56 protein-coding genes and 1 pseudogene (1 of these 57 cut by a window edge) are annotated in these 55,867 nt (G+C 55.7%); 32 read left to right on the top strand and 25 right to left on the bottom strand.

The features are described from left to right. A protein-coding gene (locus Q4G72_RS16910; protein ID WP_303312608.1) for a metallophosphoesterase crosses the window boundary here: on the bottom strand, positions 1-989 show its 5' portion. The gene continues 250 nt to the left of window position 1, outside the view; 989 of the gene's 1,239 nt are visible here — the first part of the coding sequence; its start codon is at positions 987-989; its stop codon lies beyond the left edge, outside the window. Positions 990-1,104: 115 nt separating this feature from the next. On the opposite strand from Q4G72_RS16910, the gene radC reads away from it, so the two are divergent. After that, positions 1,105-1,857 (top strand): RadC family protein, encoded by a 753-nt coding sequence (gene radC, locus Q4G72_RS16905; RefSeq protein ID WP_303312607.1) that lies wholly within the window; start codon positions 1,105-1,107, stop codon positions 1,855-1,857. 42 nt (positions 1,858-1,899) lie between these two features. On the opposite strand, the gene Q4G72_RS16900 is transcribed toward radC, so the two are convergent. From Q4G72_RS16900 to Q4G72_RS16890, 3 genes are all read right to left on the bottom strand, one after another. Further along, the gene (locus Q4G72_RS16900) at positions 1,900-2,793 is read right to left on the bottom strand and encodes an O-methyltransferase (protein WP_303312606.1); all 894 of its coding nucleotides are present in this window, start codon (positions 2,791-2,793) and stop codon (positions 1,900-1,902) included. Positions 2,794-3,005: 212 nt separating this feature from the next. Beyond that, positions 3,006-3,518 carry a hypothetical protein gene (locus tag Q4G72_RS16895; protein ID WP_303312605.1) on the bottom strand — a complete coding sequence of 171 codons (513 nt, stop codon included), beginning with the start codon at positions 3,516-3,518 and terminating at the stop codon, positions 3,006-3,008. Positions 3,519-3,528: 10 nt separating this feature from the next. Then, positions 3,529-4,686: a zinc-dependent alcohol dehydrogenase gene (locus tag Q4G72_RS16890; protein ID WP_303312604.1), complete on the bottom strand. Its 1,158-nt coding sequence runs from the start codon at positions 4,684-4,686 to the stop codon at positions 3,529-3,531. A 316-nt stretch (positions 4,687-5,002) separates the two neighbouring features. Here Q4G72_RS16890 and Q4G72_RS16885 point away from each other — a divergent pair, with 316 nt between their 5' ends. From Q4G72_RS16885 to rny, 5 genes are all read left to right on the top strand, one after another. Beyond that, complete coding sequence (locus Q4G72_RS16885; RefSeq protein ID WP_303312602.1) at positions 5,003-5,635, top strand: DUF1684 domain-containing protein; 633 nt, start codon at positions 5,003-5,005, stop codon at positions 5,633-5,635. 128 nt (positions 5,636-5,763) lie between these two features. Next, a complete protein-coding gene (gene pheT / locus Q4G72_RS16880) occupies positions 5,764-8,199 on the top strand; it encodes a phenylalanine--tRNA ligase subunit beta (protein WP_303312601.1) in 2,436 nt (811 codons plus the stop codon). 123 nt (positions 8,200-8,322) lie between these two features. Further along, on the top strand, positions 8,323-8,619 hold the full coding sequence (locus Q4G72_RS16875; protein ID WP_044512044.1) for a hypothetical protein: 297 nt from the start codon (positions 8,323-8,325) through the stop codon (positions 8,617-8,619). A 31-nt stretch (positions 8,620-8,650) separates the two neighbouring features. After that, positions 8,651-8,941 carry a cell division protein ZapA gene (locus Q4G72_RS16870; RefSeq protein WP_044512045.1) on the top strand — a complete coding sequence of 97 codons (291 nt, stop codon included), beginning with the start codon at positions 8,651-8,653 and terminating at the stop codon, positions 8,939-8,941. Positions 8,942-9,060: 119 nt separating this feature from the next. Beyond that, complete coding sequence (gene rny, locus Q4G72_RS16865; RefSeq protein WP_303312600.1) at positions 9,061-10,725, top strand: ribonuclease Y; 1,665 nt, start codon at positions 9,061-9,063, stop codon at positions 10,723-10,725. A gap of 76 nt (positions 10,726-10,801) precedes the next feature. On the opposite strand, the gene Q4G72_RS16860 is transcribed toward rny, so the two are convergent. Beyond that, positions 10,802-11,299 carry a hypothetical protein gene (locus tag Q4G72_RS16860; protein WP_303312599.1) on the bottom strand — a complete coding sequence of 166 codons (498 nt, stop codon included), beginning with the start codon at positions 11,297-11,299 and terminating at the stop codon, positions 10,802-10,804. A gap of 186 nt (positions 11,300-11,485) precedes the next feature. Between Q4G72_RS16860 and Q4G72_RS16855 the strand changes: the two genes are divergently transcribed. After that, positions 11,486-12,262: a hypothetical protein gene (locus Q4G72_RS16855; RefSeq protein ID WP_303312598.1), complete on the top strand. Its 777-nt coding sequence runs from the start codon at positions 11,486-11,488 to the stop codon at positions 12,260-12,262. 48 nt (positions 12,263-12,310) lie between these two features. Here Q4G72_RS16855 and Q4G72_RS16850 read toward each other — a convergent pair whose 3' ends face one another. After that, a complete protein-coding gene (locus Q4G72_RS16850; RefSeq protein ID WP_303312597.1) occupies positions 12,311-13,714 on the bottom strand; it encodes a mercuric reductase in 1,404 nt (467 codons plus the stop codon). Between the two features lie 126 nt (positions 13,715-13,840). Between Q4G72_RS16850 and Q4G72_RS16845 the strand changes: the two genes are divergently transcribed. After that, positions 13,841-14,572: a hypothetical protein gene (locus Q4G72_RS16845; protein WP_303312596.1), complete on the top strand. Its 732-nt coding sequence runs from the start codon at positions 13,841-13,843 to the stop codon at positions 14,570-14,572. A 99-nt stretch (positions 14,573-14,671) separates the two neighbouring features. Here Q4G72_RS16845 and sucD read toward each other — a convergent pair whose 3' ends face one another. Then, positions 14,672-15,565, bottom strand: a complete 894-nt coding sequence (sucD, locus tag Q4G72_RS16840) for a succinate--CoA ligase subunit alpha (protein ID WP_303312595.1) — start codon at positions 15,563-15,565, stop codon at positions 14,672-14,674. A 298-nt stretch (positions 15,566-15,863) separates the two neighbouring features. On the opposite strand from sucD, the pseudogene Q4G72_RS16835 reads away from it, so the two are divergent. Both Q4G72_RS16835 and Q4G72_RS16830 read left to right on the top strand, forming a co-directional pair. Next, positions 15,864-16,838 (top strand): annotated as a pseudogene (locus tag Q4G72_RS16835) (PLP-dependent cysteine synthase family protein); the annotation flags it as partial. A gap of 60 nt (positions 16,839-16,898) precedes the next feature. Continuing rightward, on the top strand, positions 16,899-17,324 hold the full coding sequence (locus tag Q4G72_RS16830; RefSeq protein ID WP_303312594.1) for a response regulator: 426 nt from the start codon (positions 16,899-16,901) through the stop codon (positions 17,322-17,324). Positions 17,325-17,410: 86 nt separating this feature from the next. Here Q4G72_RS16830 and ade read toward each other — a convergent pair whose 3' ends face one another. After that, positions 17,411-19,063, bottom strand: a complete 1,653-nt coding sequence (gene ade, locus Q4G72_RS16825) for an adenine deaminase (protein WP_303312593.1) — start codon at positions 19,061-19,063, stop codon at positions 17,411-17,413. A gap of 82 nt (positions 19,064-19,145) precedes the next feature. On the opposite strand from ade, the gene Q4G72_RS16820 reads away from it, so the two are divergent. The 7 genes from Q4G72_RS16820 (at position 19,146) to Q4G72_RS16790 (ending at position 23,472) form a co-directional block, all read left to right on the top strand. After that, positions 19,146-19,307 carry a hypothetical protein gene (locus Q4G72_RS16820; protein ID WP_303312592.1) on the top strand — a complete coding sequence of 54 codons (162 nt, stop codon included), beginning with the start codon at positions 19,146-19,148 and terminating at the stop codon, positions 19,305-19,307. An 84-nt stretch (positions 19,308-19,391) separates the two neighbouring features. Further along, positions 19,392-19,784 carry a hypothetical protein gene (locus Q4G72_RS16815; protein ID WP_303312591.1) on the top strand — a complete coding sequence of 131 codons (393 nt, stop codon included), beginning with the start codon at positions 19,392-19,394 and terminating at the stop codon, positions 19,782-19,784. Between the two features lie 122 nt (positions 19,785-19,906). Continuing rightward, positions 19,907-20,314, top strand: a complete 408-nt coding sequence (locus Q4G72_RS16810; protein ID WP_303312590.1) for a hypothetical protein — start codon at positions 19,907-19,909, stop codon at positions 20,312-20,314. Continuing rightward, positions 20,311-21,039 (top strand): (d)CMP kinase, encoded by a 729-nt coding sequence (cmk, locus tag Q4G72_RS16805; protein WP_303312589.1) that lies wholly within the window; start codon positions 20,311-20,313, stop codon positions 21,037-21,039. The genes Q4G72_RS16810 and cmk overlap by 4 nt, the downstream gene beginning before the upstream one ends. A 54-nt stretch (positions 21,040-21,093) precedes the next feature. Further along, complete coding sequence (locus Q4G72_RS16800; RefSeq protein ID WP_303312588.1) at positions 21,094-21,972, top strand: 4-hydroxy-3-methylbut-2-enyl diphosphate reductase; 879 nt, start codon at positions 21,094-21,096, stop codon at positions 21,970-21,972. A gap of 85 nt (positions 21,973-22,057) precedes the next feature. Next, entirely contained in the window at positions 22,058-22,603 is a 546-nt protein-coding gene (locus Q4G72_RS16795; protein WP_303312587.1) for a DUF502 domain-containing protein, read from the top strand. A 74-nt stretch (positions 22,604-22,677) separates the two neighbouring features. Next, positions 22,678-23,472, top strand: a complete 795-nt coding sequence (locus Q4G72_RS16790; protein WP_303312586.1) for an alpha/beta fold hydrolase — start codon at positions 22,678-22,680, stop codon at positions 23,470-23,472. A 9-nt stretch (positions 23,473-23,481) separates the two neighbouring features. Here the strand turns inward: Q4G72_RS16790 and Q4G72_RS16785 are convergent, their stop codons facing one another. Then, positions 23,482-24,054: an O-acetyl-ADP-ribose deacetylase gene (locus Q4G72_RS16785; RefSeq protein WP_303312585.1), complete on the bottom strand. Its 573-nt coding sequence runs from the start codon at positions 24,052-24,054 to the stop codon at positions 23,482-23,484. 179 nt (positions 24,055-24,233) lie between these two features. Between Q4G72_RS16785 and Q4G72_RS16780 the strand changes: the two genes are divergently transcribed. From Q4G72_RS16780 to rimK, 4 genes are all read left to right on the top strand, one after another. Continuing rightward, positions 24,234-24,518 (top strand): 2TM domain-containing protein, encoded by a 285-nt coding sequence (locus Q4G72_RS16780; RefSeq protein WP_303312584.1) that lies wholly within the window; start codon positions 24,234-24,236, stop codon positions 24,516-24,518. Positions 24,519-24,575: 57 nt separating this feature from the next. Next, a complete protein-coding gene (locus Q4G72_RS16775; RefSeq protein ID WP_303312583.1) occupies positions 24,576-25,703 on the top strand; it encodes a PQQ-dependent sugar dehydrogenase in 1,128 nt (375 codons plus the stop codon). A gap of 122 nt (positions 25,704-25,825) precedes the next feature. Then, positions 25,826-26,302: an ATP-dependent zinc protease family protein gene (locus Q4G72_RS16770; protein WP_303312582.1), complete on the top strand. Its 477-nt coding sequence runs from the start codon at positions 25,826-25,828 to the stop codon at positions 26,300-26,302. Positions 26,303-26,371: 69 nt separating this feature from the next. Beyond that, entirely contained in the window at positions 26,372-27,322 is a 951-nt protein-coding gene (gene rimK, locus Q4G72_RS16765; protein WP_303312581.1) for a 30S ribosomal protein S6--L-glutamate ligase, read from the top strand. Between the two features lie 13 nt (positions 27,323-27,335). On the opposite strand, the gene Q4G72_RS16760 is transcribed toward rimK, so the two are convergent. Next, positions 27,336-27,677, bottom strand: a complete 342-nt coding sequence (locus Q4G72_RS16760) for an MmcQ/YjbR family DNA-binding protein (RefSeq protein WP_303312580.1) — start codon at positions 27,675-27,677, stop codon at positions 27,336-27,338. 86 nt (positions 27,678-27,763) lie between these two features. Between Q4G72_RS16760 and Q4G72_RS16755 the strand changes: the two genes are divergently transcribed. From Q4G72_RS16755 to Q4G72_RS16740, 4 genes are all read left to right on the top strand, one after another. Continuing rightward, the gene (locus tag Q4G72_RS16755; protein ID WP_303312579.1) at positions 27,764-28,840 is read left to right on the top strand and encodes a succinylglutamate desuccinylase/aspartoacylase family protein; all 1,077 of its coding nucleotides are present in this window, start codon (positions 27,764-27,766) and stop codon (positions 28,838-28,840) included. Between the two features lie 119 nt (positions 28,841-28,959). After that, positions 28,960-29,598, top strand: a complete 639-nt coding sequence (locus Q4G72_RS16750) for an OmpH/Skp family outer membrane protein (RefSeq protein ID WP_303312578.1) — start codon at positions 28,960-28,962, stop codon at positions 29,596-29,598. Positions 29,599-29,733: 135 nt separating this feature from the next. Continuing rightward, entirely contained in the window at positions 29,734-32,103 is a 2,370-nt protein-coding gene (locus Q4G72_RS16745) for a TonB-dependent receptor (protein ID WP_303312577.1), read from the top strand. A gap of 13 nt (positions 32,104-32,116) precedes the next feature. Continuing rightward, positions 32,117-33,118 (top strand): DUF4249 domain-containing protein, encoded by a 1,002-nt coding sequence (locus Q4G72_RS16740; RefSeq protein WP_303312624.1) that lies wholly within the window; start codon positions 32,117-32,119, stop codon positions 33,116-33,118. A 45-nt stretch (positions 33,119-33,163) separates the two neighbouring features. Here the strand turns inward: Q4G72_RS16740 and Q4G72_RS16735 are convergent, their stop codons facing one another. The 5 genes from Q4G72_RS16735 to Q4G72_RS16715 all read right to left on the bottom strand — a co-directional run bounded on the left by Q4G72_RS16735 (position 33,164) and on the right by Q4G72_RS16715 (position 39,211). Then, positions 33,164-34,522 carry a T9SS type A sorting domain-containing protein gene (locus Q4G72_RS16735; RefSeq protein WP_303312576.1) on the bottom strand — a complete coding sequence of 453 codons (1,359 nt, stop codon included), beginning with the start codon at positions 34,520-34,522 and terminating at the stop codon, positions 33,164-33,166. 245 nt (positions 34,523-34,767) lie between these two features. Then, the gene (locus Q4G72_RS16730; protein WP_303312575.1) at positions 34,768-35,331 is read right to left on the bottom strand and encodes a hypothetical protein; all 564 of its coding nucleotides are present in this window, start codon (positions 35,329-35,331) and stop codon (positions 34,768-34,770) included. A gap of 120 nt (positions 35,332-35,451) precedes the next feature. Beyond that, complete coding sequence (locus Q4G72_RS16725) at positions 35,452-36,126, bottom strand: NAD-dependent epimerase/dehydratase family protein (protein ID WP_303312574.1); 675 nt, start codon at positions 36,124-36,126, stop codon at positions 35,452-35,454. A 99-nt stretch (positions 36,127-36,225) separates the two neighbouring features. Further along, positions 36,226-37,059 carry a CvfB family protein gene (locus Q4G72_RS16720; protein ID WP_303312573.1) on the bottom strand — a complete coding sequence of 278 codons (834 nt, stop codon included), beginning with the start codon at positions 37,057-37,059 and terminating at the stop codon, positions 36,226-36,228. A gap of 148 nt (positions 37,060-37,207) precedes the next feature. Next, on the bottom strand, positions 37,208-39,211 hold the full coding sequence (locus tag Q4G72_RS16715; RefSeq protein WP_303312572.1) for a BamA/TamA family outer membrane protein: 2,004 nt from the start codon (positions 39,209-39,211) through the stop codon (positions 37,208-37,210). Positions 39,212-39,380: 169 nt separating this feature from the next. On the opposite strand from Q4G72_RS16715, the gene Q4G72_RS16710 reads away from it, so the two are divergent. From Q4G72_RS16710 to rfbD, 4 genes are all read left to right on the top strand, one after another. Next, on the top strand, positions 39,381-40,646 hold the full coding sequence (locus Q4G72_RS16710; protein WP_303312571.1) for a putative DNA modification/repair radical SAM protein: 1,266 nt from the start codon (positions 39,381-39,383) through the stop codon (positions 40,644-40,646). A gap of 99 nt (positions 40,647-40,745) precedes the next feature. Next, positions 40,746-40,925, top strand: a complete 180-nt coding sequence (locus Q4G72_RS16705; RefSeq protein ID WP_303312570.1) for a hypothetical protein — start codon at positions 40,746-40,748, stop codon at positions 40,923-40,925. A gap of 10 nt (positions 40,926-40,935) precedes the next feature. Then, entirely contained in the window at positions 40,936-41,826 is an 891-nt protein-coding gene (locus Q4G72_RS16700; protein WP_303312569.1) for a TIGR03915 family putative DNA repair protein, read from the top strand. A gap of 16 nt (positions 41,827-41,842) precedes the next feature. Then, positions 41,843-42,739 (top strand): dTDP-4-dehydrorhamnose reductase, encoded by an 897-nt coding sequence (gene rfbD / locus Q4G72_RS16695; protein ID WP_303312568.1) that lies wholly within the window; start codon positions 41,843-41,845, stop codon positions 42,737-42,739. 117 nt (positions 42,740-42,856) lie between these two features. Here rfbD and Q4G72_RS16690 read toward each other — a convergent pair whose 3' ends face one another. From Q4G72_RS16690 to Q4G72_RS16680, 3 genes are all read right to left on the bottom strand, one after another. Beyond that, entirely contained in the window at positions 42,857-43,510 is a 654-nt protein-coding gene (locus Q4G72_RS16690; RefSeq protein ID WP_303312567.1) for a hypothetical protein, read from the bottom strand. 326 nt (positions 43,511-43,836) lie between these two features. Further along, the gene (locus tag Q4G72_RS16685; protein WP_303312566.1) at positions 43,837-45,069 is read right to left on the bottom strand and encodes an MFS transporter; all 1,233 of its coding nucleotides are present in this window, start codon (positions 45,067-45,069) and stop codon (positions 43,837-43,839) included. A gap of 80 nt (positions 45,070-45,149) precedes the next feature. Then, the gene (locus tag Q4G72_RS16680) at positions 45,150-46,079 is read right to left on the bottom strand and encodes an AraC family transcriptional regulator (protein ID WP_303312565.1); all 930 of its coding nucleotides are present in this window, start codon (positions 46,077-46,079) and stop codon (positions 45,150-45,152) included. A gap of 242 nt (positions 46,080-46,321) precedes the next feature. On the opposite strand from Q4G72_RS16680, the gene Q4G72_RS16675 reads away from it, so the two are divergent. Beyond that, positions 46,322-47,848 carry an aldehyde dehydrogenase family protein gene (locus tag Q4G72_RS16675; RefSeq protein WP_303312564.1) on the top strand — a complete coding sequence of 509 codons (1,527 nt, stop codon included), beginning with the start codon at positions 46,322-46,324 and terminating at the stop codon, positions 47,846-47,848. A 146-nt stretch (positions 47,849-47,994) separates the two neighbouring features. Further along, a complete protein-coding gene (locus Q4G72_RS16670) occupies positions 47,995-48,393 on the top strand; it encodes a DUF779 domain-containing protein (RefSeq protein ID WP_303312563.1) in 399 nt (132 codons plus the stop codon). Between the two features lie 89 nt (positions 48,394-48,482). On the opposite strand, the gene Q4G72_RS16665 is transcribed toward Q4G72_RS16670, so the two are convergent. The 4 genes from Q4G72_RS16665 to Q4G72_RS16650 all read right to left on the bottom strand — a co-directional run bounded on the left by Q4G72_RS16665 (position 48,483) and on the right by Q4G72_RS16650 (position 52,637). Continuing rightward, positions 48,483-48,947, bottom strand: coding sequence for a YybH family protein (locus Q4G72_RS16665; protein WP_303312562.1), 465 nt, complete (start codon positions 48,945-48,947; stop codon positions 48,483-48,485). A gap of 87 nt (positions 48,948-49,034) precedes the next feature. After that, a complete protein-coding gene (locus tag Q4G72_RS16660; protein WP_303312561.1) occupies positions 49,035-49,604 on the bottom strand; it encodes a YMGG-like glycine zipper-containing protein in 570 nt (189 codons plus the stop codon). A 218-nt stretch (positions 49,605-49,822) separates the two neighbouring features. After that, a complete protein-coding gene (gene pbpC, locus Q4G72_RS16655; RefSeq protein ID WP_303312560.1) occupies positions 49,823-52,042 on the bottom strand; it encodes a penicillin-binding protein 1C in 2,220 nt (739 codons plus the stop codon). Between the two features lie 271 nt (positions 52,043-52,313). Continuing rightward, positions 52,314-52,637: a hypothetical protein gene (locus Q4G72_RS16650; RefSeq protein WP_303312559.1), complete on the bottom strand. Its 324-nt coding sequence runs from the start codon at positions 52,635-52,637 to the stop codon at positions 52,314-52,316. 346 nt (positions 52,638-52,983) lie between these two features. Between Q4G72_RS16650 and Q4G72_RS16645 the strand changes: the two genes are divergently transcribed. Beyond that, the gene (locus Q4G72_RS16645) at positions 52,984-53,787 is read left to right on the top strand and encodes an oxygenase MpaB family protein (RefSeq protein ID WP_303312558.1); all 804 of its coding nucleotides are present in this window, start codon (positions 52,984-52,986) and stop codon (positions 53,785-53,787) included. A gap of 62 nt (positions 53,788-53,849) precedes the next feature. On the opposite strand, the gene Q4G72_RS16640 is transcribed toward Q4G72_RS16645, so the two are convergent. The 3 genes from Q4G72_RS16640 to Q4G72_RS16630 form a co-directional block, all read right to left on the bottom strand. Continuing rightward, complete coding sequence (locus Q4G72_RS16640; protein ID WP_303312557.1) at positions 53,850-54,794, bottom strand: N-acetylornithine carbamoyltransferase; 945 nt, start codon at positions 54,792-54,794, stop codon at positions 53,850-53,852. Positions 54,795-54,964: 170 nt separating this feature from the next. Next, positions 54,965-55,237, bottom strand: coding sequence for a hypothetical protein (locus Q4G72_RS16635; protein ID WP_303312556.1), 273 nt, complete (start codon positions 55,235-55,237; stop codon positions 54,965-54,967). A gap of 378 nt (positions 55,238-55,615) precedes the next feature. Beyond that, on the bottom strand, positions 55,616-55,867 hold a 252-nt coding region (locus tag Q4G72_RS16630; RefSeq protein ID WP_303312004.1), incomplete at its 5' end, for a hypothetical protein.

The raw sequence follows: 55,867 nt of genomic DNA, 5'->3' as shown, positions 1-55,867 counted from the left end.
CAGTGGGAAGGGTCGTGGGAGAGCAGGATTTTGAAGGGCGCCTCTTGCGAGCCGGCGTGGGCCTGGGCCAGGTTACCGTACTTGGGAAAGCGCATTTGCGCGCCCCAGTTCTGCACGCCCAGCACGGCTATTTTCTCGCCGTTGCGCTCAATCTGATGATGCTCGTCCATGAGCAGGCGCCAGCCAATTTTAGCGTGATTGTTCATCAGACGCTGCAAATTGGCGCGCTTAGCTTCCGGTGATTCCCACTCCACGTAGTCGCCGTAGTCATGGTTACCCAGGATGGAGAAAATAGGCAGCTCAGACTGAATCTGCGCCAGGGTATCAATATGCTCTTCCACCTCCGTGGCCACATTATTCACCAGGTCGCCAGTCATGAACACCAGGTCGGCCTTTTGCGCATTAATCATCCGCACGGCCCGCTGCAACGGTTCTTTTGATTGAAAAGAGCCCGTGTGCAGGTCTGAAATCTGCAGGATTTTGAAGCCGTGGAAAGAGGCCGGCAGGTTAGGAAAGCGTAGCGTCACGCGCTTCACCTGGTAGTCGGTGGCGCCTTTGGCCATGCCCCACACCAGGGAAATAAAAGGCAGGCTACCTACTACCAAAGCCAGTCGGCTTAGGAACTCGCTGCGGGAGATAAGGCCATTGGATGTCCCACTAGGCTGGGTAATGGAGCGCACGGCCAGTAAGCCCATCCGATATAGGTCTTCGGGCAACAGGAAAACCAATATCACCAGCTTAGTAGCCAGGAAAATAACCGGCAGGCTGCCCAGATAGGTTTTGAAAGAGGCGGGAGATGAGTGCCGGGTTATCATGGCCCAGGTAGCCAGAGCCCAAACCGTGGCCGTAAGAACCCAGTAGCCAATTGCTGCGGCCCGGCGGGCACCCGGAGAAGCATGTTGTAGCACCGTGCGCACGGCCTGGAAGCCATACCACTCGGCTAATACAAACAGGGCAAGGAAGAGAAGGGTAATGAGTAGTCGAGACATATCGGGGTGTAAAACTCAGCCGGCCGGAAATAGTTCAGGGCTTGCCGCATGCATACAGACGTAGAAACCGGGTTTTTACTTTATTTTCCCGCTGGTATATCTAGTCTATGCAAGTATGGCAGTGAAAGATGAATTAACAACCCCAGGGGCCGCCGAAGCCGCCCCCGTGCGCTATGAAACACCTGCTTCCTTCAGCATCAAAAGCTGGGCCGAAGAAGACCGCCCCCGCGAAAAGCTCCTGCAGAAAGGTCGCGCCGCCCTCTCCGATGCTGAGCTGATGGCCATTTTGCTGGGCTCCGGCACCGCCAAACTCTCGGCCGTGGACGTTTCCAAGCTGATTCTGGCTGCCGTGAACAATGACCTGAATGCCCTGGCCCGACTTTCCGTGAAAGAGCTCATGCGTCATAAAGGCATCGGCGAAGCCAAAGCTATAACCATTGTGGCAGCCCTGGAGCTGGGCCGCCGGCGCAAAGAAGCGGCCACCTCCCAGCGCACCACCATCACCTGCTCCACGGATATTTATAACCTAGTGCGCCCCAACCTGCAGGATTTACCACACGAGGAATTCTGGGTGATTCTGCTGAACCGGGCCAACGTGGTGATGCGCAAAACCAGCATCAGCAGTGGCGGCGTGGCCGGCACCGTCGCTGACCCCAAGCTCATTTTCAAAGAGGCCTTGGAACAGCTGGCCTCCTCCATTATTCTGGTGCATAACCACCCCAGCGGCAACCGCAGCCCCTCCGCCGCCGATATTGCCCTCACCCGCAAAGTGAAAGAAGCCGGCCAATTTCTGGACCTTCCCATACTCGACCACTTGATTTATACTGACCTGGGTTATTACAGCTTTGCGGATGAGGGTATGTTATAGGGCGATAAATAGCAAATCAGTTATTCTGAGGCCCTGATAACTTTAAATACGGGCCTCCCCTTTTAGGAGTATCGCGGCTCCCTTTTCATTTTCTATTTCAATTAACGACAGGTCGGGAAACTGTTTGAGCCACATGGCAACCGTTGCCTTATCCTGTTCCCGATTATAGTCATCGACTACTATTATAGCATTGGGCGCTAGTTTAGCGTATAGCAGCGGCAATGCAGGGTACCGGGCATTATTTTGGGTATTTCCGGGGGGGCCATCTACTACAAGCAGGTTTATTTCAGGAAGTCGGGCAACCATATCTGCGTACCATATCCATTGTTGTTGCCCTAGGGGAATGGGAGTTAAAGGCGCATGGATGAATTCTATATATCCATCCAATTGGTGCGCCTCTGCATTTCGGGCAGTAATAGCAAGAAAGGCCTGATCATGATCAATAGAATAAAGCTTACCAAAGCCGTTTTTCTCCAGAGCATAGCCGCTATATAATGTGGATACGCCACTGCCCAGTTCTACTACTGTCTGGGGTTTGTGCGTGAGGATATTATTAACAATCAGTCGTAAAAAATCAGGGGAAGCGGCCCAGCCCCGGGTAGGAGGTAGGGGCAATCGGGTGGAGAGGGGAGAAAGTATAGTTATAAGGGCTTCTGCATTCTGATAATCAAGACGGTTTGCTTGAATAACAGCGCTTGCCTGTTGGGTAATTAGGTGTTGAAGACGTATATATAGCCCATATATAAAGAGTATTGTAATCCAAAAAAACAGGACTAATATAATAAGGTCAGGTAGCCTCGGAATGTATTTTCCATCAGTGAAAGCAACTACTGTCAGCAACAAAGCGCATAGAAAGGCCGCTTGCCTTCCAGAAATTGACGTGAAATTGCGAGCCATACCTTTTGCTTTAATGTAATCCTTTAATGAAGACACCATATTTTATTTGTAATAGTTTAGGAGTGTAAAATAGATTTTTTTAAGCATTTGCCACATTCAGTATCAAATATTTATAGGTAATACTTACGCTTGTGCCCGACTATGCTTGCGCAAACCTAATTGGGTATGATACTATACAAATAAGCCCCAACCGGAAGCCTCTTAGTAGAATAAGAGGCTTTCGGTTGGGGCTTATTTGTATAGTAGGCTAATTAGTACCGGCTCCGCCTAACAGGCTTCTTCTTATCACCGGAGCTAAGCCAGAGGATAGTACCCGCCGTAACGGCCGTAAAGGCGGCCAGCTTTAGTACCAGCGTTTGGGGGCTGTGTTTCCACTCGGCTTTGTAGCCTTTCTCCACAAAAATGTTGGGCACGGTGCCGTGGGCGAAGTCATCCAAAATGCCTTCCACCACATTCACTTTGTCAGCCATCAGCAGCGGAAGCCAGTGCAGGTAGCTGTTTTCGCTGTATTTGAACGCGAACCGCCGAATCACGCCGCTCAGGCCGGAAGGGGGCACCGAGTTGCCGACCACGGCCGTGTAGTCGGGCCGCTCGATGGAGTGCAGCACCTCGCGGTCGAGGACCTGTTGGGTGGGCCGTACCCAGGAGCGGCCGTCGTGTTCTTCGCCAGTCCTATGCCGGTTCGGATAGGTGGGCTCGTTTTTGGGGTCGTTATCGATGCCCCAGCCGGGGATGTGGGCAAAGTCTTTTGCTGTCTTTTTCATGATGCGCGGCTTAGCTATTGGCGGTTGGGGGAATGAGCACGGGCTTGATGATGTTGTCAAGCTTGGCCGAGAACATACGGTAGCCGTCGGCCACTTCCTCCAGCGGGATTCGGTGCGTAATCAGCTCGCTGGGTTTGAGGATGCCGTTCATGACGTGGTCAATCAGGCGGGGCAGGTGGCGCTTCACAGAGGCCTGGTTGCCACGCATGGTGATGCCCTTGTTTATCATGTTGCCAATGGGCACCAGGTTATCGGTGGGGCCGTACACGCCCACAATGGATACTACGCCGCCTTTGCGCACCGAGTTGATGGCCCAGTGCAGCGCCGTGGCCGAGCCGGCCTGCAGCAGCAGCTTGCGCCCGGTGATGGTTTGCATGGCATTGCCAGCTGCCTCGGCCCCCACTGCGTCGATGCAGGCATCGGCACCAATCCAGTCGGTGGTTTTCTTGAGGAACATCACCGGGTCGTCCATGTCGCTTTCGAAGTTGTAGGCTTCGCACTTGGCGAAATTCTTGGCGAATTCGAGTCGGTAGTCTTCTTTGTCGATGATGATGACGCGGCCGGCGCCAAACAGCCAGCAGCACCGCGCCGCCATGATACCCACCGGGCCCGCGCCAAACACCACCACCGTGTCGCCGGGCTGAATGCCGGCCATTTCAGCGGCCTGGTAGCCGGTCGGGGTGATGTCAGTGAGCAGCACGGCATCGTCGAGGCTCATGCCTTCCGGAATCAGCGTGGGACCGAAGTTGGCGTATGGCACCCGCGCGTACTCGGCCTGGCCACCGTTGTGGCCACCCCCCGTGTGCGCATACCCTAAGAAGCCGCCCACGGCCGTGGCCTCGGAGTTAGATTCGTGGCAGTTGCCGAACATGCCCTGCTTACAGAAAATACAGCGCCCGCAGGCAATGTTGAACGGCACCATTACCCGGTCGCCCACTTTTACATTGGTTACCTCGGAGCCAATCTCTACGATTTCGCCAACAAATTCATGCCCAAACGTCATACCGACGCGGGTATCTGGCACGTTGCCATTGTATAAGTGCAAGTCTGACCCGCAAATACAGGTGCGCAGTATGCGGACAATCGCATCCTCGGGATGCTTGATTTCGGGCATGGGTTTCTGCACGGCACGAACCCTTTTAGGGCCCCTGAAGTCCATTGCTAACATAAGATTGTGCTTTAAGGGTACATGTATGAAAAAACCCTGGCTGGGCCAATTCTGAAACAATCCAATAACTGCGATACCTGACAAGGGAGTTAACTAGTACTGCATTAAAATCCTAAAGTTTCATGATGTTGTTTTATTCTTCCTGAATCCGTATTTATACGGATGAGGTTTGGGGGAAAACTGTTAGCTATGGGGCAGGAGTAAGTGCCGATCAAAGGAAGCTTAGCGCAGGCGCTTTGCTTCGCTAGTCGTGGCGGATAGTGTCCCTGCTAAGATCGACAGCACAAGCGTTAGCGCCCGTTCCTACCTTTGCGGCATGCGCGTTAACTCTAAACTCCTCATCGGCCTCGGTCTACTGCTGATCCTGGGCTATTTTCTCCAGGATATCGTCTTCAACGACAACGACTATTTCCTGCGCCTGCGCAAAGCCCGCCAGGAAAAGAATGCCAGCTTCCGCCGGGCTACCGGTTCCCCCCTGGATCAAAAGCAGCGCGACGGCTTCGACAGCCTGCGCTATTACTCCCCCGATAAAGCTTACCGCGTAGAGGCCCAACTGGAGCGCTTCACGCAGCAGGATACCGTGCTCATGCCCCTCACCGATGGCAAAGCCGACAAGTATCTGCGCTGGGGCCGCGCCGCCTTTGAGGTAAACCAGCAACCCCAGCAGCTGACCCTGTTTTTGAAAGCCGACGGCCAGGACTCCACGCTCTTTATCCCCTTCACCGATAAAACCAATGGCTTTAGCACCTACGGTGGCGGCCGCTACCTTGATGCGGCCCTACCCGCTGCTGATTCTAAAGAAATCGAACTGGACTTCAACCTGGCTTATAACCCCTACTGCGCCTATAATAATGGCTACGCCTGCCCCGTGCCACCAGCCGATAACCGCCTAGCCGTAGAAATCAGAGCCGGGGAGCAGGACTTCCACGACCACTCTACCCACGAGTAAGCAAGCACAAAGAGCCACTTGCTGACTCCTACACTTAGGCTGTAACCCGCCGCCCCAAATCCTTACCTTTGCCTCGTCTGGCGGGCTTCTGGCCCCACACCTGGCAACTGAACACTGGCATCTGACTCATGAAAATATCCCTCGACTGGCTCCGCACGCTTATCCCCACCGACAAACCCGCCGAGGAAATCGGGCAGCTGCTCACGGGCTCCGGGCTGGAGGTAGAAGGCATTGAGGAGCTGGAAAGCATCCCCGGCGGCCTGCGTGGCCTGGTGCTGGGCACCGTGCTCACCTGCGAAAAACACCCCGACGCCGACAAGCTCAGCCTGACTACGGTAGATGTAGGCGACGAAACCCCGCGCCAGATTGTTTGCGGCGCCGCCAACGTGCGCACCGGTCTAAAAGTAGTGGTGGCTCTGGAAGGCGCTACCCTTTACCCGGCTCAGGGCGAACCATTCAAAATCAAGAAGTCCAAAATCCGCGGCGCCGCTTCGGAAGGCATGATTTGCGCCGAAGACGAAATTGGTCTGGGTACCTCGCACGCCGGCATTATGGAGCTGGATACCGAACTGCCCAACGGCACGCCCGCCGCCGACTACTTCGGCCTGGGTTCTGATTCAGTTTTCGAAATTGGCCTGACACCGAACCGCGCCGATGCCGCCTCGCACTATGGTGTGGCCCGCGAGCTACGCGCCCTGCTGCGCCAGCCCTGCCACCTACCCGATATCAGCCAGTTCCACGCGCCGGCCAAGGCAGAGCGGAACATTGCTGTGGTGATTGAAGACACCGAGGCCAGCCCACGGTATGCCGGGCTGCTGCTGGAAAACGTGCAGGTTGGTCCGTCGCCGGAATGGCTGCAGCGCCGTTTGCGCAGCATTGGTCTGTCGCCCATTAATAATGTGGTAGACGTCACCAATTTCGTACTGCACGAGTTGGGTCAGCCCCTGCACGCCTTCGATGCCGACCAGATAACGGGTAATAAAATCCGCGTGAAGCGCGCCGAAGCCGGGGAGAAGTTCACAACTCTGGATGGCACTGAGCGCACTTTGAAAGGCGAAGACCTTGTTATTGCGGATACCAATGGTCAGCCCATGGCGTTGGCCGGTGTATTCGGCGGCAAAACCTCCGGTGTTTCCGAGCAGACTACTCGCGTATTTCTGGAAAGCGCGTATTTCCAGCCCGCTGCCGTGCGCAAAACCGGCCAGACGCACCAGCTCAAAACGGATGCCTCCTTCCGTTTTGAGCGCGGCACTGATCCTCACATGGTGCTGATTGCCCTGAAGCGTGCCGCTTTGCTCCTGCAGGAAGTGGCCGGCGCCACGGTTGCTGCGCCCATCGTAGATGAGTACCCGAACCACATCGGCCACACCATGGTGCGCCTGCGCCTGCCGCGGGTGGAAAAGCTGGTAGGCCAGTTTATTGCTCCGGAGCGCATCCGCCAGATTCTGACCGATCTGGATATTCTGATTGCGGAGGAAGGTAAGGACCAAGGCGGACACGCCGAGTGGATTCTATCGGTGCCGCCGCATAAGGTGGATGTGACCCGTGAGGCCGATATTATTGAAGAAATTCTGCGCATTTACGGCTACAACCACGTGGCCCTGCGCCCGCATAACTCCGCTTCGTTCCTGGCGCAGTTCCCGAATCCTGATCCGGAAATTATCCGGCAGAACACCGCCCGCTTGCTCAGCGGCCAGGGTTTTTCGGAAATCATTACCAACTCCATTACCAACTCGGCTTACTTTGAGAAGGAGGGAGAGCCGGCTGAAGAACTGGTACGCCTGCTCAACTTCAACAGTGCCGAGCTGAACGTTATGCGCCCCGCCATGCTGTTCAGCGGGCTGGAGGTGGTGCGCTACAACGTAAACCGCCGCCAGCGTGAACTGAAGCTGTATGAGTTCGGGAAAACCTACCGCCAGAAAGCCGGTGGCCAGTACGAAGAGCAGAACAAGCTGGTGATTTATCTCACGGGCAACACCGCCGCCGAAACCTGGCAGCAGAAGTCGGACAAGTCTTCGTTCCACCAGCTGGCCGGAGCCGTGCAGCAGGTGCTGGCTTCGCTGGGCTTTGCCACGCCCACCTCGCAACCGGTGCAGCACCCCTACCTGGCGGGCGGCCTCACGCTGCTGGCCCAAAACCAGCCCGTAGCGCAGGTAGGCGCCGTATCGGCGGCGGTGCTGAAGCGTATGGACGTAAGCCAGCCCGTGTGGTATGCCGAGCTGGACTGGGACTGGCTGATGCGCAAGTACAAGAACACGCTGGTGGCCCGCGAGCTGCCCAAGTTCCCGGAAGTGCGCCGTGACCTGTCCCTGGTAGTCGATAAAACCGTCACTTTTGACCAGCTGCAGCAGATTGCCCGCCGCACGGAGAAGAAACTACTCCAACAGGTAAATGTGTTTGACGTGTATGAGGGCGACAAACTAGGCGCCGACAAGAAGTCATATTCCGTGAGCTTCCTGCTGCAGGACCCCACCCAAACCCTCACCGACCAGGCTATTGATGGCGTGATGCAGCGGCTCATTCAGCAGTTTGAGCAGCAGGCCGGGGCCCTCATTCGGAAGTAAAGGTTGAGTCCTGGCTGGATAGTACCCGGCTCATCAGCTAGATAATATTTATAGTCTGATGCGCCGGGCACTATAAAGTTCGCGCTACATCTTTACCTTCACCTCTTCCATCAACGAATAAAAATGGCCTCCACTCAGCAGCTTGCTCAACTCGACCGCCTGGAGCGGCAGGTAACCACGTTAGTGGCTGCCTATCAGCAGTTGCGCGAGGAGCTGGCCGATGCCCAAACCACCATCCAGCAGCTGCGTGCCGACGTGCGCGACCGGGAGCGGCAGTTGAAGGATTTCCAGAATCAGGAGAATATTACTAAACTTGTACATACCATAGCAGGGGAACCTGCCAATGCAACAGAGCTAAAACAGCGACTCAACGAATACATCCGCGAGATAGATAAGTGCCTTGCCTATTTGAGGGAGTAAAACACCATCAACCTACCGCCTACTGATACTCATGTCCGACTTATCCATCAAAATCCGCGTTGCCGACCGGGATTATCCTATGCGGGTAACCCCCACGGAAGAGGAGCGTCTGCGTATGGCAGGCCGGCTGCTCAACGACCGGATCCGGGAATTTCGCGAACAGTACGGCATCCAGGACAAGCAGGACTTGTTGGCCATGATTGCCTTATCCACCATGGCTGACCGCCTGAAGGTCAGTAAGGAGAAGGACGGCACCGACGCAGCGCTGACGGAGCGCCTGTCGCGCCTGGACCAGCTGCTTTCCTCGCTCGTGCTCGACTAAGAGCCGGGCGTTTGGCCGAACAATCGGTTCGGTTGCAACGGGCTTTCGCTAAGCCGGTTGTGCTGTTGTAGTGGCATTCTTTTGCTGTGGCTTTGTTCTTTATTTCAAAAACCATAGCCATGCCCGACATTTTGTATATCGTGGTGGCAGCCGTAGTAGCGTTAGCCCTGGGCGTCTTTATCGGACGACAGCTGGCTGGCAAAGCCCGGCAGGACCACGAGGCCAACGCTAAAGCCCGCGCCCAGCAATTGCTGGAGGAGGCTGAAGCCAAGGCCAACCGCATCCGCGACGAGCGGATCCAACAGTCGAAAGACAAGTTCCGCAACCTCAAACAGGAGTTTGAGCAGGAGAGCCGCCGCCAAAAGCAGGCCCTCGACCAGGAGTTGGTGGAGCGCCGCGCCGCCGTAGTAGAGCAGGAGCAAAGCATTAAAAAGCTGAGCGAAACCACGCAAAAACAGCTGGAACAGCTGCAACGCAAGGAAAAAGACCTCGATACCACCCGCGAAAAAATTGAAACTCAGGCGCAGCAACTGCGCGAGAAACTGGAAGGCCAGGAAGAGCGCCGCCAGCAGGCCCATGATGCCCAGATAGCCAAACTGCAGCAGAAAGAGCACGACGCTGAAACCAAGCTGCAGCAAGTGCAGCAGCAGCTGGAAACGATTTCGGGCCTGACGGCCGCCGAAGCCCGTGAGCAGCTGGTGGAGTCGCTGAAGAATGAAGCCCAGATTCAGGCGTCCAGCTACATCAAAGATGTGGTGGCCCAGAGCAAGCTCACCGCTACCAAAGATGCCAAGAAAGTGGTGCTGGAAACTATTCAGCGCACCGCGGCCGAGCACGCCATTGAAAACTGCGTCTCTATCTTCAACATCGAATCAGACGATGTGAAGGGCAAGATTATCGGCCGGGAAGGTCGTAATATCCGCGCCCTGGAAGCCGCTACGGGTGTCGAGATTATTGTGGATGATACGCCCGAGGCTATTATCATTTCCGGTTTTGATCCGGTGCGCCGCGAGGTAGCTCGTCTGTCGCTGCACTTGCTGGTAAAGGATGGCCGCATTCACCCGGCCCGCATTGAGGAGATTGTGGCCAAAACCCGCAAGAACATTGATGAGGAAATCGTTGAAATCGGCGAGAAAACCATCATCGACCTCGGCATTCATGGCCTGCACCCCGAGCTGATTAAGATGGTAGGTCGCATGCGCTTCCGCTCATCTTACGGCCAGAACCTGCTCCAGCACTCCCGCGAAGTAGCCAACCTCTGCGCCACCATGGCCGCCGAGCTGGGCCTGAACGTGAAGCACGCTAAACGTGCCGGACTGCTGCACGACATCGGTAAAGTAAGCACCGAGGAGCCCGAGCTGCCCCACGCCATTCTGGGCATGGAGATGGCCAAGAAATACAAGGAGCACCCCGACGTGGTAAACGCCATTGGCGCCCACCACGATGAAATTGAGATGACGGCCATGATTTCGCCGCTGGTGCAGGCTTGCGACGCCATTTCCGGCTCGCGCCCCGGCGCCCGCCGCGAGATGATGGAAAGCTACATCAAGCGCTTAAAGCAGCTGGAAGAAACCGCCGTTTCGTTTGAAGGTGTGCTGCAGTGCTACGCCATTCAGGCCGGCCGCGAGTTGCGCGTAATGGTAAACGCCGACAACGTAACCGACGACCGCGCCCAGGAGCTGAGCTACGAAATCTCGCAGAAAATCGAGAAGGAAATGCAATACCCCGGCCAGATCAAGATTACGGTTATCCGGGAAATGCGCGCCGTGGCTTACGCTAAGTAAAACGGCGAAACTGTATTCCATTAAAAGCCTCCGCAGCGTTAGTTGCGGAGGCTTTTTGTTGCTGAGTGTAGAAATTTTATTTCGTGACCAGCCAGGTTTCAGTAAAGGTATATTTTCTTAAAGTACCACCGAATGCGTAGCGCTCAACTTTATTATACTGAAGCACCTTCCCATCATTGATTATGATATAAAGTGTATCTCTCTTCCTACCACCGTTTAACTCAATTTTATGATAATCATCAAGAAACCGCCACTTAGAAGTATAAGATTGAATTTCAGATGAGTCACACTTCGTTTCACCATTGCCATGAATAAAGTCTCCGTTTGAACTATATCTATCAATGTCGTCTCTTACGCATTCCATTTTATAGAAAGCAAGATCATTAAACAGATCTGTTATCAGTTTCCCATCTTCTCTAGGCACCTCCGGTGTTACGGTAAGGGCTGTTCGGATATAGTTCTTATCAATTAGGTTTTTCCTGGCTTGTTCGGCTGGTGAGACATCATCTTTTGAACAGCCTGATAGCACCAATAAAGCACTGTAGATAGGCAGAAAGTAGAGACTGGGCTTCATTAATAACTGGTTGGGATAATGCTGCAGATAAGTTGTTGGGAGCTTAGTGTCTTCTGTGCTTTAGTCTATGCTTATACAGGTAGGGTAGAGACTAGGTAACATCATGCTGTAGGCTGATGGACGTACCCATATTCTCTATATCTTACCTTGGTTAAGAAAGATATCCATGTGTCAGATTGTAGCTACATGTCTAAATTATTATCCTCCGTTGTGCTCTGTGCGGTACTCGCTTCCGTTTCAACTGGCTGCAGTATTTATGCACCTATGTTGCCTATTGCGCCCGTGTTGCGGGATAAAAATCAGGCCGAAGTAGCGGCAGCAGTGCACATTAATGGACGTATACAGGGTAATATAGCCTATTCGCCAATCCGGCATTTATTGCTAACAACGGCTGGAAGTTACCAGGAAAGAGGATCTACTGAGGACACAACTCATTTTTATAATCGTCAATACGAAGTAGGGCTTGGTAGTTATTGGCCGGTAGCTAAATCCTGGTTGTTCAGCGGGCAATTGGGTTATGGTCAAGCTGAAAGCCAACGGGGCTTTAAAGGAATAAGAAATTTTCTGGTGTCGGATCCAGGTTACGATAAGTATAAAACCCATTACAACAAGTTTTATGGGCAGGTAGCGGCCTCTGTGGATATAAAAAGAGTAACCCTGGGACTTTCATACCGTCGCACCTGGATAGATTTCAAGTCGCTTACCTATAATGGCGAAGCACTGCCTTTTCGCCGCATGATCCGGGATGAGCCTATGTTTTTACTTCGTACCGGTATCAACCGCCAAACAGCCTCTTTTCTGAAGCTACAGGCTACACTGGGTTGCTCCTTTAATTCGGGTAATGGATTAGATAACTCTGATGATTTATTGAACCGGCATAGAGTACATATACGGGAAGATATGCTCACTTACAGCATAGGGCTAATCTTTCACCCACACTATCTGCCAAAGCGCACTGAGTAGGGGAATATTTCTGGAAGGAAGGAGACAGTTGTCAACAATCCGGGTCATTCACTTCTGCTTTAGATATCGGAAGACGTTGTTCAAACCTTCTGCCCAGGTGGGATGCGCAAACACCATATCCTGCAGTTGCTGATACCGTAGCCGACCGGCCATAGCCAGCTGGAACATGGCCATGATTTCGCCGCCTTGCTCACAGAAGATGGCGGCTCCCAGAATACGGTCGTTCTTATCCACCAGTACTTTCCAGAAACCCGTAGTCTGTCCGGTTTCACGGGCACGCCCAATGGTTTTCACGGGCAGTTTGGCCACGCGGTAGGCAATGCCCTGCTCCCGCGCCTGTTGCTCTGAGAGGCCAATGCGCCCCAACTGCGGATGTGTAAAGATAACATAGGGCAGAGGGCGGTTTTTGGTGGAACGGCGCTGGCCAAGCAGCAGGTTGTTGCGCACTACCCGGTAGTCGTCGTAGCTGATGTGGGTGAACTGAGGGCCGCCGTGTACGTCTCCGAGGGCATAAATGCCACGCGCACTGGTTTGCAGACGGCTATTTACCTGAATGTAGCCGTTGTCATCGGTTTTGATCCCGGCTGCTGACAGGCCCAGATCATCCGTATTGGGCTGGCGGCCAGTGGCTACCAGCAGGTGGGTGCCTTTGATGCGGCGCTGTCCGGTGTGGGCTTGTGCAGTTACCGTAATGGCACCATCCTTTTCTGGCTGTGAAACCCGATGCGCCTTGGCACCGAGCACGAACTCAATACCCGTTGCTTCCAGCATATGCTGCATTGCCTCACTGACATCCGTATCCTCATGCCCCAGCAAATGACTGCCGGAGTCAATAACAGTAACGCGGCTGCCAAAGCGCCGAAACATATACCCAAACTCTACGCCGATATAGCCGCCACCCAGAATGACGAGGTGCTCTGGTAACTCCCGCAGATCCAGCAATTGAGTTGGGGTGAGGTAGCTGGTCGTCAGCAAGCCTTCTACCTCAGGAATGGCGGCCCGTGTGCCGGTATTGATAAAAATAAGCGGGGCCGTAATTTCCTGCTGTACCGTGCCGCCACTCATCACTTCTACCGTGTGTGCCCCCGTGAAGGCAGCGTGCCCGTGCAGTACTCGGATGTTGGGGTGCTCGGGGGTAAGGTTGTGCTGCACGCCTGCCCGCGTTTTTTCAATAATGGCGTCTTTGCGGTCCATAGCCCCTGCCAGATCCAGCTGCGGGCTGCCTCCCTTAACGCCATAGGATGCGGCATTCCGAATCTGCTGCATCCGCTCCGCAGAGGTAAGCAGGGCTTTGGTTGGCGAGCAGCCAAAGTTGATGCAGGAGCCCCCAAGCAGGTGCCGCTCTACTAGAACGACTTTCTTTCCAGCATCGGCCAGGGCGCCAGCCAGCGGGTTGCCAGCCTGGCCGGAGCCAATAATCAGCGCGTCGCAGGAAATGCGTTGCAGAGCCATAAGCAGGGGAGCAGAAGTGGCAGAAGGTACAAATGATCCTTGCAATACGGTCCAGCTTTTGCGGCGGCCACACAACGAAACGGGCTTTTCGTCGTTGTGCCCCATATCATGGCCCTTGTTCAGCTTATGCCTACTTCCTTACGCGTCCTGTTTTCTATTTCCCTGTTGGGACTGGCTAGCTGCCGGTCTATGTACTTCCCGCCTGCGCCCAATGCCCCTATGCTTACCCAGCAGGGAGAGTTTAGCGGCGGAGCACACGTCAATTTTCAGGGAAATTTCACGGCCCAGGGCGCTTATGCCGTTACGAATGGGTTGGGTGTCATCGGCACCGCTTCCTTCCTGCACACCGACAAAAAGCGCAAAGCCATTGACCATGATTTTGGTGAGCTGGGCGCTGGTTATTTTACCCGCCTCGGTGACCACCGCGTGATTGAAGGCTACGCCGGCTACGGTTTTGGCACCAGCCACCGCACCGAGCGTAATGGTGATGGCGACATCACGGAGCGCCTCGATGCCAAGCTGGAAAAGGTATTCGTGCAGGTGAACTATAGCTCCAAGGACAGCAAAGTGGTGCGGGCGCTGGGCCGCGAATGGCCCGTGAGCTACGGCACAGCTCTGCGCGTGAGCTTCATGAACATGTATGACTTCAAGCTGAACAGCGAACCTGGCCCCAACGAAAAGAATATCTTACTGGAACCCATTACCTGGACGCGCGTGCAGCTGGCCGGTCCCTTGCAGTTTCAATTCATTAGCGGCAGCAACTTTGGCCTACGCCACCGCAAATACATGAAGGCTTCTAACTCCGTCTTCAATTTTGGAATGCTGGTGAATATTGGCGGGCAGCCGGGCAAGCGGTAACAAAATAAGCTCAACATAACGTACGGCTATATATCAGCCACAACAAAAAAGCCCCGACTCACGCCGGGGCTTTTTCTATTTACTCGAAAGCAATAAAGCTTACGCTTCTACTTTTTCGCCTTGCAGTACACGCAGCATCGTGTCGCCAATTTCTGCGGGTGAGTCCACTACGTGGATGCCGCATTCGCGCATGATGGCCATTTTAGCGGCTGCCGTGTCATCGGCACCGCCTACGATAGCACCGGCGTGGCCCATGCGGCGACCGGGAGGTGCCGTTTGGCCGGCAATAAAGCCAACCACGGGCTTCTTGTTGCCGGTTTCTTTAATCCAGCGAGCCGCTTCGGCTTCCATGCCGCCGCCAATTTCGCCAATCATGACGATGCCCTCCGTTTCGGGGTCGTTCATGAGCATTTCTACAGCTTCTTTGGTGGTGGTGCCAATGATGGGGTCACCGCCAATGCCGATGGCCGTGGTCTGGCCCAGGCCGGCTTTGGTGAGCTGGTCCACGGCTTCGTACGTCAGGGTGCCCGACTTAGACACGATGCCTACGCGGCCTTTCTGGAAAATGAAACCGGGCATGATGCCTACTTTGCACTCGCCGGCCGTCATCACGCCGGGGCAGTTTGGCCCAATCATGCGCAGGCCGTCGCGGCCTTTCAGGTATTCCTTTACCGCAATCATATCCTTAGTCGGAATGCCTTCGGTGATGGTGACGATAACTTTAATGCCGGCGTCAGCTGCTTCCATAATAGCATCAGCAGCAAAAGCTGGTGGCACGAAGATGATGCTGGTATCGGCGCCGGTTTTCTCTACGGCCTCGGCCACGGTGTTGAACACGGGGCGCTCCAGGTGCTGGGTACCACCTTTGCCGGGCGTTACGCCGCCCACCACGTTGGTGCCGTACTCAATCATCTGCTGGGCGTGGAACGAGCCTTCGGAGCCGGTAAAGCCCTGCACAATCACTTTAGAATCCTTGTTGACCAGAACACTCATAAGAAGTGGGGTTTGCGGAAAATGCGGGTTGAGGGTGGGAGGTTGCCACGGACGAAAGCCAACGGCGGGGCAAAAGTAGCCATTTTTGGGGGCGCGGCAAGCTGCTTACGGATTCGGCGGCCGGTAGATAGGGCGCTGAGGTATCGGAAAACGAAAATGACGGTCCAAACCCTTGGTACTGCGCAGTAATAGCTACTGCATGTATTAAGAATAGGATGTAGGAGCTCGGCAGCAGAGGCTACCAAGGCAAATCCGTACCTTTGCAGGCTTCCCACTCAAAACTGCTTATCTCTTACGCATGTACCTGAATCATATCATTGAGGCCGTTGGCAACACTCCGCTGGTGAAACTCAATAAAGTCACGGATGGTATTAAAGGCACCATTCTGGCCAAGGTGGAATATTTTAACCCCGGCAACTCGGTGAAAGACCGGATGGCCATTAAAATGGTGGAGGACGCCGAAAAGGCCGGCCTGCTGAAACCCGGTGGCACCATCATTGAAGGTACCAGCGGCAACACCGGCATGGGTCTGGCGCTGGTGGCCATTGCCAAAGGCTACAAGTGCATCTTTGTGATGAGCGACAAGCAGAGCAAGGAAAAGCAGGATATTCTGCGGGCCGTGGGTGCAGAGGTAGTGGTATGCCCTGTAGATGTAGCCCCCGAAGACCCTCGTTCTTATTACTCCGTAGCCCGTCGGCTAAGCCAGGAAACGCCGAATTCATTTTACCCCAACCAATACGATAACCTCTCCAACGCGGCGTCCCACTACGAAACTACCGGCCCCGAAATCTGGAATAGTACCGATGGGCAGATTACCCATCTGGCGGCGGGCGTAGGTACGGGCGGCACTATCTGCGGCACGGCTAAATACCTGAAGGAGCGTAATCCAGGCATCGTTACAGTCGGTTTGGATACTTATGGCTCCGTGTTTAAAAAGTATAAGGAAACAGGTATCTTTGATGAAAACGAAATTTATTCCTACAAAACGGAAGGAATAGGGGAGGATATTCTTCCCAAGAACGTTGACTTTGATCTGATAGACCAGTTTATCAAAGTAACTGACCAGGATGCCGCGCTTATGACGCGCCGCCTGGCCAAAGAAGAAGGCCTCTTTGTAGGCTGGTCCTGTGGCTCGGCAGTGCATGGGGCATTAGAATATGCCAAAGAGCACTTGAAAGAGGCAGACACCATGGTTATCATTCTGCCAGACCATGGCACCCGCTACCTCGGAAAAGTCTACAACGACGACTGGATGCGCGAGCAAGGTTGGTTGTAGAATCCCATTTTCCCTGTTTGCGGATGGCAGGGCTCACGCGTACCAATGCCCTTAGCCATGCCCAAGAAACTGCGCAATGTTGTGCTGGTGGATGATAATGAAACCACGAGCTTTTTGAATAACCGTTTGCTTAGCCGCTTAGACGTGGCCGAAAGCGTGCAATCCTTTTCCCGCGCCGAAGAAGCCTATGCGTTCCTGTGGGGCGACGGCTCGGCCGGTACCGGCACCAGCTCAGAAAAAGCAGCCAACCTGATTTTTCTGGATCTGAAAATGCCCGGAATGGATGGTTTCGAATTTTTAAAGCTCTACGATGCGCTGCCTGAGCAGGCCAAGCGCAACACGGTTATGACCGTACTCACTACCTCCATGCACTCTGCCGATACCGCCCGGGTAGCGCAGTACAAGGACGTGGAGTATCTGGCCAAGCCGCTCACCGAAGAAAAAATGCAAAAGCTCATCGAGAAACGTTTTCAGGATAAGTAAGACGTTACGATTGATTTCAATAAAAAGGCCTTCTGCTGATTAGCAGAAGGCCTTTTTTATGTTAACGCCTGCATTTTACTGTCGGGCTACACTACCGCCTCCACAAACCGGAAGGCCTCGCCATCAAACAGACCTTTGTCGCTGAGCTTGAGGCTGGGAATCACGAGTAGCGCCATGAATGACAGGGTCATAAAAGGCGCCTGCAGCGGGGAACCCAGCTGTTTCGCCAGTGCATCAACGGCTGCATATGCTTCCGACACCTGGTAGCCATCTTGGTCCGACATCAAACCAGCCACGGGTAGGGGGAGCAGCACTTCCTGCCCGTCCGGGCCCACGGCCGCTAGTCCGCCTTTCGCCTCCATCACCAGATTGACGGCGCGGGCCAGGCTCTCATCGTCGCAGCCTACGGCGGTAATGTTATGCGAGTCGTGGCCTACACTGCTGGCCAGGGCGCCGTGTTTCAGGCCGAAGCCCTGGATGAACGCCACGGCCGGCACTGCCGCGTGGTAACGGTTTGCCACCGTTAGCTTGAGAATATCCTGGGGCACATTTGTTACCACGTAGCCATGCTGCACGGTAGCGGCCAGATCATGACGGGCCGTGATAAGCTGCCCGTCAAAGCACTCCATCACGCGCACCGTAGCTACGTCGCCGGGAGCGGGTACTGCAAAATCAGCTGGCGTAAGATGCTGGGGATGAAATTGATTAACAACCGGGCAAGGCACCGCCGGAATCCGGGTCTGGCCATTTTCAGCTACCAGCACTCCATCCAGATAGGTTTGCTGCACCTGGAAATGCTGCAGATCCTGCACTACAATAAAGTCAGCGGCATCTCCGGTGCGCAGCAGGCCTACCGGCAGCCGGTAGTGCTCCACAGGGTTTCGGCAGGCCACGCGCAGCACCTGTAGCACATCCTGGCCCCGCGCTACCGCCCGCTCCACCAGCTGATTGATGTGGCCCAGCACCAGCGTATCAGGGTGCTTGTCATCAGAGCAGAACATCATGTTCTCGTAGTGCTCGGGCAGCAAATCAATCAGCGCTTCAAAGTTGCGGGCCGCAGAGCCTTCCCGAATCAGGATTTTCATACCCGCGGCTAGCTTATCCAAGGCTTCTGCCGCGGTGAAGCACTCATGGTCGGTGCTGATGCCCGCAGAAGCATACTGGCGGGCCTCTTCTCCGCGCAGGCCGGGGGCATGGCCATCTACGGGGCGGCCGTACTGCTGCGCCAGCCGAATTTTCTCCATCACCTCCGGGTCCCGGTGCAGCACTCCGGGCCAGTTCATCATCTCAGCCAGGTAGCCGATTTTAGGGTTCTGAAACAGCTGTTCAATGTCCTGAGCGGTGATAGTGGCCCCGGCAGTTTCGAATACTGTGGCCGGTACGCAGGAGGGCGCGCCAAAGCAGAACTTAAACGGAACATGCTCGGCGCTGGCTAACATGTACTCCACACCTGCCACGCCCAGTACGTTGCCAATTTCATGCGGGTCTGATACCGTAGCAACCGTGCCGTGCACCACGGCCAGGCGGGCAAACTCAGCAGGCACCAGCAACGAGCTTTCCACATGCACGTGGGCATCCACAAATCCGGGCAGGGCGTAGGGAAGAGCCGCATCGGGCGTGGTGGCGCCAGTGGGTGTAATAGAGTGAATGCGCCCGTTGGCAACATGAATAGTGCCGGGCAGGATAGTATGAGCAAAGAGGTCGACGACGTTGGCCGTCAGCTGAAAGTCAGTGGGCATAGCAAGGGATACTAAGAGCCGGTATGCGGCGTTGCGCTGTAAAGAACCTTAACTTTACCTGAAAATCAGTATCTCTAGTCTAGTGAGAAAGAGCATCACCACGTTTTTGGCCGTGTGCGTGCTGGCTTCAGCCTGCGGCCTGACTACTTCCTGTGCTACCCGCACACCGCAGCAAAAGAAGACGGCTTCCTTTAAACGGAAAGCCAAGGGTGGGCATGAGCCTTGCCCCTGCGACAGTCATTAAATAGCTCCCGGCCTGTCGGCTAAGGTTATTAAGCTCATCCCGAATCCAACTGTGGCCGTAAAGGCTTCTTCCTCTTTCTACTTTATGGCTACTGAATCTCCCCTTGCCGCTCTGCACCAGGCTGCCGATGCCGTCCGTCAGCAACTACAGGTAAATACTTTTGATGCCGCCGCCGTGCAGCGTCTGGCCGACTTTATAGAAACCCAGCGCCCCGGTCTGCAGCCTGCTGATCGGCAAGGTGTTATCACCGCCCTGGGCTGCTTTCTGGGGGAGTGCATGGTGCAGACCTTTGGCGGCCAGTGGGCAGCCGGGCCCGATGGCAGCACCGGCGTGGGCATTCAGGGTCAGCACTTCTTTAATCCCTTCTATCGGATTGACCAGCAGCTCACTCACGGTTTACAGGAGTCGGTAGCGGCCTTCTTCGCCAGCGTGCCCAACCGGATGGATGAAAAAGTACAGCGCAAAAGCTGGATTTAATATTAATTTTCAAATAAAAATTTCATTATTCCGCACCAGTTCGATATACTTACTTTACGACCTGGCAACACACCTATTGTTAATTAACCAGCCCAGAAGCCAGGACTGGTCTTTTACGTGCTGTGGAAGAACTGAGAAGCGCCGCCGAAGCTGTGCGGGAGAATTTGAATATTTCATCGTTTGATGAGCCAGCCGTGCGCGAGTTGGCCAAATTTATTGAGGAGCAACGCACTACGATGCCGGCAGAGGAGCAACCCGGTGTGATTAATGCCTTAGGCTGCTTCCTGGGGGAGTGCATCATCCGTAGCTTTGGCGGGTATTGGTACCGCGAAATAAATGGCTTGGTGAGCGTCCGGCTGCAGGGAAGCACGCTGATTAATCCGTTTGTTTCGGTGGAGCGCCACCTGCTGCATGGGGTAACCGATGCCGTGGTGGCCGTATTCCGGGAAGCGGCTCAAGCGCCAGTGTCTACGCTGCGGAGAACGTGGATACCACTACCTTTGCCCCCGCGTCGAACCCTCTCCACATGAAACTACTTGTCATTGCCATCGATGGCTATTCCTCGTGCGGCAAAAGCACCACGGCCAAGGCCGTTGCCGCCGAATTAGGCTACGCTTACATCGATACGGGCGCCATGTACCGGGCAGTGACGTTGTATTTACTGGAGCATAACATCAGCCTCGATGACCTGCCGCGTATTGAGCAGGCCTTGCATGAGATGCACATCACCTTTAAGCGCAACCGCCGAACGGGGCGTAATGAGGTGTGTATTGATGGCGAAATCAAGGAGGACGAAATCCGCCAGATGCGCATTTCCAATTCCGTGAGCGAGGTATCCGTCATTCCGGCCGTGCGCCATGCTATGGTACGCCAGCAGCAGCGCATGGGCCGCAAGCGCGGGGTGGTAATGGATGGGCGGGATATTGGTACTACCGTGTTTCCGGACGCGGAAGTGAAAATCTTTATGACGGCCGATACACGCACCCGCGCCCTGCGCCGGCAGGACGAGCTGGCGGTGAAAGGGGAGGACGTGGCGCTGGAGAGCATTATTGATAACCTGGTGAAGCGCGACCATATTGATTCTACCCGCACCGAAAGCCCTCTGCGCCGCGCTGCCGATGCCGTGCTGCTCGATACATCGCACATTACTATTGATGAGCAGGTAGATTTCGTCCTCGAACGGGTATCTGCCGTATTGTTAGCGCAGGCTGCCGCCTCTTATAATGAGCGAAATGGCAGTGAGGCCATGGTATAAGAAGTAAGGCCCGAAAGTTGCTTTCGGGCCTTCTGCTATTTGTTCTCAGAAGCTATGAATGTTACGATAGATAAGAATTCCGGGTATTGCTTTGGGGTCGAATTCGCCATTCAGATGGCGGAAGATGAGCTGGCCAATGAACGGACGCTTTATTGCCTTGGCGACATAGTGCATAACCGCATGGAGGTGGAGCGCCTGCACGCTTTGGGTCTGCGCATCATCGACCGGGAACAGCTGGGCACCCTGCACGACTGCAAAGTGCTGATTCGGGCCCACGGCGAGCCGCCGGAAACGTACCAGCTGGCCCTGCAGAACAATCTGGAGCTGATTGATGCTTCCTGCCCCGTGGTGCTGAAACTGCAGAACCGCGTAAAGCACGCCTTCGATGCCACCACCCGGCAGGATGGCCAGATTGTCATCTACGGGCAGCCCGGCCACGCCGAAGTGACGGGCCTGAATGGCCAGACCGGCAACCGCGCCCTTATTGTAATGCATGAGGCTGACCTGGACCAGATTGATTTTACCCGTCCGGTTACCCTGTTCAGCCAGACCACCAAGAGCACGGCCGGCTTCTACCATATGAAGGAGCTCATAGAGCAGCGCATACAGGCCGCTGGCGGCTCGCTACAGGCCTTTGATGCCAATGACAGCATCTGCCGCCAGGTGAGCAACCGGGAGCCTGCCTTGCGCCGCTTTGCCGTAGAGCATGATGTAGTGATATTCGTTAGCGGCCGCAAAAGCTCTAATGGGAAGGCCCTGTTCTCGGTGGTAAACCAGACCAACCCCCGCAGCTATTTCGTGGAAAACGAGCAGGAGCTGGATAATGCCTGGTTTCAGGGGGCACAATCGGTGGGGATTTGCGGGGCTACCAGCACGCCCATGTGGCTAATGAGCCGCGTGGCGGAGCGTATTGAGCCACTAGCCGTAGCGTAGGCGGCCGGCTTATTTTGCGGCCATTTTTTGATTTTTGAAGCCCGGCCGGCTACGGTCGGGCTTTCTTGTGTAGTTTCCGTCCTTCATGAGCAAACTCGGTACATACTTTCTCAATGGGCTGCTGATTGTAGCTCCCATTACCATCACCATTTATATTCTGGTGGGCCTTTTTATGTGGCTGGATGGCTTGTTCAACCTGAACGGCTTCCCCGGCCTGGGCCTGCTGACCATGCTGGTGCTCATTACGCTGGTGGGCTTTGTCGCCCGCTCGTTTGCCGTGCGGCCATTTCTGGTCATTACGGAGCGGGTGCTGCACCGCACGCCGCTGGTCAGCATTATTTATTCCAGCCTGAAAGACCTGTTTGATGCCTTTGTGGGCGACAACCAGAAGTTTAACCGGCCCGTGTTGGTGTGTGTGAATGAGGAAACCAAAACCTACCGCATGGGCTTCGCCACTCAGGACGACCTGAGCGTGATGCACCGTCCCGATCTGCTGGCTGTGTATTATCCGCACTCCTACAACTTTTCCGGCGAGCTGCAGCTGGTACCCAAAGAATCGGTGACCTATCTGGATTTGCCCAGCAGCGAAGTCATGAAGTTTATCGTATCTGGTGGGGTATCTAAGCTGTAACTAGCCAGAAGGCATAGGTGCCTTTCGGCTAAGAATGCCATGTAAAGTGAATGGAGGTTCATTCCACAGGGGCTATGAAAACACACCTGCACTATCAGCGCTATGGCAGCGGGCCCCGGGTCATTCTGGCTTTTCATGGCTATGGGCAGGGTGAGAGCTACTGGCGGAGCCTGATTGATGCTCTGGGTTCCGGGGTAACCGTGTATGCTTTTGACCTGTTTTACCACGGCCGCAGCCGCCTGGCCCGCCCCGATGCACCTCTGCGCAAAAAGCGGTTGGGGGAGTTGCTGCATGATTTTTTGCAGGAGCAGCAGCTTACCCGTTTTGGACTACTGGCCTTCAGTATGGGGGCTAAGTTTGCCCTTACCGTGCTGGAAAACCACCCGCAGCAGGTAGAAAAAATCTGGCTGATTGCCCCCGATGGTCTGCAACGGCAATTCTGGTATTCGCTGGCCACCTCGCCGGCTATTATGCGCGGCGTGCTGGGTAGGGCCGTATTGCGCCCCCAGCGTCTGTTAGGCCTGCTGGATACTCTGGCCCAACGCCGCCTGGTAAGCAGTGGGCTGGTACGCTTTGCGCAGTGGCAATTGGATAGCCGCGAAAAGCGCCTGCGCGTGTACCGTAGCTGGACGGGCTTCCGCCACCTCACCTTCGACCTGGCTCACTTGCGCCGCCTGCTCAATACCCATCAGATTCCTGTCACCTTTTTCCTGGGCCAGCACGACCAGGTCATTCCGTACGCAGGCCTGCAGCCCTTCATCAACGGATTGGAGCACGCACACACCGTAGTCCTGAATGCCGGCCATGGCGGCCTGCTCTATGACGTGGCCAGCTGGCTGCGCCGGCATCCGGCTGAAGCCAGCTGGTAGCCCGCTTCTTTATTTCAGCAGCTCCTGTTCGTAAATCCAGCGGTTGTCTTCATTATAAGCTACAAACACCACGGTTTGCGGAAACTCGTGTTGCGCTAAAAATTTGCGAACCTCCCGCACGGCTAGCTCCGCAGCTTCTTCTTTCGGGTAGCCATATACTCCGGTACTGATGCCCGGAAAGGCAATAGTGCCCAACTGATGCTCTACCGCCAGCTGAAGGGCGTGGCGGTAGCAATTAGCCAGCAGCTCCGGCTCCCCATGGTGGCCCCCCTGCCACACCGGCCCCACCGTATGAATAACAAATGAAGCCGGCAGCAGGCCGCCGGTAGTTAGTACGGCCTCACCAGTAGGTAGCCCCTCCGGGTACTGGGTGGCCCGCACCTGGCGGCAGGCCTCCAGAATAGCGGGGCCACCAGCCCGGTGAATGGCACCATCTACGCCCCCGCCACCTAGCAAGGAGGAGTTGGCCGCATTCACAATAGCATCGGTATCAAGGGCAGTGATGTCCCCTAAGTAAAGCAGAATACGCCCAAAAGATTGGGCCGCGCGCCAAGGGGAAGCAGTAGGATCTGAAGAAGCCATAGCAGGAGAAGATGCGAATGAGGCGCATACGTAGTCCGCGCGCTCGGGGCTCGGCTTTCATCCCTGTTTTTCTACAGTTCAGCCCTAGAAATGCACACTCTGTAAATTACGAATTGTGTATATTATTTGAAATGAATAGGTTTCGCCTATCATTCTTATGTCCCCACTTCTTTCCTGCTATGGAACCCATAGACCGTGACCCCCAGCTTTGGCGCATGGCGCAAGACCGTGCCCGCTTTAAATCGCACCTGTTCACGTATTTATGGGTAAACACCCTGTTGTGGACTATCTGGTTTCTGACCGACCGCCACTCTCATGGTATTCCGTGGCCGGTGTGGTCTACCGTATTCTGGGGGTTGGCCCTGGTTTTTCGAGGCTTTACCACCTACGGCGGCTACGGTAGAAAACATCTTTCCGAGCGGGAATACGAGCGGCTGGTGCGCCAGCGCGAGGGCCGCGCTTAAGCCCTGTATATAGCCTGCGCGTGTAACCCTGAGGCGCCCGTAGCAGTTTGGGGAAGCATGATGATACGCCGTCTGTTTCCGCTCTTGCTACTGGCGCCTTTGTGGGGCGCCGCACCGGGCACGCCGGCTCCGGCTGCGCCCGATAATCTGACCAAAATAAAGCTGCCGCCGGGCTTCACCATCAGCTACTTTGCCCGCAATGTTAGCGGGGCCCGCTCGCTGGCAGTGGGCGCCGATGGTACTGTGTATGTGGGCACCCGGGGCGACAAAGTGTTTGCCCTGCCCGACCGTAACCGGGACGGGCGAGCTGATGAAGTGGTAACAATAGCCTCAGGTCTAAACTCGCCCAATGGCGTGGCCCTGCGCAATGGAGCCCTCTACGTGGCCGAAATCCACCGCATTTTGCGCTACGACAACATTGCCACGCGCCTGAAGCAGCGCCCCAAACCCGTGGTGGTGTATGGTAAGCTGCCGAATAAAGACTGGCATGGCTGGAAATACATTGCCTTCGGCCCCGATGGCAAGCTCTATGTGCCCGTAGGGGCACCCTGCAATTCCTGCGAGCCGGAAGAGCCCATTTTTGCCACCATCAACCGGCTGAATCCTGATGGGACCGGACTTGAAACTTTTGCATTTGGTGTGCGCAATACGGTGGGCTTCGACTGGAGCCCGGTAGACAAAGCCCTCTGGTTTACCGACAATGGCCGCGACCTGCTGGGCGACAATCTGCCGGCCGACGAGCTAAACCGCGCCCCTTCACCTGGTTTGCATTTCGGCTTTCCCTATTTCTTTGCTGGTGATGTGAAGGACCCGCAGCTGAGCGAGGGTAAGTCGGCGAGTACTTACGTGAAGCCGGCCCGCAAGCTGGGGCCGCACGTAGCTGCGCTGGGCATGAAATTCTACACGGGCCGGCAATTCCCGGCTGCCTATCGAAATCAGATTTTTATTCCCGAGCACGGCTCCTGGAACCGCAGCCAGAAGCTGGGCTACCGTATTACCCTGGTGCGGCTGGATGCCAGCGGCAAGCAGGCCACCAGCTACGAAAACTTTGCCACCGGCTGGCTGGAGGGCCAGAAGGCCTGGGGCCGCCCCGTGTGCCTGCTGGTATTGCCGGATGGCTCTATGCTGGTTTCTGATGACCAGAACGATGCTGTGTACCGCATCAGCTACAAAGGAGGAAAGTAAAGCCCCGCCTTTACGCCTGTTATTCTTTGCCTGGCGCAGAATGACAGGCGTTTTTTCATGCATGCTTGTTTTCAGCTCAACTCTAACGCTCTAACTTCTCGTTCTGCCCTATCTTGCCAGCCATGAAAAAACCGCGGGTACCAAAGCAAGTAGTGGGGCGGCGCGAGCTGGTGGATTTCCCGGAGTTCCAGCTCTGGGGTGTAGAGGCTAAAGTGGACACGGGTGCCTATACCAGCGCCATCCATTGTTCCAACATTCACGTAGAGCGTCTCCCGGATGGGCGGGAGCGGCTGCGCGTGTTGCTGCTGGACCCCTCGCACCCCAACTTCGACGGTACGCCCATGGAATTTTCAGATTTTTCGCTGCGCGACATTCGTAGCTCCAACGGCGAGGTGCAGGAGCGCTACGTCATCCGGGCTTCGCTGCGGCTGTTCGGACAAGATTATGTCACGGAGTTCTCCTTATCTGACCGTTCCGATATGAAGTATCCCGTGCTAATAGGCCGCTTACTACTACGTCAGGCCCGTTTTGTGGTTGATGTCAGCCGGCTGAACGTATCGTACAAAGCCCGGCAGGCGGCGGAACGCCGCGCCGGCTAACCACGTTTTCGCCATCTTTACGCCCCATTTCGGCCTCCTATTTCCCCTTCCTTTCAAGCACCTCCTCTGATGAAACTGGCGATTCTGTCGCGTGAGCCGAAACTATATTCCACTGCCCGTTTGGTAGAGGCCGCCGAACTGCGCGGGCATCAGGTGGAAGTTATCGACCATCTGCACTGCAACCTGGTCCTCGAAAAAGGTATGCCTGGTATTATTTACCAGGGGCGCCGTATCGAAGATTTCGATGCCATTATTCCCCGCATAGGGGCCTCCGTTACGTTTTATGGCTGCGCCGTAGTGCGTCAGTTTGAAATGATGAAAGTGCGCACCGCCGTGGAAAGCCAGGCCATTGTGCGCAGCCGCGACAAGCTCCGCTCCATGCAGATTCTGGCCCGTGCCGGCGTAGGCATGCCCAAAACGGCCTTCACCAACTATTCGGATGAAGTTCCTCAGATGATTGAGCAGGTAGGGGGCGCTCCGGTTATCATTAAGCTGCTGGAAGGCACCCAGGGCCTGGGCGTAGTGCTGGCTGAATCGGCCAAAGCGGCTCAATCGGTTATTGAAGCCTTCCATAACCTGAAGGCCCGCATTATTGTGCAGGAGTTCATTGCCGAAAGCAAAGGCGCCGACCTGCGGGCCTTTGTGGTGAACGGCGAAGTAGTAGGGGCCATGAAGCGCCAGGGCGCGGCCGGTGAGTTCCGTAGCAATCTGCACCGGGGCGGCAGCGGCAAGCTGGTAAAGCTGAGCCGGGCCGAAAAAGCCGCCGCCCTACTGGCCGCCAAGTCGTTGGGGTTGGGTATTGCGGGCGTCGATATGCTGCAAAGTAAGCGGGGGCCGCTAATACTGGAAGTAAACTCTTCGCCGGGCCTGGAAGGCATTGAAAAAGCTACCGGGCTGGATATTGCCGGCAAAATTATTGAGTATACCGAGGAGCTGACCCGTAAGCACAAAAGCAAAGGGGCCAAGCGTAAACCTGCTGCCGCCCCTGCGCCTGATAGTCAGTCGGACACGCCGCAGTAGTAGTAGAATACCGCTAACCAAGCTCCTGCTGCATCCTGCGCGGCAATTTGGCCCGAATCAGGTTATAAGAGTTTCGTACATACTCCTGCCACTGCTGGGGGGTGAAGCGTCCGAGCTCCTGTACCTGCACCCAGTGGTGGCGGGCCATGTAAGGCGCCGGAATAATATGGGGGGTATCCGTGAGGAGGGCAAAATCTTCGTCGCTGGTCTTGAAGCTGACGGTAGTAGGATGCTCCAAAGACATGACGCAGAACATTTTTTGTCCGACGCTAAAGCACAAATCATGTCCCCATTTTATATCTTCCGTGGCCGTCGGCAGGCCCTGACAGAAAGACCGTAGCTCTTCCAGATTCATAGGATGGATGGTTTTGGCGCTGAACCTGTTTCAGTCACCGTCCCGAAGGTCGGCTAATTTCTTTTTCTACTCTAGTCCATCGGCCTTTGCCCACCAACTCTGTTTCTGCGCCGCAAGATTTTTTCCTCAATGGCCTGACCATTCGGCCCGGAGAGCGAATCACCACGCGGCTGGTCATTTCCAAGCTGCCTTCGGGAACGGTGATTGATGTACCGGTCAATGTATTCCGCTCTGCACTACCCGGCCCCACGGTATTGCTGATGGCGGGGATGCACGGCGACGAGGTAAACGGCATTGAAACCATCCGTAGGTTGATTCGGCGCAATCTGCTGCAGCCATTGCGGGGCAGCATCATTGCTATTCCGCTGCTCAATATTTATGGCTTTCTGAATTTCTCCCGGGAGGTGCCCGATGGCAAGGATGTGAACCGCAGCTTTCCCGGCCACCCGCGCGGCTCCCTGGCCAGCCGCGTAGCCCACCGCTTTATGCGCGAAATTATGCCACTGGTAGATTATGGCATCGATTTTCATACCGGTGGTGCCGCCCGTAGCAACTGCCCGCAAGTGCGCTGCCTGCTGGGCGAAGACGATGAAACCGATGCCCTGGCCGCTGCCTTTGGCGCGCCGTTTACGCTGCACTCGGGTCTGCGGCCGGGCTCCTTGCGGGAGGCCGCCATGCAGCAGGGGCGGCGCATTATTGTGTATGAAACCGGTGAATCGCTGCGGTTTGATGAGGCGGGCATTGATATGGCCATTGCGGGCACATTTCGGGTGCTGCATCATTTGGGTATGGCGCCGGAGGTGCCGCCGGCCGCGCAGCCCAGCATCATCTGCCAGCGGCATACCTGGCTGCGGGCCAAGTATGCCGGGCTGTTCCGCAGCCACGTGCAGCTGGGCGACTACCTGGAAAAAGGGCAGGTATTTGGCACCATCACGGACCCCTACGGTGAAATGGCCGTGCGACTCGAGTCTCTGGTGAGCGGCTATGTAGTAGGCATTAACCATATGCCCGTGGTAAACCAGGGTGATGCGCTGCTGCATATTGGGCGCACCGATGCCACCCCCAGCCGCGCCGACCTGATAGTACCCTTTGAGGAAAAGCCTGGTCGCCGCCCGGAAGAAATTGACCCGGATGAGGACGAAACCACCACGGTAATAGAATAGCTGGGCCCCGGCCATTTTTCCTGATTTATTCTGAGGGCTGATATGCGGATGGCTTGCCGCATTTTACGTTTCTTTGCCCGGCCATTGTTTGGCCTCTTTCTATTTTCTTTTTCTTACTGATGAACAACCCTCTGCGCTTAGTTATTGACGCGGTCCTGGTTATTGCCGTGGCTGTGCTGTTTTACCTCCACTTCGCCAATAAGCCCGCTGCTACTCCGGCTGCTGCCCGCAAAGTGGTAGTGCATACGGACTCTACCGGCACTGCTACGCCGGAGCTGGAAGCCGTAGCCGATACCGATAAAATTGCCTTTGTAGTGTCAGAAGAGTTGCTGAATAACTATCAGGCCATGAAAGATGCCCGCAAGAGCTTCGAAGGCAAAGTAAAAGGCTGGAGCAACCAGAATGATGCTATTGGCCGTCAGTTCCAGAGTGCTATTCAGAAATATCAGCAGCAGGCCGCCTCGCTCACGCCCGAGCAGCGCGCCGCTACCGAGCAGCAGCTGGAAATGCAGCGCGTGAAAGGCGGACAGCTGCAGCAGCAATTGCAGCAGAAGGCCGCCGAAGAAGAAGCCCGTATGACCAAGCAGGTGCTGGACCGCGTGGACAAGCAGGTAGAGCGCTACGGCAAGGAAAATGGCTACCGCCTCATTCTCATTTCGGCGCCCAGCGGCACTATTGCCTACGGCCGCAAGGATCTGGACATTACCAAAGAGGTGACGGCCTACCTGAACAAGGAATACTCGGCTAAAAAGAAATAATAGCCGCGGCCCTGCCGCTTAGAAAACGCCTGCCTTTCTCCGGGAAAAGCAGGCGTTTTTTTAGGCACTGTAGGCAACCCATTCCACTTTGCAGTGCTCTTGCAGTCAAGCGGAATAGCTCCCTTATCTTACTGTATGCGAATACTTCGACGCTTATTATTACTACTGGGCTTATGCCTGCCGATGGTAGCGGCGCAGGCGCAGCAGCCGACCAGAATCACCATTAGCGGCTACGTGCGCGACGCCACTACCGGCGAAAACCTGATTGGCGTGGCCGTGGTGCATGCTGCCAGCGGACAGGGCACCGCCACCAATACTTATGGCTTTTATTCCTTGACCCTGCCTGCGGCCGACTCTGTAAAGCTGTTGGTGTCTTACCTTGGCTACGAGAAGGTGCGCTGGGCTACTGAAGCCGGCCGCAGCCACACCCACGACTTCCGCCTGAAGCCGCTTGCCGCGGAGCTAACGGGGGTAGAAGTGGTGGGCAGCCGGGAGGAGAAAATTGCCCAGAGCACGCGCATGGGTACCATCAATGTGCCCATCACCCAGATTAAAACCCTGCCCGCGCTGCTGGGCGAAGTAGATGTGCTGAAAGTGCTGCAGCTGCTGCCCGGTGTGCAAAGCGGGGGCGAGGGTACCAGCGGCCTTTACGTGCGCGGCGGCTCCCCCGACCAGAACCTGATTCTGCTGGACGGTACGCCCGTGTACAATGCCTCGCACCTGTTTGGCTTCTTCTCCGTGTTTAATGCCGATGCGCTGAACAATGTAGAGCTGATTAAGGGCGGTTTTCCGGCCCGGTACGGCGGGCGGCTGTCTTCAGTGCTGGATATTTCGATGAAGGAGGGCAACATGCAGGAGTTTCACGGCGAAGGGGCCGTGGGGCTCATTGCCTCCAAGCTCACGCTGGAAGGACCTATCAAGAAAGACACAGCTTCTTTTATCATCTCGGCCCGCCGAACTTATCTGGATGTACTGGCCCAGCCGCTCATCAAAGCCGGTTTGGCCAGTGAGAACAGCAGCGGCTCCCTGGGGTACTTCTTTCACGATTTGAACGGCAAGCTGAACTGGAAAATCAGCCCCCGCGACCGGGTGTACCTGAGCGCCTATACCGGCTACGATAAGTTCTACGCCCGCATTCGTGACAAGTATGAGGATGAAGACTATACCAGCACTAAATCGGCGCTGGGCTGGGGCAACCTCACGGCGGCAGCGCGCTGGAACCGGGTACTCAACAGCCAGCTGTTTCTCAATACGCACCTCACCTACAGCAAATACCAGTTCAACATTGGGGCCGAAGAGGAAAGCCGCTACAACGGCCAGACCGACAAATTCAGCCTGCGCTACTTCTCCAACATTCGCGACCTGAGCTTGAAGTCAGACCTGGACTACCTGCCTTCGCCCGACCATTACATCCGGGCCGGCGGGCAGTACATTCTGCACTCTTTCAAGCCCGGTGCCCTGCAGGCAAAAGGCTCCCAGGATTTGAGCGAGCTGAATTCGGTTTCCCAATTGGGGGCGCACGAAGCCTCACTCTACGCTGAGGACGACTACCGGGTGAGCGAGCGGCTGAAGGTGAACGGGGGCCTGCGCCTGAACAGTTTTCTGGTAAAGGATAAGCTGTACCCGTCCCTGGAGCCCCGCCTGGCTGCTCGCTTCCTGCTCACGCCGGAATGGGCTTTGAAAGCGGCCTACGCCCGTACCACGCAGTATATCCACCTGCTCACCAACAGCGGCATTGGCCTGCCCACCGACTTGTGGGTGCCCTCTACCGCTACCGTACGGCCCCAGCGGGCGCAGCAAATCAGCATAGGAGCCGCCCGCACCCTGCGCTACCACGATGAGGACTATGAACTGAGCCTGGAAAGCTACTACAAGCCCATGCGCAACCTGATTGAGTACCGCGAGGGCGCCAGCTTTTTGGGTACGACCGACAACAACTGGGAAAGCAAAGTAACCAGCGGCCGGGGCTGGGCCTACGGTGGCGAGGTGTTCCTGCAGAAGAAAAGTGGCCGCACCACCGGCTGGATAGGCTACACGCTGGCCTGGAGCAACCGCAAATTCCCGGAGCTAAACCAGGGCCGCCTGTTTCCCTTCAAGTACGACCGGCGCCACGATGCCTCGTTCGTCGTGATTCATAAGCTGAAGGAAAACCTGTTGCTCTCGGGCACCTGGGTGTATGGCACCGGCAATGGCACTACGCTGTCGGAAGGCCGCTACCGGCTGGGCATATATGAGCAGTACGATGACTATGGCCCCCGCAACAGCTACCGCATGCGCGCCTATCACCGCCTCGACCTGGACCTGAGTCAGACCAGGAAGAAGCGCTGGGGCGAAGTGGTGAACAGCTTCTCGCTCTACAATGCTTACAGCCGCAAAAATCCTTACTACCTCTATCTGCGCGAAGGCCGTGCCGACGAGCAGGGGAATGAGGTAGAAAAGTCCTCGTACCGGCAGATTTCGCTGTTCCCCATCATTCCGTCGTTCAGCAAAAGCTTCCGCTTTTAAGGTGTATTCTGTGATGAAAGTACTACTGATGCTCCGTCCCGCTATCCTGCTTTTGCTGGTGCTGACCAGTTGCGAAATGGCTGTAGATGTTCCGGCTCCTAAGCATACGCCCCGGCTGGCTATCAGCTATGTGCTCAGCAACCAGGCACCCGACTCCCTGTACTGGCAAAGCTTCCCGCACCGCCTGCTGACGGTGAGCGTAAGCCAGCCGGTTTTCAATACTGGGCAGGTACGCCAGCCAGCCAATGCCACCGTGGAGCTCCTGGATGCGAGTGGCCAGGTGGTGGAGCGCTTCCGTGGGCGCTACCGCTACTATAATCCTTTCACCCAGGATAGCATTGATGCGTACTACGAGCCGCTGTATGGCTTTGCCGGCCAACCGGGCCAGCGCTACACGCTACGCGCAGCCCTGCCCGGCCTGGAAACGGCCGAAAGCACCATTGAGCTGCCCAAACCGGCTGCCATTGGCATGGCCAGCTTCGAGCGACGGCCCGGCAACCCGGATGAAAGTCAGTACTTCGTTTCCGGCCGCCTCGCGCTAAGCGTGCCTGACGATGCCGCTTCCACGGATTACTATGTGGCTAGCGCCCGGGTACTCGATGCCCAGGGCCGGCTCTGGGGCGTGCTGTCCAATGACTACCGCAACGAAGAACCCGGCAGCGACGTGTCCATCGACCGGTTTCTGCTATCTGATGGGTACAGCACTCGGCCCAATGTGTACGCCGATTTGAACGCCAACGGGCGCACGCTCACGCTGGCGCAGAATGTACAGGGCTATTTCTCCGGCAGCTACAACCCGGGCCAGCCGCAGGCCTACCGCGAGCCGGCTTTTATTGAAGTCACCGTCAGCACGCTGAACCGGGAAGCTTACAATTTCTACCAGTCGGTGCTGCGCTACCAGGAAAGCCACGATAATCCTTTCGCAGAGCCCGCGCCGCTGGCCACCAACATCCGCAACGGCTATGGCCTGTTTGGCGGCGCTACCGATACGCGGCTGGTTATTCCTATTGAGTAGAGGCCTCGGCCCGCCGATAATAAACTACGGCGGGCCGAGAGCTACTTAGCGGTGCAGCAACCGCTGCACAACGGCGCCTTCGCTGGTGCGCAGCCGAATAGAGTATACCCCGGCTGGTAAACCGCGCAGGTTGAGTGTGGCGCGAATGGCGCCCTGCCGGGGTTGCAGGCGTTGCGTACGTACTACCTGCCCCAGGGCATTTATCATTTCAGCTTGTAGAGGCGTAGTCTCGCGCAAACCGTTTAACTCCAACAGGGCTGCATCGGCGGCGGGGTTAGGATAAAGGCGCCCCTGGTCTGCCCGCTGGGCCTGGCGGTTGGCCGTGACGGAGAAGGCCTGGAAGTTGCTGTTATTGGTGCGGCTGACATTGACAAACGTGTTTGTTGTGGTGTTCAGCTGCTGATGTACTTCACGTACAACCTCGTTGTTAGGGCCGTATTTTATTAGGGTCTTGTTTTCAGAAGTAATAACCCATGCAGTGCCTTGCCAGTTTTCTTCCCGGGTAGTGGTCAGGCTGCCCTGGGCATCACACAGGAAAGAAGAGCGGGTGGCATTTACCCAGGCAGTACCCGACCAGCCCTCCGTTACTTCTACGCTGCTGCCATTGCCGGGGTAGCTGAAGGTATGACGAAAAGCATCCTGCCAGGCATTGTTTACCCAACTCTGCTCTACGTAAGAGGTGCGTAGCTGACCTGCGAAATCAGTCCAGACAATGTTTACATCACGCGAGACATTAGCCCAGGCATTATTTACCCAACTCTGATAGACAATTTCGGTGTGCCGGTTATTCACAATGGTGTACAACTGGCGGCCATTATTGATAAAGCTGCCATTGGGTTGCAGTAATTCTTCTACTAGCTCGGTTTCCAGCCCGGCTCCGTTGCGGGTCACGGTTGTGCGTATCCCGGAAACCGGCATCCACGCATTATTCATCCACATGTAAGTGATGAATGTGGTTACGGCTCCGGTAGCATCGTAAGTGGCCCTCACTTGCCCGGTATTTTGCCAGGCCGTGCCCGACCAGGTATCAGTTTGTATCTGGCTCAGGCGCCTTTGGGCATCATAGGAGAGCAAGAGCCGGTAGGTAGGTACTTTCGTTACGGAGTCGGAGTAAACGGCCTGGGTAAGCACCCCCTGCGGAGTATAGGAATACACCACCTGTTCAGCCTCATCCCACTTGGTGCCATTCCAGGTATAGTTTACGGATTGACCCGGTAGATAAACTGTTGCCAATGGGCGGGCCTTCAGGATAGAAGTGGCGTCAGGCGAATCGGCTAGCCTGGCCGCCTTCTGAAGCTGAACAGGTAAGCGCTGCCACAGACTCGTGGCTGAGGACTGCGCCTGGGCAGCCAAAATAGAAAGGCAATAAATGATGGGTAGCAGTAAGCGTAAAATCGTTTTCATAGCGGATGTAGGTTAAGTGAATGAACGACGGGGGCGGGATCCACACAAAAGGCTGGAGATATTCCTGTGTGGGTATTATTTAATTAAATATAAAATTTATACTATATAATTACAATAAAAGGAGTGTATCCCAAGCTTTTGACCGGTACATAATATTGCCATACGTCAGGGGCAGGCATAAAAAAACCGGCTGCGGAGATATCCGCAGCCGGTGTAAAAAGCCGGCAGAAAGCTGGCAGGTTTTTTTAGAAAGTATAGCGCAAGCTCACGGCCGCATCGTTATACAAGCCGGCGTAGCCATCAAATACCTCAAAGAAAGGCTTGTAATCAACGCCCAGCACGAAGGGGAGGTCTTCCATCTTGTATTCCAGACCCAGGATCAGGTCAGCGCCTGGGGTGATGTACATGTGGTCATCGTAGTAGTAAGTACGATATACATCGTATTTGCGGCCTTTATAGTAGCGCACATCTTCGAAGTAGTAACGGCCGCGGTAGAAGCCCAGGTGGGCACCTGCACCGTAGTAGAACTGCAAGCCTTTCAGTTCCTTAATGGGGTGATGCTTTTCCAGCAGGAGCGTTACCCTTGCCCCGCGCGCCTTGTACTCAGTAGTGACCAGGCCTTCAAAAGCAACGTTGTTTTTGCCGCTGAGGAAGTGCTTAACCGTGACTCCGGAGGAATAGCCTCCCGCCCGCAGGCCTGCGGCAGTCTGGTAGCCGGCTCCACTGCCGCTGCTGCTTTTTTTCTGAGCAAAAGAAATGCTGCTGCCCAGGATTAGCAGCAGAAAAGTGAAAAAGATGGTTTTTTTCATAGCGAAAGAAAGAAAAACGAAAAGCTTGTGCGGCAAAGATAAGCACCAGGTTTTGGTAGCTACTCACCGGCGCGAAGAAGCTGGTAAGAGCACTAGCTTTCCTGAAAATTATGCTATTCTTTAGTCGTCGGCGCGTATGCCGCGGGCAATTTCATCGGACAGATGCACGCGGATGCCGCCCCCGTCCTGGCCAGCTGCCCCCAGCATAGCCTGCGCCACTGCCTCGGCCGATACCGGGCGGTACTTGCGCATTGGGCCTAGGAGCAGGGGCGCAACCAGCCGGAGAATAGCGGCGCCAATCTGCTCGCCCAGGCGCTTTTCCTGCCGCTCGCCCAGCAGCAGGGAGGGCCTGAAAATATGAATGGCGCGGAAGGGCGTCTGCCGCACGGCGGCTTCCATCTCGCCTTTCACGCGGTTGTAATAAATGGCTGAGTCTGCATCGGCCCCCATGGCCGATACCACCATAAACTGAGCCGCAAAGTTACCGGCCGCCACGGCCGCCAGCTTTACCACATACAGGTAGTCTACTTTATAAAAGGCCTCTTTGGAGCCCGCCTGCCGCATGGTGGTGCCCAAACAGCAGTAAACGTCATCAGCAATCAGAGAAAGGCGCTGGTCCTCCAGATGGTCGAAATCCACCACCCGTTGCTCCAGTTTGGCATGTACCAGCGGCAGCATCCGCCGCCCGATGGAAATGACTTTAGCGTATCGGTCGCTGGCCAGGAGCAAGGGAAGCAAGTGCTGGCCGACCAGGCCACTGGCACCGGCAATAAGGGCGGTTTTCTGAAGTTTCATGCGGCAGAACGGCGAAGGCAGAAGCAGGAGCGAAAGAGCTTCGGGCGTCCTTACGCAAAAAAGGCAGGCATGGTATAAGCAGCTTTGAAAACGCCCGACTTACGATTCCGGAATAAGGCGCGTATGGTCCGGGGCCAGTTGCACCTGGCCATTTTTGTAGAGGTAGCCCAAAGCCTTTTTGAATACTTTTTTGCTGATGCCCAGGCGCCGGTAAATATCGTCCGGCTCACTCTTATCGGAGAGTGGCAAGGTGCCGCCGGCCGCGTGCAGCGCTTTCAGCACGGTTTCTACGGCATCGCGCGCTTCATCGTAACCAATCTTCTGCAGGCTGATGTCCAGCTTGCCATCGGGCCGCACCAGCCGCACGTAGCCGGTAGGCGTATCGCCCAGGCGCAGGGGGCGGAACACCTCGTTATGGTAGAGCAGACCCTGGTACCGGCCATTCACGAGGACTTTATAGCCCAGGTCGGTTTCTTCGGCTACCATCAGCTGCACGGCGTCGCCGGGCTGGCCGGGGAAGGGCTCATGGCTGAGGAAGCCTTCCCAGCGTGCCGAGGCTACGATACGGTCCGAGGTTTCATCCAGATATACATACACGGTGGCCCGCTCGCCGGGGCGCAGATTGCGGCGCTGGTTGCGGTAGGGGAGGAAGAGGTCTTTCTCGAGGCCCCAGTCCAGAAAAGCGCCCAAGGGGGTGACGTCGCGCACGGTAAGGGCCGCAAACTGGCCCACGCGCACCAGTGGGTCCAGCGTGGTGGCAATGAGGCGGTCTTCGGAATCCCGGTATACGAACACGCGCAGCACATCACCCACCTGGGTGCCCGCCGGCACGTATTTGCCCGGCATCAGCAGGTCGCCGTCGTCTGAAGACAAGTACACGCCAAAATCTACTTCGCGGGCTACTTCCAGTTCGTTATAATCACCGAGGTTCATGGGTATTCGAATTTATAATTGAGCAGGAATCCGGGAATTCAGAAGGAGCAATTCCTTCCTGCTAAGCCTGCTGCAAAATCAGAAAGGGTACGCAGGCCGGCAGCAAAGGTCCGAAGAAGCCGCGGGATTAATTCAGCCTGCAAAATTCTTACTCATACCGCACCAAGCTGGGTTCGCCAAAGCTGAAGTCGTTGAAGTCATAAAAGGGCCGCGCATTTTCAAATACCCGGATGCCGTTGCGCTCAAACTGCCCCCGGGGGTAGAAGCCGAACAAGATCTGGAAGGTGCGCAGCGCGGTGTATTCGTTGCGGAAGCGCAAACCCAGGCCAAAGCCGGTGAAAGGCGTTTCCTGAAACGGCAGCGTGCGGCCGGAGGTGTTCAGCCAGGCCGCATCGGCAAAGCCCAGGGCTGCCACCCGAAAGCCCAGGAAGGACAGCGGGGTGTATAGCGTGGCTTCGTAATTGAGCACAAAGCGGCTGGTGCCGCGCAGGTTGCCATCGGTCCGAAAACCCCGCAGGCCCCGGTCGCCATCAATATTAAGCACCTGCTCATTGGGCAAACGGTGGAGGCCAATGGCAGTGCGGTTCCAGAAAAAGTGGCGCCATTGGTAGTTGCCGGTATGGAACAGCCGCGTGAAATACAGCAGTTCGCCACCGGCTACGCCCTGCTGCCAGTCGTTGCTGCGGCCCCGCACAAAGGAGCCAAAGTCGCCGCTGACGTATAAATAGCCCCGGCGCGGATTATAGGAGGCCGCAGCGGCGTGAATGCCGAAGTAACGCCGGTTACGCGCTTCGTTGAATTCGTAGCCGCTGGTGAGGCTGATGAGCGTGCCGGTTGGAATGTCCTCGGTGCGGCCAAAGCCAAACAGGTAAGTGTCTTTGTAGTAGTAGCGCACGCTATAGCCCACCGTGCCCAGCACCAGCCCTGCGTTCTGGTAGTTGGTTTCATCGGGGCGGCGGTAGTAGTTGGTGCGGATAAAACGGCCCGAAACGATAATACGGCCGGGGTTCTCGTACCCTAAATCATAGCTATGCAGGCGTAGGGCGCGGCCGATCCACACATCTTGGGTGTTAAACCGCAGCGGAACCAGGCTGTCGGGGCTGCCATCGGCATGGTTCAGGATCAGGGGCCGGTCAAAACTGTTCAGGGCCACCGCGCCGGCATAGCGGGTATTGATGGAGTAGAAACCGCGGGAGACTACCAGGTTTATTTCCCGGTTTTCGTAGCGGTTCAGATAATGTACCTGGCCGGTAAGGAAGTTGCGGAACGGCACCTGGTAGCTGCCCTCGTAGCTCCAGGTTTGCGGCTTCGGGCGTCCGTATTCGTAGCGGTTGCGGAACTGGTGGCCCTGGCCCAGAAAGTTTACATCGCGCAGCCCAATCACGCCTGCGCCCACATCACGCAGCTGCACAGAACCGCTGATGCTGAATACGTCGCGGGTAATGACTTCAATATCTACGCTGTCCTGGGACGTGGTGCTTTCATTTACAAACACGCGGGCATCGGCAATTTCAGAGGTCTGGCGTAACAGGCGCTCCGATTCGGCCAGGGCCTGTGGCTCCAGTTCCTCACCCACCCGGAACTGCAGCACCTGCCGCACCCGGGCCCGGGAGGTTTTAATATGCAGCGTGTTAGCTGACTTCTCCAGAATGTTGCGCGGCTTGCGAGTAGGGTCGTTCAAGCGGTAGCCAAAAGCATCCAGAGTATTAATGTTGATGCGCCGCACTACTTTATAGCTGTGCCGGTCATACTGCCGGTCCAACAGCTCGGCATCCAGGCCGGCACGTTCTTCCTGGCGCCCGGTAAAGTTGAACAGGGCCGCTGCGGCTTTACCGGCAATGGTTTTGCGCTTGGTGTAGGCTTTCAGGCTATTTAGAATCCGCTCCTGGTCCAGGCGCCGGCGTAGGGAGTCGGGGCGGGTGGCACCAATCGAGTCAATGGGCGTTACAGGGCGCTCAGGCTGTTGTGCCCAAGCTGGTAGACACAGCAAGAGCAACCCGGCCAGAAACAGCCCGAAGGCCACGCCGGGCCGGCAAAAAATAGAAGGCAGAGGATGCACTTGGAAGCTGGCCGTCGGGTTGGGCGACGCGCCTGTCCAAGATACGAGTTCCGGAGGCAGTGCCGGAATAAACGGTGCAAAGAAGCGGCTCATGCCGAAAAAAGCTGCAGGGAAAAGCGCCAGTACAGAACCTGCGCAGCCCATAAACGATACCAGGTTTTTCAGAGTTTAGCTTTGAACCATTCCTAAAAAAATTAGCTTAAGGGTATAGTGTAGTATTGGGCGAAATAGAATAGTTTTAAGCCCAGAAACAGCCCCTTTGATGAACGAGCGAATTCAGGAAAAGCTAAGTATTTTGGCAGATGCGGCGAAGTACGATGTGTCCTGCTCCAGCAGCGGCGGCAAGCGTAAAAATGAGAACCGCGGCCTGGGCAATGCGGAGGGCATGGGCATCTGCCATAGCTATACCGAGGATGGCCGCTGCGTGAGTCTGCTGAAGATTCTGCTGACCAACCATTGCATTTTCGACTGTGCCTATTGCGTATCGCGCCGCAGCAACGACGTGAAGCGCGCCGCCTTTACGGTGGATGAAGTAGTGGACCTGACTATGAACTTCTACCGCCGCAACTACATCGAAGGCCTGTTCTTGAGTAGCGGTATTTTTTCCTCTCCTGATTACACTATGGAGCGGCTGGTGCGCATCATTAAAAAGCTGCGCACCGAGCACAATTTTAACGGCTACATCCACGTGAAAGCCATTCCGGGCGCATCGGAAGAGCTGATTCAGGAAGCCGGCCTGTACGCCGACCGCCTGAGCGTGAACATTGAGCTGCCCTCGGAAATGAGCCTGACCAAGCTGGCCCCCGAGAAGAACTATCAGGAGATTCTGACGCCCATGGCGCAGATTCGGGACGGCATCATTCTCAATAAAGAGGAAAAGGCGCTGTTCAAGAAAGTGCCGCAGTTTGCCACCGCTGGCCAGAGTACGCAGCTCATTGTGGGCGCTTCTGCTGAAAACGACCACCAGATTATTCAGCTCACCGACTCGCTCTACAAAGGCTATGGGTTGAAGCGCGTGTACTACTCCGGCTACATCCCCGTGACGGATGATGCCCGCCTGCCGCAGGTAACCCAGCCTCCGCTCATCCGGGAGCACCGCCTATACCAGACCGACTGGCTGATGCGCTTCTATGGTTTTCAGGCCGATGAAATCCTGGACCCCGAGCACCCTTTCCTGGATCTGGAAATTGACCCCAAGCTAGCCTGGGCCCTACGCAACCGCCACGTATTCCCGGTAGATGTGAATTCCGCCGACTACGAAATGATTCTGCGCATTCCTGGCGTGGGGGCGCGCTCCGCCAAACGCATTGTGGCCGCCCGTCGGTTTGCGCCCATCACGCTAGACCACCTGCACAAGTTTGGGGTGGTGCTGAAACGCGCCAAATTCTTCCTGACCTGTCGGGGGCAGGCCCTGGAAAAGCGGGAGTATGATGAGCAGACCATCCGCCGCCAGATTCTCTTCGGAGCCGGTTCGGTCCGCTCCGCCCTCGTCACCCAACAGCTCGATTTGTTTGCCCAGGCATCTTAAATAGTAGCAGCTGCCAGGTGTCCGTTGCCCCTTCGATTTAGTGACTCCGCTATGTCTTCCCTCAACTCTCCGTTCCGCATAACCAACCCTACCGATTCCATGACTATTTCTCATCGCGCTACCGACGCGTCGGCTACTCCTCAGGAAACTCCCAAATCGGTGAAAGTAGCCCGCATAGCCTGCTGCTGCAAGCTCTCTGACCTGCTGCCCCTAGTGCAGCAAATGCACCGCGAAGCAGCCCGCGCCCATGCGGCCAAGCAGGAGCAACAAGCTGCCTAGCCCGACTTTGGTGCGCTTACCGAAACGACTGCTGCAGCCTGTGCCCGGTTCCGGGACACCACGTTCTGTCGCGCCACAGCTAACCAACCCGCCGCTGGACTATACCTACGATGGCTCTTTTGAAGGCCTCCTGACGGTGTTGTTTCAGGTATATGATCAGAAAGCAGCGCCGAACAGTATTCAGCCGGTGGGGGCGGTGCAGGGCGGCTTGTTTGCACAGCCCATATCGGTAGAAACCCACGAAACTACGGCCGGCCGCGTGTGGGAAGGGCTATTGCGCTACATGGATGCCGAGGCACGTACCCGGCTATTCCATACGTTTCTGAGCGAGCAGCCCGACCGGGAGTTACTCATCTTCCGCTACGCCAACAGCGCCATGCGCGCCGGCCGCGACATCTCCGAAAACTACGCCGATGATACCGTGCGCCGCATTGCCGGTATTGCTCAGCAGATGTACCGCGAAAAGCACCGCATGGAAGCCTTCGTACGCTTCGAGAAAACCAGCGACGAGCTATTCCACGCCACCATTGAGCCTGATTTTGATGTGCTTCCGCTAATAGCGCCGCACTTCACCAAGCGCTACGCCGACCAACGCTGGCTTATCTTCGATAAGCGCCGCCGCTACGGGTTGTATTACGATTTGCACCGGACCGATGTGGTGGAATTTGAAACCGCAATTCCTCAGCGCCGCACTGATATTTCGGCTACGGTACTGGATGAACGGGAGCCGCTGTTCAAGCTGCTCTGGCAGTCCTACTTCGACCACGTGAACATTCCGGAGCGCAAAAACATGAAGCTGCACCGGCGGCATATGCCGTTGCGTTACTGGCGTTATCTCAGTGAAAAGCAGCCACGCCAGCAGCGCTTTGAGCCCATTAAGAATAAGCGGCCAATAGGTTAAAACTGCTGATACTGGCATGAAAAGCGCTAATTTGCTGCGCAAACCAGTATCGTTTATGAGCAATATCCTCGTTTTTGGGGCCGCCGGCCAGTTAGGGCAGTGCCTGCAGCAAGTAGCAAAAGAAAGAAACCTCAACAGCCTGGTTTTTTTGTCGGAGGCCGAGGCTAATATTCTGAACGTCGAAACGCTACAGGCAGTTTTTGCGAAGTATCAGCCAGCCTATTGCATTAATTGCGCTGCCTATACAGCGGTGGATAAAGCCGAAGACGAGGTAGAACTAGCCCGAAAAGTCAACAAAGACGGAGCCGTGAATCTGGCCCGGCTGTGCGAACAGTATGGTGCCACGCTCCTGCATATCTCCACGGACTTTGTGTTTGCGGGCACTGGGAATACACCCTTAGTAGAAACTGATGAGGCCGAGCCCATCAGCATTTACGGTCTCACCAAACTGGAAGGGGAGCAGGGGGTAGTTGCTCAAACTAACCGCTATTTTATTCTGCGCACCAGTTGGTTGTACTCGGAGTACGCCGGCAACTTCGTGAAGACCATGCTGAAGCTGGGCCGCGAGCGGGAAGAGTTAAAGGTTATCTGGGACCAGGTAGGTACACCTACCTACGCCATTGACTTGGCCGGGTGTATCTTGAATATTATCGAAACCCAGAATCAGCAATACGGCATCTACCACTATAGCAATGAAGGCCTGACTTCATGGTACGACTTTGCCAAAGCCATTTTTGAGCTGAGCAATACGCCGGTGCGCACACTGCCCATTCGCACCGCTGAGTACCCTACCAAAGCTACGCGCCCGGCTTACTCAGTAATGGATAAGACCAAAGCCAAAACCCAACTGCAAGTAGCCATACCGCACTGGCGCGACAGCCTGCAAGTGTGTTTGAGCCGTTTAGAGGCATAAACTGGGTCAGAAATACCGTATGGAAAAGGCCGTGCTTCTCATCAGAAGCACGGCCTTTTCCATACGGTATTTCTAATAATTTCTTCCGAAGTGTAGCCTGCCCGTGCTGGGGGCTCTTTAGGCTTCTTTCTCCAGGTTCTTTAACTCGTCGGGGTTTTCGTTGGCTCCGTTGCGGCCAGCAGCATATTGGAACCCAATCACGCTCTTTTCGGTACTCGGATTTTCGGTGGTATTGCTGGCTGTAATGGGGGGCGAAGTGCTGGTGGTCGGCTGCGCTGCAGCGTTAGTTGGCTGTAGGGGAGTGCTAACGGATATTTCTATTGGGATGGAAAGGGTCAGCTTGGTTGGATTCTCCGGCGTAGCAGGAGTGCTTGCATTGCCTACCGCACCATAGGCGGGTTGCGTTGCCTCAGCCGCCGGTGCAGAGCTAATAGTTGCAACCGGGATACTGATGACGGTAGCACTCGGGGCGGGAGTTGCGGCGGCAACCGGTGCCGGATTAGCAGACGCAACAGGAGCAGGAGCAGCAACTGCCGTTGGGTTTGGAGTGGCTGCAGCAGGATTGGCCGCCGCGGTTGGAGCCGGATCTGCCTGTGCTATGGGAGCCGGGTTGGCTTCAGCAGTTTGATCAGGGTTAGCAGCAGCATTCGGGGCAGGATTGACCTCAGCAGTTGGAGCAAGAAGGGGAGCAGGGGCAGGCTCTTGGCTTGGGCCTTGGTCTTGGGCAGCCTGGTTGACAGGCAGCGGCGTAGCATGATCTTGCGTATCCATGTTGAAGATGAAAAAAGATGAAAAAAGCAAATGGGTTAAGCCCAAAATTTCTGCCCTAAGTGCATCAAACACAATACGTAAACTAGTTGCTGCTGTTCAATATTATTATCGGGTTTAAAGGTATTTTTAGCTCCTCATTTACCTCTGAGAAAAGCGCTGTTCAATAGGCTCCGCTAACCAAAAGACGAGGGTTGCCCGCCCCAAGCATGAAGCAATGTAAGTTGGTTGCGGCCCTGCCTAAAGCAACTTCGATTTCACCTACAGTTTTCACAGAAGACTCTGGGCAGTCAGCTAGGTCAAAGACACGAAGCGGCTTAAATAGGAGATTAGTCTATATGGGTTGAGTGCCCATAAAACCGATTAACCAGATAGCCGGCCACGCCAAAAGCCAGCCCAACTGCGCACACGCCCGGCCAGTGGAAATGCGCCCACGCCTGCCCGCCCAGCCAGGAGCCCAACGAGGCGCCAATGAAAGCAGCCGTCATGTACACTGTGTTCAGGCGACTGCGGGCTTCGGGCAGCAGGGAAAAAATGCGCGACTGATTGGAAATATGGGTCATCTGCTGGCCTACATCCAGAATAACAACTGCCAGAATCAGCCCCAGCAGATAATACCCGCCAAATAGCAGCAGCACGAAAGACCCCAGAGACAATAGAATACCGATGTTGAGGGCAAAGTCGGCGCCTTTGCGGTCGGCGGAGCGACCGGCCAGGGGCGAGGCCAGGGCCCCGCTGGCGCCAATGAGGCCGAACAGGCCGGCTACATCACTATGGTAGTTGTAGGTGCTGCTTTCCAGAAAGAACACCAGTGTAGTCCAGAAAGCGCTAAAGCCGGCAAACATGCACAAGCCCACCAGCGCTGAGCGGCGCAGCGTAGGCAGGTCGCGGGTGAGGGTGCCCAGGGAGCTGAGCAGGCTGGCGTAGCTACCGGTAAACGTGGGCTGGTTGCGCGGCAGCATGCGGGCCAGAATGCCGGTCAGCACCACCATGACCCCGGCGCCCACCCAGAACATAGTGCGCCAGCCAAAATGTGCGCCCACATACCCGCTGATAGTGCGGGATACCAGAATGCCGATGAGCAAGCCGCTCATGACTTTGCCTACCACACGGCCGCGCTCCTCGTTGCTGGCCAGGGAAGCCGCCATAGGCACCAACAGCTGCGGCACCGAGGAGAAAATACCGATAAGCAAACTAGCTGCTACCAGCAGGGCAAAAGTAGGCGCGAAGGCCGCGCCCGCCAGACAAACGGCTGCGCAGAGCAACAGGGCCAGAATCAGACTTTTCCGCTCGCGCTTATCACCCAGTGGCACCACAAACAGCAGCCCCAGCGTGTAGCCCACCTGCGTGATGGTGGCTACCAGGCTCACCCGGCTATCCGACAAGCCAAAGGTCTTCCCAATTTCGGCCAGCAGCGGCTGGTTGTAGTAGATGTTGGCTACCACCAGTCCGCAGGTAATGGCCATCAGCCAGACTAGGGCTGGAGCAAGCGGAGGATGTGACGGAATAGGACGATTGTCCTCTAACACGGGCTGGGGCGCAGCCGCAACGGCATCTTTCATAGGAGGCAAAATTACGACGGCCATTATTGCCGCCGCCTTGCTGGCCTCACACAACCCTAAATTAGCCGGGAAAGTTGTAGCTACACAGCCGCATACTGCTTTTTATACAGCCCCGGCGTAACACCTTCATACTGCTTGAAGAGCTTCTGAAAGTAAGCCGTGTTATTGAAGCCCGTCCGGAAGCACACATCGGCCACAGTAGTAAGCGGGTTGCGCAACAGGCGCTTGGCTTCGGCCAGGCGCTCCTGAATAACATATTCTACGGGCGTGAGGCCCAACTCGCGCTTGAATACCCGGAAGAAGGTAGCCTTGCTCATGCAGGCCAGCTCACTCAGCTTCTCAATGGTAATCTGCTCCGTGAGGTGCTGCTTAATGTACTGCACCACGTGCGCAAAGCGGTGGGATGTGACGTGCTCCTTATAGTTATGAAAAAGTAGCTGCCGGGCCTGGGTCTGCATCAGGCGCACCAGCATTTCCTGAATGGTGAAATTGGCCAGCACATCCTTCACGCGGCCCGTGTCCTGGGAAAGCTGCACCAGGCGCTCCAGGGTGCTGGTTAGCTCGGGCGTATTCTGAAAGTGGGCATGCTCGGCCGTGTCCAACTGCCAGGGCAGATGCTCTTCGGCGCGGGGCGAGTGCTCGTTAAGCAGGTCTACGGTTTGCCGGATGGTATCGGTGGGAATGGCTACGGCCAGGCATTGCGTGGGCTGGGCTTCGTTGGCTTCCGGGAAATCAATAACCATGGTCTCGTCCTTGCCTACTACTACGGACTCGCCCGGGAGGTAATCGAAGGCCGGGCGGCCGGTGAGGTGCATGACTTTCTTGCCCCGTAGCATGGTGGTGAGCACCACGTGGCCCATGCTAAGCGGTACCTGGTGGGCCGTACGGTGCGTTTCAAACACGTTCAGCTCAAAGGCTTCCAGCGTGTATACGGTGCGGTTTTCAACCAGCGTGGTCAGCTGCTCTGGCTGGTGCAGGGAGATGGGAGCGGGCAGGTGATGGGTAGGCATGGGTGGGGAGTCCGATGTGAAGCCTGAACGCAGGAAATAGCACTAATACTTTCTCTACAATAGTGAGGAAGCGGTAATTGTTCATTTTAATTAGCAGGATACCAGCACGCTAAGTTGAGCTTCCGGGGAAAAGCCCGACGGCAACTTGCGACAATAGGCGGCATTTCTGAGAGTATAATACAACTATTTCGGCAGGATAAGAAGCTAGCTTGGGATATCCGAAACCCCACAAATCCCCATCCATGGAAACCTTAGAAAAACCCACCACCCTGGTTGCCCGTCCTCAATTCAAAACGCACTACGATAATTTTATCGGTGGCAAATGGGTAGCGCCCGTGAAAGGGCAGTATTTCGAAAACCCCTCGCCCATTGATGGCAAAGCCTTTACCAAAGTAGCCCGCTCCACCAAAGAAGACATTGAGCTGGCTTTAGATGCCGCCCACGAAGCCTTTAAATCTTGGAGTAAGGCCTCGGCCACCACGCGCAGCAACGTGCTGCTGAAAATTGCCGACATCATGGAAGCCAATCTGGCGCATCTGGCGGCCGTAGAAACCGTGGAAAACGGCAAAGCCATCCGGGAAACCATGGCCGCCGACCTTCCCCTGTGCATCGACCACTTCCGCTACTTTGCCGGCGTTATCCGGGCTGAGGAAGGCTCCGCCACGGAGCTGAACGAAACCACCTTGTCGCTCGTGATTCAGGAGCCGCTGGGGGTAGTGGGCCAGATTATCCCCTGGAACTTCCCGCTGCTCATGGCCACCTGGAAACTAGCGCCCGCGCTGGCCGCTGGCTGCTGTGTGGTGATGAAGCCCGCCGAGCAGACGCCCGCCAGCATTATGGTGCTCATGGAGCTGCTGCAGGACGTGATACCCGCCGGCGTGGTGAACGTGGTAAACGGCTTTGGGCTGGAAGCCGGCAAGCCGCTAGCCAGCAATAAGCGCGTGCAGAAGGTGTCCTTCACGGGCGAAACTACTACCGGCCGCCTTATCCTGCAGTACGCCGCTGAAAATATCATTCCGGTAACCATGGAGCTGGGCGGCAAGTCGCCGAACATATTCTGCAAATCGGTGATGGACCACGACGATGACTTCCTGGACAAGGCCCTGGAAGGCGCAGCCATGTTTGCCCTAAACCAAGGCGAAATCTGCACCTGCCCTTCGCGTCTGCTCATCCATGAGGATATCTATGATGAGTTTATGCCCCGCCTGATCAAGCGGGTAGAATCCATTAAGCTAGGCCACCCGCTGGATATGGAAACCATGATGGGCGCCCAGGCCAGCAACGACCAATACGAGAAAATCCTGAGCTACCTGGAGATCGGCAAGGCGGAAGGCGCTGAGGTACTGACCGGCGGCGAGGCCCACGCCCACGACCATGAGGAGCTAACGGAAGGCTACTACATCAAACCCACCATCTTCCGGGGGCACAACAAAATGCGCATCTTCCAAGAGGAAATCTTCGGCCCGGTGCTGTCCGTTACCACCTTCAAAACCAACGAAGAAGCCATTGAGCTGGCCAACGACACACTCTACGGCCTGGGTGCCGGCCTGTGGAGCCGCGATGCGCACGAACTGTACCAGATGCCCCGCGCCATTCAGGCCGGCCGCGTGTGGGTAAACTGCTACCACGACTACCCCGCTGGTGCGCCCTTCGGCGGCTACAAGGCTTCCGGCTTTGGCCGCGAAAACCACAAGATGATGCTGGCCCATTACCGCCAGACCAAAAACATGCTCATCAGCTACAGCCAGCAGAAACTGGGCTTCTTTTAAGAGTTTTACTGAGCGTTAAATAACAGTTGTCATCCTGAGCTTTGGAAGGACGTTCTCACGCCTGAACGATAACTTAACAACGACTCGTTTTAACGGGAGAAGGTCCTTCGCAAAGCTCAGGATGAGAGTTTTATGTATTTTCAACCATGCCTACTCCCCGAGTTTTAGTAACCCCCGCCGCCGAAGCCACCATTGACGTGCTGCGCGAAGAGCATGGCCCTTTAATGTTCCACCAGAGCGGAGGCTGCTGCGACGGTTCCTCGCCCATGTGCTTTGCCAAAGGCGAATTCCGCATTGGGGGCAACGATGTTTGGCTGGGCCAGATCCACGGCTGCGACTTCTTTATGAGCACCAGTCAGTTTGAGTACTGGCAACACACCCAACTCACCATCGACGTAACTAAAGGCCGAGGGGCGAGCTTTTCGTTGGAAATACCGCTGGGCGTGCGCTTCCTGATTCGGTCCCGGCTGTTTACGGAAGAAGAATCCCGGGATATGGCACCGGTGCTGGAAGGTGAAGAATACCTGGCCGGTCAAGCATCCTAGCCTGGCTGAGATAATCAAGAATACAAAAAGGCCCCGCCATCTGATTGGCGGGGCCTTTTTGTATTCTGTATGAACAAAGGAACAGCTGCTTACTTAGCTTTTACGGGCAGGCCTTCCAGCTGCGCGTAGCTCAGCTTCCAGAGGCCTTTGGCGTTCTTTTTCCAGATCAGGACAAAGTTGCCTTCGCCTTCGCCCATGGGTTGGCCGGGGGCAGCGGGCAGCACGTCTACCGAGAACGTACCGGCTTCATACGCCATTTGGGTATCAGAGCCCGAGCTAACCGGGTTCAGGCGCAAATCAGAAATGGTATTGATGGTTTCCCGAACCCAACGGTTGGAAACCTCCGACTTGCCCTGGTAATGGGCTTCGCCCTGCAGGTAATGCACATCATCCGCCATCATCGTATCCAGCTGCATGGCATTCTTGCTGTTCCAGGCACCAACAAATTGCTGGTCCAGCGTTTGAACATTTGCGGCATCCTTCTTCTCGTCGGTTTTGGTACAGGAAGAAGCAAGGGCCGCCGTAGCGAGCAACATCAACAGATAGGGCTTCATAGAGCCAGGGGTTTGGTGAAGGATAAAAAGAAATTCGCCGACTCCGGCACAAGGCTGGAGTCGGCGAAACTAAGGGAGAATCCGGACTTACCAGCTCTTTCTACGATATTCCGAGGTAGGATATTCCGTAGAACGTTCCCCATACGAGGCATTCGGCAAATAAGCTGCGTTCATGGCCATTGGAGCACCATTGCTGGCATACATCATGGCAGGGATAGAAGCGGCGGCAAAACCGGAAGCCGCGCCAGGGTATTGCTGCTGCTGACCTACGGCCAGACCATTGTTTTGCTTGGAAGCTTCCATGCGGCGGGCCATAGCAGAACGCTCGGCACGGGCGGCAGCGGCCCGACGCTCAGCAGCGGCGGCACGATTATTAGCCGCTACGCGGGCCGCTTCGGCTGCACGGGCCTTACGCTTGTTGTCAATGCTTTTACCAATTACATAGCCAGTACCAGCACCGGCGGCAGCACCTACTGCGCCACCTACTACGCGGTTACGCTTATGAATGAGAGCACCGGCGGCAGCTCCACCAACGCCACCAATAATGGCGCCTTTAGCTTGTGGGCTCCAGGGCTTTCTAGTTTGTGCCTGAGAAAAATTAGTGAAGGCTATATTGAGCAGAAAAATAAGGCTCAAAAGCAGACTGACCTTTTTCATAATACTAGACTTTACGTTTCAGAAGATGGTTATGCTTGTGACTTGTGTTAAGCACTTTTGCAAGCACCGTGCCATAACGGGAAAAGGCCTGTAGAGGTTCAATTGAAAAAGGCCCTCAACTACACACACGGCCTCATAAACCCGGTTTTTGATCCTGAGAAGGACAAATACCGAGGTAGGTGAAATATCTAAAAAACGGGAAAGTATAGCTTCTGAAACTATAGCTGCGTCACTGTTACCACCACGTTAGTGTTGCGCCCATGGTCATCGGCGCAGGAGATTTTGAGCAGGCCGGGAGGCGGTTGAAAAAACACCCGCTCAGTAGCAGCCGCGGCCCGCAAAAATTGGTCGTTCACATACCAATACACTTGTCGCACCTCATTATCGGTGGTACAGCTGAGCAGAAGCTGCTGTTTTTCGTGGCGGTTCAGTACATATTCCGTATTGGCCGCCGGTGAGGTAATGCTCGGTGCCCGCTCAGTACTGCCTTGTACCAGCTGGCACTGCGGGTTATGCACTGGCAAACGTCGGTAAGGGATACCCTGCGCCTCCTTATAAGAGGCTATTTCGGGCAACAGATTCGGAAACAACTCCCGCCGAAAGCCGGCCGCCGGGGCACAGGCTCGGCAGTACGTAAAGCTTCCATCGGCTGAAAGCAGCACCTCGCGCTGGTGTTGGCAGCGCTGCCCCGACGATACATTGGGCAGGAAATAGTCAATCACCTGATTGGGGCAGTTCTCCCCGGGTACCAGGCCCGACTCCGCACACACCAGCCGAAAATCAAGCGCGGCAGGCGGTACAAACCAGTCGTTGGGCGAGTTATAGGCCACGGCGTTGAATAAGTCGAAGAGCAGGGGAGTAGCCACATCGGCACCGGTGAGGGCGGGGCTGCCTTGCCCGCTGAAGTTGCCCACCCACACTCCAATGGTATACTGTTTATTGTAGCCAATGCTCCAGGCGTCGCGGCGGCCGTAGCTGGTGCCGGTTTTCCAGGCTACTTTAGGCAGGCGGAGGCTGCTGGCTGCGCCGAGGGGCAAGTCGGGGCGGGTAAGCTGGGCCAGAATATCGGTGGTCAGAAAAGCCGAGGCTTCGGAAAATAAACTATTGGAAGCTGGGGTGCCTGCTGCTTTGGTAAGCTGTAGCTCCGCATACTGTCCCTTATTGGCCAAAGTCACATACAGGTTAGTTAACTCTTCCAGGCTAGCCCCGCAGCCACCCAGAATACTGCTCAAGCCCAAACGGGGAGCATTGTGCGTGACGTTTTTGAACCCCGCCTGCCGGAGCTTATCCGTGAAGGTGGGTACGCCCAACTCATGCAGCACGCGCACGGCGGGGATGTTGAGGGAGTAGGCCAAGGCGCGCTCCAACGTCACTTCTCCGTTGCAGTGCTTGTCGAAGTTTTCGGGCCGGTAGCCCTGAAAATTGGTGGGTACATCTGGCAGCATTCGCTTGGGCGTAACCAGGCCGCGGTCCATGGCCAGCGCATACAGAAAAGGCTTCAGCGTACTTCCCGGCGAGCGAACCGCCATAATCCCGTCGTTCTGGCCCTGACTGGCAAAGTCCCGGAAATCGGCGGAGCCCACATACGCCTCTACCTGCCGGGTGCGGTTATTCACGACCAGTACCGAAGCCTGCGTAATACCCAACTCGTTAAGCCGGCGCACATAATTGCGCGTTAAGTCTTCCGCTTTGCTTTGTTTGCTCCGGCTAAGCGCCGACCGGATAATAGCCCGATCCGGAAACTGGCGCACCAACCGGCGCGACAGGTGCGGAGCTAGGGCAGGGGCCGCGTGCCGTTGCGCCTCCAGCGGCTCCAGCAGGGCATCGGCAATATCCTGCTTTGGGAACAGACCGGCTTCTCCAAAGCGCCGCAACCAGCGGTTGCGCTCCTGCAGTACTGCCTCATTATTCTTGCCTAACACCAGGCCGCGCGGGCGGTTGGGGATAATAGCCAACGTTACCGTCTGGGCCAGGGAAAGGTAGTCGGGGGCCTGCTGGAAGTAAAGCAAGGCCGCTGATTTCACACCCTCCACGTTGCCGCCATAGGGTATCAGGTTCAGATAGAGCTGTAGAATTTCCGCTTTGCTGTAGTGTAGCTCTAGCTGCGTGGCGCGCAGCATTTCCAGCAGCTTATTACCCAAAGTGCGCTCTTTGGGCTCCAGCAGGCGCGCCACCTGCATAGTAATGGTGCTGGCCCCGGTGGTCCGGCCCCGGCCAAACATATTGCGCCCGGCTGCTTGCACTAGCGACACGGGATTCACGCCCACATGCCAGTAAAACCAGCGGTCCTCTTTTTCTATAATAGCCTTGCGCAGCGCCGGCGTTATTTCGCGCAGCTCGGTTTTCATCCGCCACTTTTGGGTGGGGTTGAGGTAGGCGTGCAGCACCGAGCCATCGGCGGCCAGCACAACGGGGGAGTATTGCGGAGAATTGGGCATGGGGAAAAGCCAGTTGAGCAGCATGCCAATGCCAACCACTGCAAATACCACTAGCCCATACCAGCGTAGCCGCCACCAGAAAGATTGAATAGATGCCAAGGGTACCCGCGTGTTCACCCTTGCAAGATACTGGCCTCAGTTGATGGTTGAACAAGTGGGTAGTCTGGATTTATTCTGGCAAAACAAATGCGCCCGGCATAACCAGAAAATAGAAGCCCGGCCGCAAGAAATGCAGCCGGGCTTATGATATGCCAAAAATAAAGGCGCAGAATTAATCTGCCTTGATCTTCGACTTCTTCTTCTTGTTCTTTACTTTTTTCACGTCAGCGGGCTGAGCGGTGGCAGCAGCATCTACTGAAACAGCGGTGCCCGTTTGCGTTTCTACGGTAGTTGTGGTAGCCGGAGCCGTCGTAGTAGGAGTGGTTACGGTGGTGTTCACGGTGCCGGTAGCAGCGGGAACAGCAGTACCTACTTGAGTTTCCACTGTAGTGCCCTGAGTAGGCTGTGAAGTGGTAGTAGTGGTGGTGCTGGTTTGTGCGTTAGCAACAGTAGCGCCAGTTACGAGGAGTGCGGCGAGAACAAATACCTTCTTCATGGGTAAGGGTTAAAGTGAACTTTCCGAAATGACTTTTACGCCATTTCGACCTCGCCTTGAACGAGGAGTATGCCTCATTGTTGTGCTTGCCTGAATTATACACCGTGCTTTAAGAGGCCAGCCAGAAGGGTTTTTATAGAAAATACGTGTCTTCTGACTTTCTAAATATGTAGGAGGCAATGGGGTAAAATCCGAATGATGTACAAGGCTTCCATGCACTTATATAGACGGTAATTATTTATTGCTTTGCATTACAAAGTTCTTTGTATATTTGATGCATGATTAATAACTCGCCCTGAAATTTTCCTTCGGGTGCTTGGTGTTGAAGCACATAATTCCTTTTGCCATGAGCATGTCGCAGTGCCCGGAGTACTTTGTGTCCCCTAACTCTGTGGTGCGTACCATCTGGGGTAAGGCCGATACGGTGCTGTTCATTTTTGCGGGAGCTGCCGCCGAGTTTGCCCTCAACAAAGCAGTGGATTGGCTTTACTTCACCGGCCGGCTACCCGCCGATCCGCTGGCCCGCCTGTTCTCCACCGTGGAGTACGCCCGCCAGATTGTGTTTGCCAAACGCCCGGCGGCAGAACAGGCCATCGATACCATTACCGCCATCCACTCGGCTGTGGAGGCCAAACGCGGTATGGCCATTCCGGCCTGGGCGTACCGCGACGTGCTGTTCATGCTCGTAGATTACTCCATTCGCGCTTTCGAAGTGTTGGAGCGGCCGCTAAGCCAAGCGGAGCAGGAGGAGGTGTTTGAGGTATTTATCCGCGTAGGCCAGCGCATGGGCATTCCCGACCTGCCCACTTCATACGCGGAGTGGCGCCAGGCACGGCAAGAGCACTTGGAAAGCCACCTGGAGTACAGCCATTTCACCGCCGACTTGTACCAGCAATATGCCCGCCATTTGGGCCCGGTTCGCTACCGCCTCCTGCTGCAGGCCCAACGGGTAGTGGCTCCACCGCCGGTCAGCAGGCTGTTGCGCCTCGGCCGCACCCCTTGGCTGCTGCCCGCCCTGTTCGTTTACCGCTACACGCAGCACCTGCCATTCAGCAAATGGGCCCGGGCCAGCCTCCTTCCCGAAGATTACAAAGAGAAAATCCTGCGCCTGGATATAGTGCCTCCTTCCGTTCTGGCTGCTGCCAGCTGAACAACAGAACGGCCGCTCCCTGTGGGAGCGGCCGTTCTGTTTAAATCCATTGGATTGGTAGCTTACTTCAGCATCTCATGTAGCACCGTCTGCATAGAAAACACACGGTTTCCGGCCTCCTGAATTACCAGGGAATTGAGCGAATCCAGAATGGCGTCGGATACTTCCACGTTGCGGCGCACGGGCAGGCAGTGCAGGAATTTTGCATCGTTGGTGCCGGCCATGTGCTCGGGCGTGAGCATCCACGACGGGTCGTTGCTGATGACCTGGCCGTAGTCCTGGTAGCTGCTCCAGTTCTTGGCCTGCACGAAGTCGGCGCCTTCTAAGGCCTTCTTCTGGTCGTACTCGATGCGGGCACCTTTTGTGAACTTAGGGTCCAACTCGTAGCCCTCGGGGTGGGTGATGACGAAGTCCACCCAATCCACTTCTGAGAACCAGTCACAGAACGAGTTGGGCACGCACTGAGGCAACGCACGCACGTGCGGGGCCCAGGTCAGCACCACTTTCACGCGCTCCTTTTTCTTGTGCTCGGCTACCGTAATCAGGTCGGCGAAGCTTTGCAGCGGGTGCAGCGTGGCGCTTTCCAGGCTTACCACGGGCACAGTGGCATACTTCAGAATCTTGTTGAACACCACTTCCTGGTAGTCCTCGTCGCGGTCCTTGAGCGTGGGGAAGGTGCGCACACCCAGCACGTCGCAGTACTGGCTCATCACGGCAATGGCCTCCTTAATGTGCTCCTGGGTGCCGCTGTTCATCACCGCGCCATCGGCCATTTCCAGAGTCCAGGAATCGGCGCCGGCGTTGAGCACCCATGCTTGCGCGCCCAGGTTGTAGGCCGCCTTCACCGAACTCAGCCGGGTGCGCAGGCTAGGGTTGAAGAAAATCAACCCCACGGTTTTGTTCTTGCCGATGTGCTGGTAGCCAAACGGATTCGCCTTGATTTCCAGGGCTTGCTGCAACAGGGCTTTATAGTCGCCCGCGTCTGCGAAGGAGGTGAAGTTGTTCATGAAGTGGTGTGTCGAAAGAATGTATTAGAACGTCATGCTTCATATGACGTCCACGAAGTCGAAGCATCTCAACCGCTTCGTATGTCATCCTGAGCTTGTGAAGGACCTTACCACGTTTGAACGAGTCGTGTTAATCTTATAAGGTCCTTCACAAGCTCAGGATGGCAGAGTTAGTTTGATACAGATAAATCTAACCCTTCGTACAGCGGAAATAGATGATAGCCGCAGTGCTCGGTAAAAACGGCTACTTCCCGAAGTTCCGGCGCCTCGATAACGAAAGCGTAATGGAATTCAACGTTGGAGGCGTCCTCAAACTGAATACGCACAATGCTGTCCAAGGGAAAATCGGAAGCACCGAGCCGGACAGGCTCGGTGCTTCCTTTGGCTTTCAAATACTCTTGTAGCTTCAGCTTCCAGCGTTCCGGCAGGTCCTCGTGACGCATGATGTTCAATTATGAATTAGGGCAACTTTTTGCCGTAGCACATGACGCCTAGTTTGTAAAAATTCATGGCTTTGGAAAATGACTGGTTGCAGATGAGCACGTCAGTTGTCTTTAGAAGAGTAGCTACATTTTTCAGTGCTTCATTCAAGTTAGATGGGTGAGAGTCGTGTCGTCCAATTACAACATAAACTTCTTTTTCGTCGAATAAAGTGTGCGCATACTCGGCTACTTTATCAGCTTGATATTCATCCGCCTTCTCATGATTCAAGCCAACATAAATTAACTCTGACCATATAAGTCCAGTCAACCTATGTTGGCTTGATATGTAGATGTTCCTTGAATCCATACTGCAACGATACGCGAGGCAGCAGCCTCGCGCTACATAGCCTTATATTCCTTCCAGCTCTTGATCTTCAGATCCTTCATCTCCAGCGTGCAGAAGGCCTGAATGAAGGCCTTCGCCAGGCGCGCATTCGTCAGCAGCGGGATGCCAAAGTCCACGGCCGTGCGGCGGATGGTGTAGTCGTTGTCCAGCTCCCCCTTGCTCAGGTTCTTGGGGATGTTGAGGACCAGCTCGATTTTCTTCTCCTTCAGACAGGTCAGCACGTTGGGCTCCTGCCGCTCATCGGG

It is taken from the genome of Hymenobacter sp. BT730 (assembly GCF_030542105.1).
Classification (GTDB): Bacteria; Bacteroidota; Bacteroidia; order Cytophagales; family Hymenobacteraceae; genus Hymenobacter.
This window is presented reverse-complemented; position numbering and strand designations above follow the sequence as displayed.

Coding starts and splice junctions, on each gene's coding strand:
- Q4G72_RS16885 (WP_303312602.1), top strand. CDS start 5,003: ATGCGCGTTAACTCTAAACTCCTCATCGGCCTCGGTCTACTGCTGATC.
- Q4G72_RS16875 (WP_044512044.1), top strand. CDS start 8,323: ATGGCCTCCACTCAGCAGCTTGCTCAACTCGACCGCCTGGAGCGGCAG.
- Q4G72_RS16720 (WP_303312573.1), bottom strand. CDS start 37,059: ATGAACCTCGGTGATTATAACGAACTGGAAGTAGCCCGCGAAGTAGAT.
- Q4G72_RS16815 (WP_303312591.1), top strand. CDS start 19,392: ATGGCTACTGAATCTCCCCTTGCCGCTCTGCACCAGGCTGCCGATGCC.
- Q4G72_RS16780 (WP_303312584.1), top strand. CDS start 24,234: ATGGAACCCATAGACCGTGACCCCCAGCTTTGGCGCATGGCGCAAGAC.
- Q4G72_RS16870 (WP_044512045.1), top strand. CDS start 8,651: ATGTCCGACTTATCCATCAAAATCCGCGTTGCCGACCGGGATTATCCT.
- Q4G72_RS16710 (WP_303312571.1), top strand. CDS start 39,381: ATGAACGAGCGAATTCAGGAAAAGCTAAGTATTTTGGCAGATGCGGCG.
- radC (WP_303312607.1), top strand. CDS start 1,105: ATGGCAGTGAAAGATGAATTAACAACCCCAGGGGCCGCCGAAGCCGCC.
- Q4G72_RS16855 (WP_303312598.1), top strand. CDS start 11,486: ATGTCTAAATTATTATCCTCCGTTGTGCTCTGTGCGGTACTCGCTTCC.
- Q4G72_RS16705 (WP_303312570.1), top strand. CDS start 40,746: ATGACTATTTCTCATCGCGCTACCGACGCGTCGGCTACTCCTCAGGAA.
- rny (WP_303312600.1), top strand. CDS start 9,061: ATGCCCGACATTTTGTATATCGTGGTGGCAGCCGTAGTAGCGTTAGCC.
- Q4G72_RS16790 (WP_303312586.1), top strand. CDS start 22,678: ATGAAAACACACCTGCACTATCAGCGCTATGGCAGCGGGCCCCGGGTC.
- rimK (WP_303312581.1), top strand. CDS start 26,372: ATGAAACTGGCGATTCTGTCGCGTGAGCCGAAACTATATTCCACTGCC.
- Q4G72_RS16830 (WP_303312594.1), top strand. CDS start 16,899: ATGCCCAAGAAACTGCGCAATGTTGTGCTGGTGGATGATAATGAAACC.
- Q4G72_RS16745 (WP_303312577.1), top strand. CDS start 29,734: ATGCGAATACTTCGACGCTTATTATTACTACTGGGCTTATGCCTGCCG.
- Q4G72_RS16900 (WP_303312606.1), bottom strand. CDS start 2,793: ATGGTGTCTTCATTAAAGGATTACATTAAAGCAAAAGGTATGGCTCGC.
- Q4G72_RS16750 (WP_303312578.1), top strand. CDS start 28,960: ATGAACAACCCTCTGCGCTTAGTTATTGACGCGGTCCTGGTTATTGCC.
- Q4G72_RS16690 (WP_303312567.1), bottom strand. CDS start 43,510: ATGGATACGCAAGATCATGCTACGCCGCTGCCTGTCAACCAGGCTGCC.
- Q4G72_RS16635 (WP_303312556.1), bottom strand. CDS start 55,237: ATGCGTCACGAGGACCTGCCGGAACGCTGGAAGCTGAAGCTACAAGAG.
- ade (WP_303312593.1), bottom strand. CDS start 19,063: ATGCCCACTGACTTTCAGCTGACGGCCAACGTCGTCGACCTCTTTGCT.
- Q4G72_RS16725 (WP_303312574.1), bottom strand. CDS start 36,126: ATGAAACTTCAGAAAACCGCCCTTATTGCCGGTGCCAGTGGCCTGGTC.
- Q4G72_RS16775 (WP_303312583.1), top strand. CDS start 24,576: ATGATGATACGCCGTCTGTTTCCGCTCTTGCTACTGGCGCCTTTGTGG.
- Q4G72_RS16860 (WP_303312599.1), bottom strand. CDS start 11,299: ATGAAGCCCAGTCTCTACTTTCTGCCTATCTACAGTGCTTTATTGGTG.
- Q4G72_RS16675 (WP_303312564.1), top strand. CDS start 46,322: ATGGAAACCTTAGAAAAACCCACCACCCTGGTTGCCCGTCCTCAATTC.
- Q4G72_RS16730 (WP_303312575.1), bottom strand. CDS start 35,331: ATGAAAAAAACCATCTTTTTCACTTTTCTGCTGCTAATCCTGGGCAGC.
- Q4G72_RS16735 (WP_303312576.1), bottom strand. CDS start 34,522: ATGAAAACGATTTTACGCTTACTGCTACCCATCATTTATTGCCTTTCT.
- Q4G72_RS16770 (WP_303312582.1), top strand. CDS start 25,826: ATGAAAAAACCGCGGGTACCAAAGCAAGTAGTGGGGCGGCGCGAGCTG.
- Q4G72_RS16650 (WP_303312559.1), bottom strand. CDS start 52,637: ATGAAGAAGGTATTTGTTCTCGCCGCACTCCTCGTAACTGGCGCTACT.
- Q4G72_RS16660 (WP_303312561.1), bottom strand. CDS start 49,604: ATGAAAAAGGTCAGTCTGCTTTTGAGCCTTATTTTTCTGCTCAATATA.
- Q4G72_RS16645 (WP_303312558.1), top strand. CDS start 52,984: ATGAGCATGTCGCAGTGCCCGGAGTACTTTGTGTCCCCTAACTCTGTG.
- Q4G72_RS16670 (WP_303312563.1), top strand. CDS start 47,995: ATGCCTACTCCCCGAGTTTTAGTAACCCCCGCCGCCGAAGCCACCATT.
- Q4G72_RS16890 (WP_303312604.1), bottom strand. CDS start 4,686: ATGTTAGCAATGGACTTCAGGGGCCCTAAAAGGGTTCGTGCCGTGCAG.
- Q4G72_RS16760 (WP_303312580.1), bottom strand. CDS start 27,677: ATGAATCTGGAAGAGCTACGGTCTTTCTGTCAGGGCCTGCCGACGGCC.
- Q4G72_RS16640 (WP_303312557.1), bottom strand. CDS start 54,794: ATGAACAACTTCACCTCCTTCGCAGACGCGGGCGACTATAAAGCCCTG.
- Q4G72_RS16850 (WP_303312597.1), bottom strand. CDS start 13,714: ATGGCTCTGCAACGCATTTCCTGCGACGCGCTGATTATTGGCTCCGGC.
- Q4G72_RS16715 (WP_303312572.1), bottom strand. CDS start 39,211: ATGAGCCGCTTCTTTGCACCGTTTATTCCGGCACTGCCTCCGGAACTC.
- Q4G72_RS16740 (WP_303312624.1), top strand. CDS start 32,117: ATGAAAGTACTACTGATGCTCCGTCCCGCTATCCTGCTTTTGCTGGTG.
- Q4G72_RS16665 (WP_303312562.1), bottom strand. CDS start 48,947: ATGAAGCCCTATCTGTTGATGTTGCTCGCTACGGCGGCCCTTGCTTCT.
- Q4G72_RS16795 (WP_303312587.1), top strand. CDS start 22,058: ATGAGCAAACTCGGTACATACTTTCTCAATGGGCTGCTGATTGTAGCT.
- Q4G72_RS16845 (WP_303312596.1), top strand. CDS start 13,841: ATGCCTACTTCCTTACGCGTCCTGTTTTCTATTTCCCTGTTGGGACTG.
- cmk (WP_303312589.1), top strand. CDS start 20,311: ATGAAACTACTTGTCATTGCCATCGATGGCTATTCCTCGTGCGGCAAA.
- pbpC (WP_303312560.1), bottom strand. CDS start 52,042: ATGCCCAATTCTCCGCAATACTCCCCCGTTGTGCTGGCCGCCGATGGC.
- rfbD (WP_303312568.1), top strand. CDS start 41,843: ATGAAAAGCGCTAATTTGCTGCGCAAACCAGTATCGTTTATGAGCAAT.
- Q4G72_RS16680 (WP_303312565.1), bottom strand. CDS start 46,079: ATGCCTACCCATCACCTGCCCGCTCCCATCTCCCTGCACCAGCCAGAG.
- Q4G72_RS16785 (WP_303312585.1), bottom strand. CDS start 24,054: ATGGCTTCTTCAGATCCTACTGCTTCCCCTTGGCGCGCGGCCCAATCT.
- Q4G72_RS16800 (WP_303312588.1), top strand. CDS start 21,094: ATGAATGTTACGATAGATAAGAATTCCGGGTATTGCTTTGGGGTCGAA.
- Q4G72_RS16685 (WP_303312566.1), bottom strand. CDS start 45,069: ATGAAAGATGCCGTTGCGGCTGCGCCCCAGCCCGTGTTAGAGGACAAT.
- sucD (WP_303312595.1), bottom strand. CDS start 15,565: ATGAGTGTTCTGGTCAACAAGGATTCTAAAGTGATTGTGCAGGGCTTT.
- pheT (WP_303312601.1), top strand. CDS start 5,764: ATGAAAATATCCCTCGACTGGCTCCGCACGCTTATCCCCACCGACAAA.
- Q4G72_RS16895 (WP_303312605.1), bottom strand. CDS start 3,518: ATGAAAAAGACAGCAAAAGACTTTGCCCACATCCCCGGCTGGGGCATC.